The organism is Nocardioides sp. REDSEA-S30_B4 (genome assembly GCF_001627265.1).
In the GTDB taxonomy this organism is placed as follows: domain Bacteria; phylum Actinomycetota; class Actinomycetes; order Propionibacteriales; family Nocardioidaceae; genus Nocardioides.
This window is the reverse complement of record NZ_LUPI01000087.1, coordinates 1-41,534: the sequence shown is the minus strand read 5'-3', so window position 1 is coordinate 41,534 and position 41,534 is coordinate 1. Positions and strand designations below refer to the sequence as shown.

Genomic DNA, 41,534 nt, shown 5'->3' with positions numbered 1-41,534 from the left:
GTAGGAACCGCCATCTTCGGAAGACCTCGACCTCTATCCCGGTACCGACGCGCCGACCCCAGCCGCGTCGTCCGCTACACCCTCATCTGCGAAGAGCCCCTTAACCTTCGAGCATGCTCGGGAAGATCGGCGCCCTCGCCCTCATGGTCTCGCTGGCAACGCCCGTCGCGGCGGTCGCCGACGAGCCCGCGGAGGGCAAGGCGGACACGCCCGACACCACCGAGCCGGTGGTCCCCCTGGACCCCTGCCCCGACCAGCCCATGGGCGAGGCATGCACTCGCCGGGAGGTCGCGGCGGTGTGGCAGATGACGGTCGACCCCGCTGAGGGGCTCGCGGTTGCCGGGGTGCGCACTCGCGAGGAGGTGCTGTCCGAGCACGTCTACGACGACGGATCGGGCTTCACGCCGTACGGCCTCTGGGGCCACCCCTACAGCGACGTGGTGAGCGACTACGACTACGTCAACGAGATCTGGCTCGCCCCCGGTCTCCACGAGCTGACGTTCTTCGCCCGCGACGTGGCGGGCAACGAGGCGACGTTCACGCGCACGGTTCACGGACCCGAGGTTCCGAGCCGCCCGAGGAAGTTCTCCGCCACCGAACGTGACGGACGCACCCAGCTGAGCTGGGTCACCCACGGCCGCGGCTCCGGCATCCGGCACTACGTCGTGCGCGTCAAGGGCGAGAAGCGCAGGAAGCTGCAGGGCGGGGACATCACCCTCTCTCCCGGACGCCAGAAGCGGTTCCTGCTGCTGCAGCTCGACCGTGGACGCCACGTCGTGCGCATCCAGGCCGTCAATGGCGTGGGCAAGGGCGAGGCCCGCTCGTTCGTCTTCCGCGTCCGCTGACCCCTCCGAGACGTCATACGGACGGGACGTCCGCTGCTTCGGGACGTATGACGTCCCGCAGTGCCTTAACCTTCGAGCATGCTCGGGAAGCTCGGCGCCCTCGTCCTCACGCTCTCGCTGGCAACGCCGGCCGCGGCGTTGGCCGACGAGACGACCGAGCCTGCGCCGGAGGTCGTGCTGCCGCACGTCAACCTCGACCCGTGCCCGAACCAGCCGGTGGGCGAGGCATGCTCCCAGCGGCAGTTCGCGACGGTCGTCAGCTTCTTCGACGATCCCGAGGGCCTGGCGGTCGCGGGCGCGAGCCTGGACGGCGACCTGGTGTACGAGCACGTCTACGACGACGGCAGCGGTTTCACGCCGTACGGCGAGGTCTGGCTCCCGTTCAACGACGCCTCCGTACCAGCCGACCACTACGCGGGCATCGAGGTGCCACCCGGCGTGCACGAGGTGACCTTCCACGCCCGCGACCTCGAGGGCAACGAGCGCGCGGTGACCCGCTCGGTGATCGGGGCGAAGGTACCCACGCGCGTCACGAACGTCCGAGCCACGCAGCGGGGCCGCTCCACGCTCCTGCAGTGGTCGTTCCCGCGGTCCCGGGGGTCGTGGGTCTACCAGTTCCGCATCCGGGTCCCGGGCGTCGGCATGCACAGGATCACCGGTCACGTGCCGAGCAAGCCCTGGACCTCGCTGCGACTGCCCCGCCTCGAGCCCGGTCGTCACGTCGCGCGGATCACCGCTGTCAGCTGGGTCGGCGAGAGCCGCGTCCGCTCGTTCGTCTTCCGCGTCCGCTGACCCCTCTGGGACGTCATACGGACGGGACGTCCGCTGCTTCAGGACGTATGACGTCCCGCGCCCCTCAGGCGGTCGCGCGGACCCCGGCGGCGAGGTCGCGATAGCGCTCGACGACCAGGTCCACGATCAGCGGGTGGGGACCGATGACGTCGGCGCAGGGCACCGAGAGCGCCTCGCACTGCTCGGCGAGCCGCCGCGAGAAGAGCCCCGGCGAGAGGAGGTACGGCGACACCGCGTCGTCCGGGGTCAGCACCGTCTCCGGGCGCGGGCCGAGCCCGCCCAGCGTGGCCGTGCGGACCTTGGTTCCCCACGTGTCGGCCAGCAGGTGGGAGGCCGCGCGCAGGTCCCGCCAGGCGACGGGGTCGGTCGAGCCGGCGGCGACGAGCACCAGGGGACGACCCGGCTCGATCCCCGCGGCCACCAGTCGGGCCACCTGGGCGGCGGCCAGCAGCGGGTCGGGCCCGAGGGGACGGCCCAGCACCACGGGCCCACCCGCGCAGGCGCGGGGCAGGTCGGTGCGCACGTGGAAGCCCGTCGACAGCAGCAGCGGCACCACGACGGCCGGCGAGTCCAACCCCGCGACGACGTCGGCGAGCAACGGCTCGCTCAGCTCGACGTACGCCGCCGTCGCCTCGACCCCGAGCGCGACACCGGCGCCGCGGGTGATCTGCCGAGCGATCTCGTTGCCACCGGCGCGGCGGGTGCCGTGGGCGACGGTCACCAGCGACGGGAGGGAGAGGTCGCTCATCGCTCCACCGCCAACCGATAGCCCCGCTTCACGACCGTCTGCACCGAGCGGGTGCCGAGCGTCGCGCGCAGCCGGGCGACGGCCATCTCGACGGCGTGCTCGGAGGCGGCGGTGCCCGAGGGCAGCATCGCCAGCAGCGCGGGGCGCGGGATGACGTTGCCGGGGTTGGCGACCAGGGCGTGCAGCACCGACAGCGGGGCGGGCGACAGCTTCACCTCGACGCCGTCGAGCAGCACCTGCTCACCGTGCAGCAGCAGCTGACGGCCCCCGACCAGGTCCACGCTGAGCCCGGAGCGGCGCGACGGCAGCTCCGTCTCCATGAGCTTCACCATGGCAGCCAGCCGCGACCGGTCGGGTGGGTAGATCGACGGCACGCCCCACATCTCGAAGGCGGTCGCGGTGACCGGCCCGACGCACACGGCCACGACGTCGGCCTGGAAGGCCGAGATCAGGTCGTCGCGACGGCCGACGGAGGCCGCGCAGTCCATCATCGTCGCGACCGCCGGGGCGGAGGTGAAGGTGACCGCGTCGACCTCGCCGTCGGCGATCCGCTCGACCATCGCGAACATCGGCGCCGGGTCCTCGGCGGAGATCACGCGGTAGACGGTGACGTTCTCGACCTCGGCCCCCTGCCGGCGCAGCGCGTGGGCCACCATCGACAGCGACTGGCCGTGCTCCTGCACGACGATGCGCCGACCGGTGAGGTCGCGGCCGCGCAGGTGGTCGAGCACGTCCTCGAAGAGCTCGGACTCCGGCGCCCACAGCTCACGCAGACCGGCGCGGCGCAGCGCCCCGACCGACTTGGGGCCGCGGGCGAGGATCTCGGCCGACGACAGCGCGGCGACGAGCTGGTCACGCAGGCCCCAGCCCTCGGCCGCGGCGACCCACGCCTTCATCCCGATGCCGGTCGTCGCGAGGAACATGTCGGGCGGGTCGGCGATGACCCGCTCGGTCGCCTCCCGCAGCCGCGCCTCGTCCACGCGGTGCGGGTCGAGGGTCAGCGCCGGGGCGTGCTCGACCGTGGCGCCACGCCGCTCGAGCAGCGCGATCTGCTCGTCGGCCTTCCGCGCGGCCGTCACCGCGACGTGGAAGCCGGTGAGCGGTCCGGTCACGACACCCTCCTCGGGGCTCTCCAGCTGCACGGTCAGGAGCGGCGGGGGCCGACCTGGACCGTGCCGTCGACGACGCGCACGGCGTAGGTCGGCACCCGCACCGCCTCGTCGTCGAGGCACACGCCGTCGCTGAGCCGGTAGGGCTGCTTGTGCATCGGCGATGCCACGAAGGGTACGCCGCCACGGGTCCCCACGATGCCCCGCGACAGCACCGAGGCCAGGCTCACCGGGTCCACGTTGGACAGCGCGTGCACCTCGTCGAGGTGGTCGCGGAAGACCGCCACCGCCTCGCCGTGCACGAGCGCCGCCACCCCCGACTCGCGGGCGATCGCACTCAACGCGCACACGCTGACCCAGGTGGTCGGCTCGGCCACGGCGGTCACGGGGTCACCACCGGGGCCACCGGGGCCACCGACGGGGCGCCCACCGGGATCGTCGCCCCCAGCGGCACCGGGTCGGCCGGCTTGATCTGCTCCCGCTCGGTCTCGAAGGAGATGTGCGGGTCCGGCACCCCGGGTGCGTTGACGAACGACACGAAGCGGGCCAGCTTCTCCGGGTCCTCGATCGTCGCCCTCCACTCGTCGAAGTACGTCGCCACGTGCCGCTCCATCGAGGCCTCGAGCTCCGAGCCGAGACCGAGCACGTCGTCGACGACGACCGCCTTCAGCCGGTCGAGCCCGCCGTCCAGGGAGTCGACCCAGGGGGCGGTGCGCTGGAGCCGGTCGGCGGTGCGGATGTAGTACATGAGGTAGCGGTCGAGGTAGCGCACCAGCGTCTCGTCGTCGAGGTCGCCGGCGAGCAGCCTCGCATGCACCGGCGTCGCGCCGCCGTTGCCGCCGACGTACAGGTTCCAGCCCTTGTCGGTGGCGATGATCCCGAAGTCCTTCGAGCGGGCCTCGGCGCACTCGCGGGCGCACCCGGAGACGCCGCCCTTGAGCTTGTGCGGCGACCTCAGGCCCCGGTAGCGCAGCTCCAGGGCGATCGCCATGCCGACCGAGTCCTGCACGCCGTACCTGCACCACGTCGACCCCACGCACGACTTCACCGTGCGCAGCGACTTGCCGTAGGCGTGGCCGGACTCGAAGCCGGCGTCGACCAGGCGCTTCCAGATCTCCGGGAGCTGCTCCATCCGGGCGCCGAAGAGGTCGATGCGCTGGCCGCCGGTGATCTTCGTGTAGAGCCCGTAGTCGCGGGCGACCTCACCGATGACGATCAGCTTCTCCGGGGTGATCTCGCCGCCGGGGATGCGGGGCACGACGGAGTAGGTGCCGTTGCGCTGGATGTTGGCCAGGAACGCGTCGTTGGTGTCCTGGAGCGTGCGGTTGTCCTTCGACAGCACGTGCCCGTTGAGCTGGCTGGCCAGGATGCTGGCGACGGCGGGCTTGCAGATGTCGCAGCCTCGGCCGGTGCCGTGGGCCTCGACGATCTGGTCGAAGGTGCGGTAGCCGTGGATCGCGACGACCTCGAAGAGCTCGGAGCGCGACAGGGCGAAGTGCTCGCACAGCGCCCGGCTGATCTCCTTCCCGGACTTGGCGAAGTGGTCCTCGATGATCGCCTTGACCGTGCCGACGCACGAGCCGCAGGTGGTGCCGGCGGTGGTGCACTTCTTGACGGCCGCGACGTCCTCGCAGTCGTGGGTCTCGACGGCGTCGAGGATGTCACCCTTGCTGACGTTGTTGCACGAGCAGACCTGCGCCTCGTCGGGCAGCGCCGCGACGCCGGTCGCGCCGCCGCCGCGGGAGGCCGGGAGGATGAGCTCCTCGGGGTTCTCCGGCAGCGGGATGCCGCTGGCCACCATCGGCCGCAGGATGCCGTACGCCGCCGCGTCGCCCACCAGGATGCCGCCGAGCAGGCGGGTGCCGTCCTCGGTGACGACGAGCTTCTTGTAGACCCCCGCGACCGCGTCGGAGTAGACGAGCTCGAGGCTGCCCTCGGTCGTCGCGAACGCGTCGCCGAAGGAGGCGACGTCGACCCCGAGCAGCTTGAGCTTGGTGGACATGTCGGCGCCGGTGAACGTGCCGGGGCCGTCGAGCAGCGCGTCGACCGCGACCTCGGCCATGTCGTAGCCGGGGGCGACCAGGCCGTACATCCGGCCCCCGGGGGCGGCGCACTCGCCGATCGCGTGGATGCGCGGGTCGGAGGTACGGCACTGCTCGTCGACCAGCACCCCGCCGCGCTCGGCGACCTCGAGACCGGCCTCGCGGGCCAGCGCGTCACGGGGGCGGATGCCGGCGGAGAAGACGACGACCTGGGCGTCGACCTTCGCGCCGTCCTTGAACTGCAGGCCGTCGACGGAGACCTCACCCGTGATCGCCTCGGTGGCGACTCCGGTGTGCACGGTGACGCCGAGCTTCTCGATGTGGCGCACCAGCGTGGCGCCACCGGCGTCGTCGAGCTGGACCGGCATCAGCCGCGGCGCCATCTCCACGACGTGGGTCTCCAGGCCGAGCTGCACCAGCGCGTTGGCGGCCTCGAGGCCGAGCAACCCGCCGCCGATCACGACGCCGGCGGTCGCCTGCCCCGAGGCCGCCCGGATCGCGTCGAGGTCCTCGATGGTGCGATAGACGAAGCAGCCGTCGAGGTCCTTGCCCGGCACGGGCGGGACGAACGGGGCCGCGCCGGTGGCGAGCACGAGCTGGTCGTAGGCCAGCACCTCGCCGTCGGCCAGCCGCACGGTGCGCGCGGCGGGGTCGATCGCCGACACGACGGTCGCGAGCCGCAGGGACACCCGCGGGTCGTCGTACTCACCGCCCGGCAGGAGCGAGAGCTCCTCGGCGCTGTCGGCGGCGAAGTAGGAGGTCAGCGCGACCCGGTCGTACGCCGGTCGCGGCTCCTCGCCGAGGACGACCACGTCGTGGGTCTCGGTGAGTCCGCGCTCGATGGCGGCCTGCACGAACCGGTGACCGACCATCCCGTGGCCGATGACGACGATCCGTTGACGGTGCGTGGGGCTCATGACACCAGGCTCCGTCCCCGCCGTTGCCCGACCGTCACGGCTCGTGACGACTCGTGTGACACCTGGCTCACAGCCTCACCGACCTCACAGGCCCACAGTCGGGCCGACGGAGCAGGGGCGGCCGGTAGGCGACTGGAGGGCCACGCGTGAACCTGGTTCATCGCACGCCCTCCAGTCGGGGCGTGGCGCCCAGGAGGTCGCGGCAGGTCTGCTCGCAGCCGCCGCAACCGGTGGTGGCTCGGGTGGTCTCGCGCAGCTCCTCGAGCGACCCGCACGCCCGGATCTCCCCGGCGGACACCCCCGCGCACGCGCACACCTCGGCCTCGTCGGGCAGCACGGTGGGGGCGTCGACCGGGTCCGGCAGCAGCAGGTCGCCGGGCTCGCGCACGCCGAGGACGGTGCCGCGGTCGTAGTGCTGGGTGATCAGGCCGACCCGGGACAGGTCGCCGACCAGCGCGGCGGCCACGATCACCCCGTCGCGGACGACGAGCCGGGAGTGCTTGCCCGCCACGGGGTTGGAGACCTCGACGACCTCGCCCTCCTCGCCGACCGGGTCGCCGAGCACGGCCACGTCCAGGTCGGTCGCGCGCAGCCGGGCGACCGAGCGGGACCCCTCGTGCACGACGTCGGCACCGCACAGCCGCGCGGCCAGCAGCTGCGCCTGCTCCCACGCGGGCGGCACGAACCCGGTGGTGACGCCCCGGTGCTCGGCGCAGTCGCCGAGGGCGTGGATGCGTGGGTCGGTCGGCGAGGCCAGGTGGTCGTCGACCACGATGCCGCGCCGCACCTCGAGCCCGGCGCCGCGAGCCAGCGCGGTGCTCGGCCGCCCGCCGGCGGTCAGCACCACCAGGTCGGCGTCGAGCACGAACCCGGTGTCGAGCTGCAGCCCGACGGAGTCGCCCTGCTCGTGGAGCCGCACCGCGCGGGCGCCGGTGTAGACGGTGGTGCCGAGCCGGGTCAGGCTGCGGGCGAGGATCTTCCCGGCCGGCGTCGACACCTGCCGGTGCAGCACGTGCTCGCCGCCCTCCACGACCTCGGTCGCCACCCCGCGCAGCGACAGCGCCCGCGCGACCTGGACCCCCAGCAGGCCCGCCGGTGGCTAGGACCAGCCGGTCGAAGGGCACCAGCGTGCCGTCCACGAGCATCACGTCGCCGTGCTCACGGTCGACCGCGAGGACCCGGGTGCCGGTCCGCAGGTCGATGCCGTGCTCGGCGTACCACCCCGGCGAGCGCAGCGTCAGCGCGTCCGGCGCATGGGTCCCCTCCAGGACCGCCGAGAGCAGGATCCGGTTGTACGCCGGCACGGGCTCGTCCCCGAGCACTGTCACGTGACCGGCGTACCCGCCCGCGACCAGCCCCTCCACGAAGCGGGTCGCGGCCATGCCGTTCCCGACGACGACCAGCCGCTCGCCGGGCCGCCGGACCGGCGGTCGAGGAGGCGCGCCAGCGCCGTCGCGAGACCCCGGGCCCGACGCACTCATGCCGCCACCACCCGCGCCGCGCACACCTTGAACTCAGGCATCCGGCTGGCGGGGTCGAGGGCGTCGTTGACCAGCCGGTTCACCCCGAGCCAGTGGAAGGGCACGAAGACGGTGTCGGGTCGGATCGTCGTCGTGACGCGGGCCGGGAGGCGCATCTCCCCGCGACGGGTGGCGACGGTGACCGGCATGCCGTCGGCGACGCCGAGCCGGTTCGCCAGCAGCGGGTGCATCTCGGCGAAGGCGCCGTCGTCGGGGAGATCGCCGATGCGCCGGGTCTGCGCGCCGGACTGGTACTGCGCGAGCACCCGCCCGGTCGTCAGGTGCACCGGGTAGTCGCCGTCGACGACCTCGGCGGGCCCGCGGTGCTCGACGGCGTGGAAGCGGGCGCGGCCGTCGGGGGTGGCGAAGGTGTCGGCGAAGAGCCGCGGCGTCCCCGGGTGGTCGGGCGCGGGACAGGGCCAGAAGACGCCCTGCTCGTCGCGGATGCGGTCGTAGGTGATGCCGGCGTAGTCCGCCTTCCCGCCCGCCGAGGCCCGACCGAGCTCGGCGAAGACCTCCTCGGGGTCGGTCGCGAACTCGATCGGCGAGCCGAGCCGCTGCGCCAGCCCGGCGACCACGTCGAGGTCCGAGCGGACCCCGTCGGGCACGGGCCGCGCCTGCTGGCGCAGGATCACCCGCCCCTCGAGGTTGGTCATCGTGCCGGTCTCCTCGGCCCACTGCGTCACCGGCAGCACGACGTCGGCCAGGGCCGCGGTCTCGCTCATCACCAGGTCGCACACGACCAGCAGGTCCAGCGACTCCAGCCGCTCCTGCACGTGCGTCGCCCGCGGGGCGGAGACCACGATGTTGGAGCCGTGCACGAGCATCGCGCGCGGGCCGGCGGGGGTGCCGAGCGCGTCGAGCAGCTCGTACGCCGAACGGCCCTTGCCCGGGAGCGAGTCGGGTTCCACGCCCCACACGGCCGCGACGTGGGCGCGGGCGGCGGGGTCGTCGATCATCCGGTAGCCCGGGAGCTGGTCGGCCTTCTGACCGTGCTCGCGGCCGCCCTGGCCGTTGCCCTGACCGGTGAGGCAGCCGTAGCCGGCGTACTCCTTCCCGGGCATGCCCAGCGCCAGCGCCACGTCGATCCAGGCCAGCACGGTGTCGGAGCCCTGGGCGTGCTGCTCGGCGCCGCGGGCGGTCAGCACCATCACCCGCTCGCGCGAGGCGAGCAGGTCGGCGAGCGCGCGGAGCTCGGGGGCGGCGACGCCGGTGACGCGCTCTACCCGCTCGGGCCACCAGGCGGCGACGGCGTCGCGGACGGCCTCCCACCCGGTGGTGCGCTCCGCGATGTAGGTGTCGTCGACGTGACCGCCGGCGACCAGCAGGTGCAGCACACCGAGCGCGAGCGCGAGGTCGGTGCCGGGGACCGGCTGGAGCACGACGTCGGCGCGGTCGGCGGTCGCGGTGCGGCGCGGGTCGATCACGACGACCTGCCCGCCGTTCTCGCGGACGCGGTCGAGGTGGCGGGCCGCCGGCGGCATCGTCTCGGCGAGGTTGGAGCCGACGAGGACGACGACGTCGGCGTGCTCGACGTCGGCCAGCGGGAAGGGCAGCCCCCGGTCCACCCCGAACGCGCGGGTGGAGGCGGAGGCGGCCGAGCTCATGCACCAGCGGCCGTTGTAGTCGATCTGGCTGGTGCCGAGCGCGACCCGGGCGAACTTCCCGAGCTGGTAGGCCTTCTCGTTGGTGAGGCCGCCGCCGCCGAACACGGCCACGCCGTCGGGGCCGTGCTCGGCCTGGACCTCACGGATCCGGCTGGCGACCAGGTCGAGGGCCTCGTCCCAGGTGGCGCTCGACCACTCCCCCGTGGCCCGGTCGCGGACCAGCGGGGTGGTCAGCCGCTCCCGGTGCCCGAGGAGCCCGGTCGCGGACCAGCCCTTGCGGCACAGCGCCCCTTCGTTGACCGGGAACTCCGCCCACGGCTGCACCGTCGTCGTCCGGCGACCCACGAGGGTCATGCCGCACTGCAACGAGCAGTAGGGGCAGTGGGTCCTGGTCCCCTCCCCGGCGCCTGGAGACACCGGGGAGAGGGGGAGCGCTGTGCCGTGACTCATGCGCCGGCCGCCGCCAACCGCGACCCGCGTCGCAGGTAGACCGCCCAGGTGACCAGGGCGCAGACGACGTAGTAGCCGATGAAGAGTGCGAAGGCGTTCTTGACCGAGGACAGCGGGTCCTCGATCCAGGGGGCACCGAACATCATCGGGATGAGGAACCCGCCGATGGCACCGACGGCGCCGATGATGCCGACCGCCGCCGACGACTCCTTGGTGGCCTTGAGGACCGCGTCCTTCCAGGCCGGCGCGGTCGGCTCGGGAGCCAGACCCTCGGTGGCCTCGAAGCGCCAGATGGTCGGGATCATCCGGTAGGTCGAGCCGTTGCCGATGCCGGTAGCGGCGAAGACCAGCAGGAAGAAGCCGAGGAAGAGCGGGAACCACTCCTTGTTCGCCTCGGCCGCGGCGGCCGGGTCGGCGGCAGCGGCGATCGGGGTGAGCTGGGTCAGCGTCCAAAGCACGCCGCCGGTGAACAGCACCATCGCGGAGAAGGCGCCGACGGTGACGCGGGCACCGCCGAGACGGTCGGACAGCCAGCCGCCGAAGGGCCGCGTGAAGGAGCCGACCAGCGCGCCGAGGAAGGCGTAGAACGCGAAGTTGATGCCGCCGGCGACCGCGCCGGTGGCCGGGTCGATGAGCGAGAAGTTGATCTTGATCAGCAGCGGCATCGCGGCGGAGTAGCCGATGAAGGAGCCGAAGGTGCCGATGTAGAGGAAGCTCATCACCCAGGTCTGCTTGCGCTTGACGACCGCGGCGGTCTCCTTTGTCGAGCCGGTGGCGGTGCCCAGGTTGTTCATGAAGAAGTACGCCGCGACCGCGGCGACCAGCGCCAGCCCGACGTACACCCAACCGGCACGCTCGAGCTGGATGCCACCCTCGGAGGCCTTGACCAGGCCGAAGATGCCGGCCGCGCCGACGATGACCGGCAGCAGGAACTGGATCACGGCGACACCGACGTTGCCGCCGGCGGCGTTGAGCCCGAGCGCCGCGCCCTTCTTGTCAGCGGGGTAGAAGGCGTTGATGTTCGCCATCGACGAGGCGAAGTTGCCGCCACCGAGACCGGCGGTGGCCGCGATGAGCACCATCACCCAGTAGGGCGTCGAGGTGTTCTGCACCGCCACGACGTAGAGCGAGGTCGGGACCAGCAGGAGCAGCGCGCTCACGACGGTCCAGTTGCGGCCGCCGAACTTGGGGACGGCGAAGGTGTAGGGCACCCGGATCAGCGCGCCCACCAGGTTGGGGGCGGCGACCAGGAAGAACAGCTGCTGGGGGGTGTAGCCGAACTGCGCGCCGAGCATGGCGGCCGAGACCGACCAGATCAGCCAGACCGAGAAGCCGAGGTGCTCGGCGAAGATCGACCAGAGCAGGTTGCGGCGGGCGACCTGCCTGCCGCCGTTCTCCCAGAAGGTCGGGTCCTCGGGGGTCCAGTCGTCGATCCAGCGGCCGGTGCGGCGCTGCGGTGCTGCGGCCGCCGTCGCACCGCTGGGTGCGTCGTGCAGAGTGGTCATGGCGAGTGCTCCTCAGGTGGCGTCTGGGGCGCGGGCGGGCGCCTTCGACCACCACTGTGAGGAGCCGAGGTTTCACGGGCCGTGGCCCGCCAGTCTCTGCTCGGTCAACTCCGACTCACGTCCTCACAGGCCTCACGATCTCACCTCGGCAGGGGTGCGTGAGCGGACTGTGACGCAGTCGAGCGTGGAGCGGAGCCTCAGGCCTCGCGGCGCAGCCGGTACGCCGCAGCGCCGGCCGCCACGCCACCGCCGATGACCAGCACGATCCCCGGCCCGGGGCGCCAGCCGGCCGTGCCGACCAGGTCCAGCAGGTGCAGGACCTGCCAGCTCGCCAGCCCGATCGCGACGACCGAGAGCACCGCGGCCTGGGCCATCGCCAGTCGCCGCAGCGGGACCATGACGCCCGCGAACCCGAGCATCGCGGCGTAGAACGTCCACAGACCGGCACCACTGGTGCCGTTGATCGAGCCGATCGGGGTGTCGATCCAGGGCAGGAACGACCCGAACATCACCATCACCGACGCCCCGAGCAGCAGCCGCTTCGCCGGGTGGGCGCCCCGGCGGACGGGACGCGCGGTGCCGGTGGGTGCGGTGGCGGGAGCAGTCGTGGCCATGGGCCGACGGTAGGACTGTGACCGGGCTCACGACAGTGGGCTGCGTCGCCGCGGCGCCCGGCGGCCGACCCGGTCGCGACGAACGGTCGGTCCGGCGCGACGAGCGGTCGACCGACCCCGCGCCACAGCCCGACGAGCGGCTCGAGCCGCCGACGGCGTACCGCTCGACGCGTCGGCGACGCCGCTCGTCGCAGGGTGTGACCGGAGCCACATCAACCCGTTGCCGACACCCACCGTCGCCCGCTGTCATGCGACGAGCGGCGCCGTGTGGCGTCGGTCACCACCGGTCCGCCAGGGGCCGACGGAGGAGGTTGACAAGGATGGATGACGCATCGCGCCAGGCGTACTGGCGCAGCAACCTGCGGCTGATGGCCGTGCTGCTGACGATCTGGGCGTTGGTGTCCTTCGGCGCCGGCATCGTGTTCGTCGAGCCGCTCAACGAGATCGTGATCGCCGGCTTCCCGCTCGGCTTCTGGTTCTCCCAGCAGGGCTCGATCATCACGTTCGTCGTGCTGATCGCCGTCTACGTCTGGCGGATGGACAAGCTCGACGCGGAGTACGGCGTCGACGAGTACGAGCAGGAGGTGCACCACTCGTGAGCGACATCCAGCTCTGGACGCTGATCTTCGCGATCATCACCTTCAGCGTCTACATCTACATCGCCTACGCGAGCCGGGTCTCCGACACCTCCGGCTTCTACGTCGCCGGCGGCGGCATCCCGGCCCCGGCCAACGGCGCCGCCATCGCCGCCGACTGGATGAGCGCTGCGTCGTTCATCTCCCTGGCCGGCATCGTCGGCCTGGCCTACAACGGCTACGCCGGTGGCGTCTTCCTCATGGGCTGGACCGGTGGCTACGTGCTGCTGGCCCTGCTGCTCGCGCCGTACCTGCGCAAGTTCGGCAAGTACACGCTCCCGGACTTCGTGGGCGACCGCTACAACGAGACCGCGCGCTTCGTCGCCGTGCTCGCCGCGATCGTCGTCTCCTTCGTCTACGTCGCGGGCCAGATGGCCGGCGTCGGCCTGGTCTTCACCCGCTTCCTCAACGTGGGCACGACCACCGGCGTCATCATCGGCATGGCCATCGTGTTCTTCTACGCCGTCCTCGGCGGCATGAAGGGCATCACCTGGACCCAGGTCGCGCAGTACTCCGTGCTGATCGTGGCCTACCTCATCCCGGCCGTCGCCGTGTCCGCGAAGGTCACCGGCGTCCCGCTGCCGCAGATCGGCTTCGGCAAGATCCTCGAGGAGCTCAACGGGCTGCAGGCCGACTTCGGCCTCGCGGAGTACTCCGGCGCCTTCACGCAGATCTCGATGCCCAACATGGTGCTGATCACCGCGGCTCTCATGTTCGGCACCGCCGGCCTCCCGCACGTGATCGTGCGCTTCTACACCGCCAAGAGCGTGCGCGCCGCCCGCTACTCGGCGCTGTGGGCGATCTTCTTCATCGCGCTGCTCTACACGACCGCCCCGTCGGTCGCGGCGTTCACGAAGCTGCAGATCATGAAGGACCTCAACGGGACGACGCTCGCCGACGCCCCCGGCTGGTTCAACACCTGGTCCGACGTCGGGCTGATCACCACCGCCTCGGGCGCCCCGGTCAGCGAGCTCGGCTCGAGCTCCTTCGGCTACACCGACGTGATGATCAACAACGACATCATCGTGCTGGCCTCGCCCGAGATCGGCGGCCTGCCGGCCCCGATCGTGGGCCTGGTGGCCGCGGGCGCCCTGGCGGCCGCACTGTCGACGGCCTCGGGCCTGCTGCTGGTCATCAGCTCCTCGGTCGCCAACGACGTCTACTACAAGAAGATCAACCCGCAGGCCTCGGAGAGCCAGCAACTGATGGTCGGCCGCATCGCCATGGCCTGCGCGATCCTCGTCGCCGGCTACCTCGGCATCAACCCGCCGGGCTTCGTGGCCCAGGTCGTGGCGCTCGCCTTCGGCCTGGCGGCAGCCAGCTTCTTCCCGATCCTGGTGCTCGGCATCTTCTGGAAGAAGACCACGGCGGCCGGTGCGGCCACCGGCATGATCGTCGGCCTCTCGCTGACCTTCGCCTACATGCTGTGGACGCTGCCGATCTACGGCGGCTCGGAGGGCCTGTTCTCGATCCCGCCGACCGGCATCGGCACGATCGGCATGCTGATCAACTTCGCCGTGACCATCGCGGTCTCGCAGTTCACGAAGAAGCCGAGCCAGCAGATGCAGGACCTCGTGGAGGAGATCCGGTACCCCGGGCGCACCACCCTCGTGGCCCAGCACCAGGCCGGGGACCTCTGACCCGGCGGCCACACCACCGCAGCACGGGGCCACGGCCCCTTCCCCAGGGGCGGTCGCGGGCGTCGTACGGCGCTCGCGACCGTTCCTCGTGGGCGGGCTGCAACCCCGCCGCAACCGGCAGGCCCCGACCCTGGTGGCCCGGCTGCAGCCCTCGGCCTAGTGTGAGGGAGGCCACCACCTTCCCCACGAACCTGCCCCATGACCCTCCCCCACGACCCTGTCCCACCCACCCCGCTGCGCAGGAGAGACACAGTGAGCGAGAAGAACGACGAGACCCTGGCGAACCTGCTCAAGGAGGACCGCCGCTTCGAGCCGCCCGCGGACCTCACGGAGCACGCCAACCTCACCGCCGACGCCTACGACGCCGCCGCCAAGGACCGCGAGGGCTTCTGGGCCGAGCAGGCGCAGCGCCTGACCTGGGCCGAGCCGTTCACCCAGGTCCTCGACTGGACCGACCCGCCGTTCGCGAAGTGGTACGTCGGCGGCAGGCTCAACGCCGCCTACAACTGCGTGGACCGCCACGTCGAGGCCGGCCGCGGCGACAAGGTCGCCATCCACTTCGTCGGTGAGCCCGTCGGTGACACCCGCTCCATCACCTACGCCGAGCTGCAGGACCTGGTCTCCCAGGCCGCCAACGCGCTGACCGACATGGGCGTGGCCGCCGGCGACCGGGTCGCGATCTACATGCCGATGATCCCCCAGGCCGTGGTCACGATGCTGGCCTGCGCCCGCATCGGTGCCCCGCACACCGTGGTCTTCGGTGGGTTCTCCTCCGACGCGCTGGCCTCGCGCCTCGAGGACTGCCAGGCCAAGGTGGTCGTCACCTCCGACGGCGGTTACCGCCGTGGCTCGGCGTCCTCGCTCAAGCCGGCCGTCGACGAGGCGCGCGAGAAGGCCGCCGGCCTGGGCCACACCGTGGAGAAGGTGCTCGTGGTCCGCCGTACCGGCCAGGACGTCGCGTGGGACGACTCCGTGGACGTGTGGTGGCACGACGCCGTCGAGGGCGCCTCGACGTCCCACACCCCCGAGGCCTTCGACGCCGAGCACCCGCTCTACGTCATGTACACCTCCGGCACCACCGGCAAGCCCAAGGGCATCCTGCACACCACCGGCGGCTACCTCGTCGGCGCGTCCTACACCCACTGGGCGGTCTTCGACCTCAAGGACGACGACGTCTACTGGTGCACCGCCGACATCGGCTGGGTCACCGGCCACTCCTACATCGTCTACGGCCCGCTGGCCAACGGCGTGACGCAGGTGCTCTACGAGGGCACCCCCGACTCCCCCGAGCGCGGCCGCTGGTGGGACATCATCGAGCAGTACGGCGTCACGCTCTTCTACACCGCGCCCACCGCGATCCGCTCGTTCATGAAGCAGGGCCGCGAGATCCCCGACGCCCGCGACCTCTCCTCGCTGCGCATACTCGGCTCGGTCGGTGAGCCCATCAACCCCGAGGCCTACGTCTGGTACCGACACGTCATCGGTGGCGACCGCACCCCGGTCGTCGACACCTGGTGGCAGACCGAGACCGGTGCGATCATGATCAGCCCGCTGCCCGGCGTGACCGCCGGCAAGCCCGGCTCGGCGATGAACCCCATCCCCGGGGTCTCCGCCGAGGTCGTCGACGAGGAGGGCAACGCCGTGCCCAACGGCTCGGGCGGCTACCTCGTGCTCACCGAGCCGTGGCCCTCGATGCTGCGCACCATCTGGGGCGACGACCAGCGGTTCAAGGAGACCTACTGGTCCCGCTTCGAGAAGCTCGGCTTCTACTTCGCCGGCGACGGCGCCAAGAAGGACGCCGACGGCGACCTGTGGGTGCTGGGCCGTGTCGACGACGTCATGAACGTCTCCGGCCACCGCCTGTCGACCACCGAGATCGAGTCCGCGCTGGTCTCCCACCCCAAGGTCGCCGAGGCCGCAGTCGTGGGCGCCAAGGACGAGGACACCGGCCAGGCGGTCTGCGCGTTCGTGATCCTGCGCGACGAGGCCGGGGACGGAGGCGACGACATCGTGGCCGAGCTCCGCAAGCACGTCCGCAAGGAGATCGGCCCCATCGCCACCCCGCGACAGGTCATGATCGTCCCCGAGCTGCCCAAGACCCGCTCGGGCAAGATCATGCGTCGCCTGCTGCGCGACGTCGCCGAGAACCGCGAGGTCGGCGACGTCACCACGCTGGCCGACTCCTCGGTGATGGACCTGATCTCCTCCGGCCTCACCTCCGGCAAGGGCGAGGACTGAGAACAGCGGCTGGTCGAGGTGCGCCTTGCGCTGGTCGAGGTGCGAGGAGCGCCAGCGACGAGCCTCGACACCCCGGCGGACGAGGTGTGCCGGACGGCGTACCTCGACCGCCGGGGTGACCCCCTCCCTCGGTAGGGTGAAGGCTGGTGAGCCGGGAAGTCTGGTCGGCACGTACGTCGTCGACCCCGTGACCCTCCAAGGAGTCCAGTGAGCCCTACCGACCCGTCCGGAACCCCGGCCGACCCGCGCGAGCCCGACCCCGCCGGGGTGGGCGACCACGGCCCCGACGCGAAGCCTCGGCTCTTCAGCCGAGGCTCGTTCCTGGAGTCCAGCCGCATCGCCGAGGTCCTGCGCGCGGAGACCACCGGCGGCCTGCTGCTCATCGTCGGCGCGGCCATCGCGATCATCTGGGCCAACACCGCCTTCTCCGGCACCTACGAGTCGATCCGCGACTTCAAGCCGATCTCCGAGCCGGTCTCCCTGCTCGGCGTCTCGCTGCACCTGGACCTGAGCCTGGGCAAGTGGGCCGCGGACGGCCTGCTGGCGATCTTCTTCTTCGTCGTTGGGCTCGAGCTCAAGCGTGAGTTCGTCGCCGGCGACCTGCGCGACCCGCGCCGCGCGGCCCTGCCGATGGCCGCGGCCGTCGGCGGCATGGTCGCGCCGGCGCTGATCTACGTCGCGTGGAACCTCGGCTCCAACGGCGGGCTCTCGGGGTGGGCGATCCCCACCGCCACCGACATCGCCTTCGCCGTGGCGATCCTGGCCGTGATCAGCACCCACCTGCCCTCGGGCCTGCGGACGTTCCTGCTCACGCTGGCCGTCGTCGACGATCTGCTGGCCATCACCATCATCGCGGTCTTCTACACCGAGGAGCTCGACCTGCTCTTCCTCGCGCTCGGTCTGGTGCCGATCGCGATCTTCGCGCTGCTGGTCCAGAAGCGGATCAGCTCGGGCTTCCTGCTGTTGCCGCTCGCGCTCGTCGCGTGGGTGCTCGTCCACGAGTCCGGCGTCCACGCGACCGTCGCCGGCGTGCTGCTGGGCTTCACCGTGCCGGTGCTGCGCCGCGACGACGCCGAGGGCCCCGGTCTGGCCGAGCACCTCGAGCACCTCGTGCGCCCGATCAGCGCCGGCGTCGCCGTGCCGATCTTCGCGTTCTTCGCCGCCGGCGTGACCGTGGGCGGGTTCAGCGGCCTCGTGGAGTCCCTCAAGGACCCGGTCGCCCTCGGCATCGTCACCGGCCTGCTGGTCGGCAAGACCGTCGGCATCACCGGGTCGACCTGGCTCCTGTCGAAGTTCACCAAGGCCGAGCTCGACGACGAGCTCGCCTGGATCGACGTCATCGGCATGGCCATGCTCGCGGGCATCGGCTTCACCGTCTCGCTGCTGATCGGCGAGCTCGCCTTCGGGGCGAGCTCCGAGCGCGACGAGCACGTCAAGGTCGGCGTCCTGGTCGGCTCCCTCCTGGCCGCCGGGCTGGCCAGCGCGATCCTGCGCACCCGCAACCGGGTCTACCGCAGGATCACCGAGGAGGAGGAGCGGGACTCCGACCTCGACGGCATCCCCGACGTCTTCCAGACCGGCGACCAGGACCCGTCCACGCCGCCCGCCTGACGCGAGGCTCCCGCGCTGGGCGGCGGCCGGATGGTTCGTCGTCCAGCCCGGCAAGGTTTGTCGGCCAGCCGACGAACCCGGGTGAATCAGCCGTAGGTTTGTCGTCCAGCTCCCGGGTCTGTCGGCCAGCCGACAAACCCGGCAGGTGGGACGACGAATCTGACGCAGCCCACAGGAGCGGTCCGGTCGTGGATCAGGCCTGGCCCTTGAGCGCGCGGGGGATCTCCTTGCCCTGCGCGATGGCCCGCTCGGGGCCCTTGACCTTCTTGACGCTGCGGATGCCGGCGAAGACGAGGCCGCCGGCGAGCAGCAGGTAGAGGCCGAAGACGATCAGGAAGGCCCAGTGCAGCGAGAGACCGCTGCCGTTCCAGTGGATGAAGTAGGCCAGCGCCACCGAGAACATGATGATCGCGAGCACGGCGATGAAGCCCGCGGCCGCGAACAGCCCGACCCCGACCCCGCCGAACTTGGCGCTCACCTTGAGCTCGGACTTCGCGAGCTCGATCTCCTTGCTGATCAGGGTGGAGATGTCACGGCTGGCGTCGGCGACCAGTCGACCGATGGTGGGGTCGGTCTCCTTGACCTCTTCGATGGCCACGTGCTGCTCCCGGGTCTCGACACTGGCTGACGACCCGACCCTAGCGAACCCGGAGCCGGGTCCGCCCGCCAGTCGGGTGAGGCTCAGCTCGCGCAGCCCCCGGTGGAGACCGGCTGGGTGCCGGCGCGGCCCTGGGCGGCGGCCTGCGCGACCTGGTCGGTGGTGAGGGCGTAGCCGGTGTCGGCGTCGGTGACCGAGGCTGCGAAGACCACGCCGACCACGTCGCCACGCGGGTTGACGATCGGGCCGCCGGAGTTGCCGGGGCGCACCAGCCCGCGCAGGGAGTAGACCTCGCGGATCACGGTGCCGTTGCCGTAGATGTTGGGCGAGCGCAGCCGTTGCTCGGCGCGGATGCGGCCGGCGCGCAGGTCGTAGGGACCGTCCTCGGGGTAGCCGGCGATCACGACGGCATCCTGGGGGGCGGCGTCGGCGAACTCCAGCACCGGCGCGGTGCCGGTGTCGACCTCGATCACCGCGACGTCGACGTCGGGGTTGTAGTAGACGACCTCGCCCTGGACGGTCTGGTCACCCACCTGGACCTGCGGGGCGTCGACGCCGGCGACGACGTGGGCGTTGGTCATGAGGCGGTCCTCGGCGTAGACGAAGCCGCTGCCCTCGATCCCCGAGCCGCAGTCGTTGGTGCCACGGATCTTCAGCACCGAGGGCTGCACCGCCTGGATCGCCGGCTTGCGCAGCACCTTCTCGTTCCCGGGGGCCACCTCGACGATGCGCTCGGGCGCGAACGGCTCGAGGTAGCGCGGGAAGAAGCCGGTGCCCACCACGCCGTTGAAGGCCTGCAGCAGGCCGTCGGCGGAGGTCGGCAGCACCTGGTCGACCTTGGCCAGGACCGTCGAGGAGCGTACGAGCGGGGTGATGCCGGCGATCCGCGAGCCGGACACGGCGACGCCGAGCGCCCACGCGACCAGCAGCACCGCCGCGGCGCTCAACGCGGCACCGCCGACCGCGTCCAGGGCCCGCACGGGCTGCCAGGTGATGCGGGAGCGCACCCGCGCCCCGACGTACTGGAACATCGCCTGCCCCAACGAGGCGGCGACGATCACGATGAACAGCGCCCCCAGCGAGACCACCAGCGACGGACTGGCGTCACCCAGCGCGATCGGGGCCAGCCAGATGCCGAACAGACCGCCGAGCAGCAGGCCCGCGGTCGCGGCCGCGCCGGTGATGAAGCCCTGCCAGTAGCCCGACAGCGCGTAGGCCAGGACGAGGAGCAGGAGCAACCAGTCGAGGAGGTTCATCCCTACAGATCCTCCTCGATGTCGAGCATCCGGGCCGCATCGGAGACCCGGTGGTCGGCAGCGAGCATGTAGTCGGGGAGGTCCTGGATGCGCGACTCGTCCCAGGGCCGCGACCAGCCGAGGTAGTCGAAGAGGCGGGCGATGATGCCGCCGGTGAAGCCCCAGAGGATGACGTCCTTGTCGGGGCCGATGAGGAAGCCGGGGCTCTGGTAGCCGCGCGGGTGACGCACCGTGACGCGGTGCTCGGGGTCGAGCAGCTCGCTGATCGGCGCGTGGTGGATCGCGTGCACCTCGGCGCGCGAGGCGATGTGCACGCCGGAGCGGTGCGCCCACCAGCCGAGGACGGGGGTGACGGCGAAGTTGGACGGGGGCAGCCACAGCTCGGGCAGCCGGCCGAAGAGCCGCACCTCGGACGGGTCGAGCCCGACCTCCTCCTCGGCCTCGCGCAGCGCGGCCTCCTCGACGGTCTCACCCGGGTCCAGCGAGCCGCCGGGGAAGGAGACCTGCCCGGGGTGGGAACGCATGTCGTGGGCACGCTCGGTCAGCAGCAGCTCGCCGCCCTGCTCCCCCTCGCCGAAGAGCATCAGCACCGCACCGGGGCGGGCCGACCCGTCCTCGGGCGGGGTGAAGCGGGTGAGGTCGAGCGCGTCGATCGCCTCGGCGCCGGCGCGCACCTCGTGCAGCCAGTCGGGCAGGTCCTCCGCCGGGTCCACCGCCCCGTCCACGGGCTCGTCCATGGGCCCGGTCACAGGTCCACCCCCAGGTGCTCGCGGACCAGTGCCTCGAGCTCGCCGACCGACTCCAGCTCCATCGGCAGGACCCGCACCACCACACCGTCCTCGTCGACCAGGGCGGTCAGCGGCAGCGCGGTCGCGCGCAGCGGCTCGGCCTTCAGCACCGCCTCGGTGTCGGCGACCGAGGGGTAGGTGACGCCGCGCTCGGCGAGCTGCTCGATCGCGAGCCCGGTGTTGGGGTCCTGGAAGTCGACGCCGAGCACCGGGACCTCGTCGCCGTGGGTGGCGTGGAACTCCTGCAGCACCGGCATCTCCTCCCGGCACGGCCCGCACCACGACGCCCACAGGTTCACGACCATCGGGCCCCGCAGCGTCGAGAGGTCGACCGCCGGCCCGCCGCCGAGGCAGGGCAGGGTCACGGCCGGCAGACCGCCGTCGACGGGGTCGCCCTCCCCGGGCACGCAGTCCTCGATGCCGGCCTCGTCCTTGGCCTCGCGCAGGGCCGGGGTGTCCACGTCGATGTCCGGCGGGTTGGGCACGAAGGCAGCCTCGGGGTCCGAGCACCCGGTGAGCACCACGGCCAGCAGCCCCGCCGCGACCAGCCGCCTCACGCGCGGCCCTCGGTCCGCACGAGCTTCTCGGCGGCCACCGGGTCCGTCGGCCCCGCGCCGTACGCCGGGCACCACCGCGCCACTGGGCAGGCACCGCACGCGGGCTTCTGGGCGTGGCAGCGCCGCCGCCCGTGCCAGATCAGGTGGTGCGAGAGCATCGTCCAGTCACGCTTGAGGAACAGCGCACCGACGGCGTGCTCGACCTTCACGGGGTCGGTCTCCTCGGTCCAGCCGAAGCGCCGGGCCAGACGCCCGAAGTGCGTGTCGACGGTGATGCCGGGGACGTCGAAGGCGTTGCCGAGCACGACGTTGGCGGTCTTGCGGCCGACCCCGGGCAGCTTCACGAGGTCGTCGAGCCGAGCGGGCACCTGCCCGTCGTGGTGCTCCACGAGGTGGGCGGAGAGCTTGAGCAGCGACTCGGTCTTGGCCCGGAAGAAGCCCAGCGGCCCGACGATGCCTTCGAGGGTCTCGCGGTCGGCGGCGGCCATCGCCCGAGCGTCGGGGTAGGCCGCGAAGAGGGTCGGGCGCACCGCGTTGACCCGCTTGTCGGTGGTCTGCGCGGAGAGCACGGTGACCACCAGCAGCTGGAAGGGGTCGTCGAAGTCCAGCTCGCAGCGGGCGTCGGGATAGGTCTCGGCGAGCACCCGCTCGATGCGACGGGCCCGCCGGGTCAGGGCGAGGGGGGACTCCGGCGCAGGCACGCTGACACCCTACGAGACGGCGGGGACACCCCCGGGGGATGTGCCTCACACCCCGTGCGACCGGCCCGCCAGCCCCCCGCACCGCCACGCGGTGGCGCCCCCGGTGGTGCCTGTGATGAATTCCACTCGATAGGATCACCACACGCGCAGTTCTGCGCCGTGGACCCACCACGCCCGCGACGTCCCACCAGGAGGCCCCCGTGGACAACGACGTGCTCCGCCAGGCACCGCTCTTCAGCGCCCTCGACGACGAGGCGGCCTCGGCGCTGCGCGCCTCGATGAGCGAGAACCGCCTGCGCCGCGGCGACGTGCTCTTCCACGAAGGCGACTCCGGCGACAAGCTCTACATCGTCCTCGACGGCAAGGTGAAGCTCGGCCGCACCTCCTCCGACGGTCGGGAGAACCTCCTGGCGATCCTCGGGCCCGGCCAGATGTTCGGTGAGCTCTCGCTCTTCGACCCGGGCCCGCGCTCGGCCACCGTCACCGCCGTCACGGACTGCTCCTTCGCCTCGCTGTCCCACGAGGACCTCCTGCGCTGGCTCGAGGGTCGCCCCGTCGTCGCCCGCGGCCTGCTCGCCCAGCTGGCCGGCCGGCTGCGCAAGGCCAACGACGTCGTCGCCGACCTGGTCTTCTCCGACGTCCCCGGCCGCGTCGCCAAGGCGCTGCTCGACCTCGCCGACCGCTTCGGCCGCACCGCCGACGACGGCGTCCACGTCCACCACGACCTCACGCAGGAGGAGCTCGCCCAGCTGGTCGGCGCCTCCCGCGAGACCGTCAACAAGGCGCTGGCCGACTTCGCCTCGCGCGGTTGGCTGCGCCTGGAGCCCCGCTCGGTCGTCATCATGGACGTCGAGCGGCTCTCCCGCCGCGCCCGCTGACGCACCTCTCACGAGCAGTCCCCGTGGCTCCGACGAGGAGCCCGGGGACTTCCTCGTCCTCGGGTGCCCCCATTTCCTGGCCCCGCTGCGTCTGAGTGGGTGTGAGAGGTGAGTCGGTGACCCGCGAGGCGGAGTTCGAGGCGTTCGTCGCCGCGCGCACGCCCGCGCTCGCCCGGACGGCGTACCTCCTGACCGGCGACCCGCACCTGGCCGAGGACCTCGTCCAGTCCGCCCTGCTGCGCGCGGCCGAGCGGTGGGAGCGCATCCACACCTCGCCCGAGGCCTACGTCCGGCGCACGATGTACCACCAGCAGGTCTCCTCGTGGCGTCGCCGCCGCGGCGTGCGCGAGCACGCCCTGGAGGGGTACGACGCCGCCGACCGCTTCCTCGACCCCGACGTCCGCCTCAGCGTCCGCGACGCGCTCGCGACGCTGACCCCCAAGCAGCGCACCGTGCTGGTGCTGCGCTTCTTCGAGGACCTGACCGAGCAGCAGACGGGAGATGTGCTCGGCGTCAGCCGGGGCACGATCAAGTCCACCACCCGCCAGGCGCTGGACCGACTGCGTCGCACCGCGCCCCACCTGGCCGACCTCGTGGAGGAGCCCTTGGTCGGGGCCGCCGTCGTCGCCGGCGTCGCGCTCGCTGCGGGCGTGCTCCCGGGCGCCGACGACCGAGCGGTCCCACCCGCCGACTCCGTCGGCGGCCTCGGCCTCCCCGACCACCTGCATGCTCCACCGGAGCGGATGTCCGACATCGATCCCGAGTTCGGCGGCTGGATGCGCGAGGAGGTGCTGCGCGGCGACGAGCTGGCCGTCGGCCCCGCGGCGGCCGCCTGGGTGACCCCCGGTGGCCTGCCGGTCGTCGTCGACGCCGAGACCGGGGAGCACCACCTGCTCGACCTGCCCGACGCGGTGTCGGCGAACCTCGAGGCACGCACCTTCGCGGGGTCCGACTGGCAGCCGCTGGCTCTCTCCCCCGACGGCACCCGCCTGGCCTACGGCACCGTCCGGTTCGGCCGCAACGGCGCCAGCACCGGTGTCCGCGTCCTCGACCTGACCACGGGCGAGGCTGCGTGGCGACGCCAGCTCGTCGGCGACGCCGGCGTCCTCGTCGAGGGGCTCTCCTGGTCGCCCTCCGGCACGTCGCTCGCCTGGCAGGGGCGCCAGACCCGGGAGTGGACCGGCTCCTCGATCGCGGGGTTCATGCCGGTCGCCGGCGTCGTCGGACCGGGACTCAGTGGCGAGGTGGAGGGGGTCGCGGGAGATGGTGCGATCGTCGCGCGCGACGACGGTGCGGCCTACGTCGTCACGCGCGGCCAGATCGAGATCCTGTCCTCGTGCCCACCAGGGGCGCGCTGTCCGGCCCCTCCGCTTCCGCTGACATGGCGTCCGGTGGGCGTCGACCTCTCCCCCGGGGCTGCTCTGTCCCCGGACGGGAGCAGGCTCGCGCTGAGCGTCTTCGACGGCTACGACCTGGTGACCCTGCCGCTCTTCGATCGCCGGCTGACGGTCGGCGCCGAGGGCATGCCGGACGACCGGCCCTGGCAGGTCACCGCGCTGGGCTGGGTCGACGACGATCACGTCCTGGTGCTGCGCGACGACAACGAGGGCTCCGACGGGACGCTGTCGATCGTGCCGGTCGACGCCGAGCAGGGTGCGAGCACCGACGTCGGCACCGTGGACTCCGCGGTCGGTCGGCCGAGCATCGCCATCGACCTGGTCACGCTGGACCGTCCCACCGTCGACCGGCCCGAGCCCGGTTGGCCCTGGAGCGAGGAGCGCTGGGCCATCACGGTCGCCGCTGCCTTCGTCGCGGTGCTGCTGCTCCTGCTGTTCCTCCTCGCCAGGGACGCCAGCACCCGACGTCCGTCGAGGACTCAGCGGCCGCGCAGGTAGGCCAGCTGGGCGCGCACCGACAGCTCGGCCGCGCCCCACAGGACCGGGTCGACGTCGGCGTACACGTGCTCCACGACGCGGCGCGGCAGCGCCTCGGCGTCGAGCTGCTCGTCCTCGAGGTGCTCCAGCGCCGCCTCGACCTGCGCCAGCCGCGCCTGCCGGTGGTCGCGGTAGTAGGTCAGCGCCGCCAGCGCGTCGCCGATGACCGGCCCGTGCCCGGGCCACACGGCCGCGGCCTCCGCGCGCTCGGCCAACGCGTGCAGCCGGTCGAGGGAGTCGAGGTAGGCGCCGAGCTGGCCATCGGGGTGGGCGACCACGGTGGTGCCGCGACCCAGCACGGTGTCGCCCGTGAGCACCGCCCGCTCGGCGGGCAGCAGGAACGACAGCGAGTCGGCGGTGTGTCCGGGCGTCGCCACGACGTGCACCTCCAGACCGTCGGCCTCCACGACGTCGCCGTCGCCGAGGCCCTCCGAGCCCAACCGGTACGCCGGGTCCAGGGCGCGTACGCCGCAGCCGACCGACTCAGCGAACTCCCGTGCCGCCTCCGAGTGGTCGGCGTGGTGGTGGGTCAGCAGGACGGCAGCCACGTTGCCCCGCCCGCCGGCCGCCTCCGCGAGCGCCGCGAGGTGCCCGGGGTCGGACGGGCCGGGGTCGATGACGATCGAGCGCCGGGCGCCCGGCTCGCGCAGCACCCAGGAGTTGGTGCCGTCCAGCGTCATGATGTTCGGGTTCGGGGCGAGCACGCACTGCCCGCGCTCCCCGAACCGTCCGCCGGCCCAGCCCCCGTCAGTCATCGCTCGGTCACCAGCAGCTCAGGCCCGCCGGGCCGCCAGGACCGGCCGCAGCCGCTCGGGCATCGAGAGGGTCCAGCCGTCGCCGAGCGGCTCGACCGAGGGGCAGAACATCTCCAGCCGTCGGTCGGCGGCGGCGTCGAGGACCGCGTCGGGGTCGGCGTACGTGCCGACCTCCATGGAGACCAGGTAGGTCGGCGGCATCATCGCCAGGTCGCCGCTGTCGGCCCGGTCCGCGGCGAGCGCCGCGGGCAGCCAGGTGACCGAGGAGGACTCGGTGGATACGTCGCGGGTGACCTGTCCCTCAGGCAGGCGGGCGACGAAGAACCAGGTGGCGTAGCGCTTGGGCTCGAAGACCGGCGTGAGCCAGGCGTCCCAGGCGCCGAGCAGGTCGGTGCGCAGCACCAGCCCGCGGCGGTCGAGGAACTCGGTGAGGGAGAGCTCGCGGCCCTCGAGGGCGACCCGGTCGGCCTCCCAGTCCTCGCCGCTGGTGTCGGCGACGACCTCGTCGGCCGAGGGACCGGCCAGCAGCACCCCGGACTCCTCGAAGGTCTCGCGCACCGCGGCGCAGACCAACGCGCGGGCCTCGGGCTCGGTGCAGCCCAGGCGCTCGGCCCAGGTCGCGGCCGTCGGACCGGCCCAGTGCTCGTCCTCGAGGTCGAAGTCGCGCCTGTCGACGCCCCCACCGGGGAAGACCGCCATGCCACCCGCGAAGTCCATCGAGAGCTGCCGGCGCAGGTAGTAGGCCTCCGGCCCGGCTCCGGAGTCGGAGGGGCGCAGCAGGATGACCGTCGCCGCGTCCCGGGGCTCGGCGGCGGTGCGGGTGCCGTCGGCGTACTCCCGCGCGACGTCGACCACCGTCTCCGGCAGCGGCACCGGCGGGAGCGGGATCCTCACCGGACCTCGACCAGCAGCTCCACCTCGACGGGCGCGTCGAGGGGCAGCACCGGCACGCCGACGGCGGAGCGGGCGTGGACGCCGGCGTCGCCGAAGACCTCGCCGAGCAGCTCGGAGGCACCGTTGGCGACGCCGGGCTGGCCGGTGAAGTCGGGGGTGGAGGCGATGAAGGCGACGACCTTGACCACGCGCACGACGCGGGACAGGTCGCCGATCTCGGACTTCACCGCGGCGATCGCGTTGAGGACGCACTGCTGGGCGCAGGCGTAGGCCTCCTCGGCCGTCACCTCGCCACCGACCTTGCCGGTCACCATCAGCTCGCCGGCCCGCATGGGCAGCTGGCCCGAGGTGAAGACATGGTCACCGGAGCGGACCGCCGGCACGTACGCCGCGACGGGCTTGGCGACCTCCGGGACGGCGAGGCCCATCTCGGCCAGGCGCTCCTCGGGAGTGCTCATGACTTCGGCCGCTTGAGGAACGCGACGAGGCCGCCCTGGGCGTTGGTCTGGATGGTGACCAGCTCCCAGCCGTCCTCGCCGAAGTTGTTCAGCATCAGCGCCTCGTTGTGCAGCGGAATCGGTGCGACCTGGTACTCCCACTTCGTCATGGGCCCGACCCTACTCACACGGGCGCGCGAGGCGCGACGAGCACCGACCCCCACCGCTGGTCGAGGTGCGACGAGCGGGCACGACGACGGCCGGGGCCGGGACCATGCGGTCCCGACCCCGGCCGGTGCGGTCGTGCGATGGTGCGGTGGTGCGCTCAGTCGACCTTCGGCAGGTCGCCGGTGGCGCGCAGCTCGTCGGCCACCTGCTCGGCGAACCACTTGCGGCGCTTGCGCTGGTACCACTTGTGCTCGGCGAGCAGCGCCTTGGCGGTCGCGATCACCATCAGCACCATCACGATGCTGAAGGGCGCCGCGACGAGGATCGACATCGTCTGCAGGGCGGCGAGACCGCCGGCACCCACGACGATCAGGACCGCGGCGACGACGCCCTCCATGGTCGCCCAGAAGGCCCGGCTCCACACCGGCGGGTTGAGGTCGCCGCCCTCGGCCAGCATGTCGACCACGAACGAGCCGGAGTCGGAGCTGGTCACGAAGAAGACCACGATCAGGACGAGTGCGGCCACCGAGAGCACGCTGCCCATGGGCAGGCCGTCGAGCAGCTCGAACAGCGCGGTGTCGGTCGGCACGGCGCCGTCGACGATCATGCCGCCCTCGCCGAACATCTCGCGGTAGATGGCCGAGCCACCCATCACCGAGAACCACAGGAAGGTCACCATCGTGGGGACCAGGAGCACGCCCATCACGAACTGGCGCACGGTGCGTCCCCGGGAGATGCGGGCGATGAAGACGCCGACGAACGGCGCCCAGCTCATCCACCAGCCCCAGTAGTAGGTGGTCCAGCCCGAGAGCCAGGCCTGGCCGTCCTCACCCTGGAACGGGCGGACGTTGAACGACATCCGCAGGAAGTTCTGCAGGTAGGACCCGATCTGGGTGACGAAGTCCGAGAGCAGGAAGACCGTCGGACCGAGCAGCAGGACCAGGGCGAGCAGCACCGCAGCGACGCCCATGTTGACGTTGGACAGCAGCTTGATGCCCTTGTCGACACCGGAGACCACCGAGGCCAGCGCGATCGCGGTGATGCCGATGATCAGCAGGACCAGCAGGCCCGTGCCGGCCTCGTCGACGACGCCGAGGAAGGACAGGCCCGAGCCGACCTGGGTGACGCCGTAGCCCAGCGAGGTGGCGACACCGAAGAGCGTGCCGATGATGGCGATGATGTCGACGACATCACCCCAGAAGCCGAGGATGCGCTTGCCGAAGAGCGGCTCGAGCGCGTAGCGGATCGAGATGGGGCGGCCCTTGCGGTGCACGGCGTAGGCGATCGCGAGGCCCACGACGACGTAGATCGCCCAGGCGTGCAGCCCCCAGTGCAGGAACGTGGTGTCCATCGCGGTGCGCGCGGTCTGCGCGGCGTCACCGGCCGCCGATCCGGGCGGCGGGGAGTTGAAGTGGTTGAGCGGCTCGGCCACGCCCCAGTAGACGAGACCGATACCCATGCCCGCGGCGAAGAGCATCGCGAACCAGGAGCCGAGGCCGAACTCGGGGTCCTCGTCGTCCTTGCCCAGCACGATGTCGCCCATCGGCGAGAGCGCGGCCCACAAGGAGAAGACCACGAAGCCGGTCACGACGGCGACGTAGAACCAGCCGAGGTCCTGCACGACCGTGGTGTTGGCGGTCGAGAGCGCGTCGGACATCCGGTCGGGGAAGATCGCGGCCAGCGCCACGAAGACCACGAGCAGCCCGGCGGCGGGCAGGAACACCCGCGGGGCACGCATGAGGGGCTGCTTGCCTCCCGGCGACGTGGGCGGTGTCGAGGGCGGCTCGGCCGCACCTCCCTGGCTGGACGGTGGTGAGGTGGTGGTCATGTCGTCTCCTGTGGGGCGGTGTCGATCAGGGCCGTCTGACACCTTGCCCCATCCGGCCGCGGTCACGCGTGTCGGGGCTCACCCCTTCGGGCGAGGGGAGGCTCACGTCGGGCCCGGCGCTGATTCCCCGGACGACCGGATGGGGTGGGTCGGGGTGCCCTAGGGTCGGGAGCCGTGAGCAGCGACTGGCCGCGGGTGCGCCTGCACGTCGTCACCGGCAAGGGCGGCACCGGCAAGACGACGGTGGCCGCGTCCCTGGCGCTCGCCCTGGCCTCCCAGGGCAAGAACGTCCTCGTCTGCGAGGTCGAGGGCCGCCAGGGCCTGGCCCGGATGTTCGACGTCGACCCCCTGCCGTACGCCGAGACACTCATCGCCACGGGGCTGCGCACCGGTCCGGACGGTGCCGGGACGCGCCCCGGCACCGTGCACGCCCTGCACATCGACCCGGAGTCGGCGCTGCTGGAGTACCTCGCGATGTACTACCGACTCGGTCGCGCCGGGAAGGCGCTGGACCGCTTCGGGGTCATCGAGTTCGCCACCACCATCGCCCCGGGCGTGCGCGACGTGCTGCTGACCGGCAAGGTCTTCGAGGCGGTGCAGCGCAACAGCCGCAACAAGGGCGCCATCCAGTACGACGCCGTGGTGCTCGACGCCCCGCCGACCGGCCGCATCACCCAGTTCCTCAACGTCAGCGACGAGCTGGCGGGGCTGGCGAAGGTGGGGCCGATCAAGAGCCAGGCCGACACGATGATGACGCTGTTCCGGTCCCCGCGCACCGCCGTGCACCTGGTCACCGTGCTGGAGGAGATGCCCGTGCAGGAGACCGCCGACGGCATCGAGGAGCTCCGGGCCGCCGGGTTGCCCGTCGGCGGCGTCATCGTGAACCTCGTCCGCCCCCGCGACCTCCCCGACGACGCCCTCGCCCTGGCCGCGGCCGGGAAGCTCGACAAGGAGGCCGTCCGCGCCGAGCTCGACGCCGTGGGCGTCAGCACCACCAAGACGCTCGTCGACGGGCTCGCCGCCGAGGCGCGCGACCACGCGGAGCGACGGGCCCTGGAGGAGTCGCAGCGAGCGCTGGTCGACCAGCTGGGGGTGCCGACGTACGAGCTCGAGCGGCTCGCCGGCGGCATCGACCTCGGCGGCCTCTACGACCTCGCAGCGACACTGCGCGACCAGGGGCTGGCATGAGCCCCGCGGGCCCCCGTCAGGGGCGGGTGGGGCCGTTGGCGGCCCACCCCGGCGAGTCGCCGGCGCTGGACGTCGACGCGCTCATCGACGACCCGCAGACGCGCATCATCGTCTGCTGCGGCTCCGGCGGAGTCGGCAAGACGACCACGTCGGCCGCGCTGGCCCTCCGCGCCGCCGAGCGCGGCCGCAAGGTCGTGGTGCTGACCATCGACCCGGCCCGCCGACTCGCGCAGTCGATGGGCATCGAGGAGCTCGACAACACCCCGCGCCCCGTCGCCGACGTCGACGCCACGGCCGGCGGCAGCCTCGACGCGATGATGCTGGACATGAAGTCGACCTTCGACGAGGTCGTGCTCAGCCAGGCCACGCCGGAGAAGGCGAAGGCGATCCTGGAGAACCCCTTCTACATCGTGCTCTCGACGTCCTTCGCCGGGACGCAGGAGTACATGGCGATGGAGAAGCTCGGCCAGATCCACGCCGACGCGCAGGAGCGGGGCACCTACGACCTGATCGTCGTCGACACTCCGCCGTCGCGCTCGGCCCTGGACTTCCTCGACGCCCCCGAGCGGCTCTCCAGCTTCCTCGACGGCCGCTTCATCCGGCTGATGCTGGCGCCGGCCAAGGGGCCGGCCAAGCTGATGACCGCCGGGCTCGGACTGGTCACCGGGGCACTGACCAAGGTGCTCGGCGCCCAGGTCCTCACCGACCTGCAGACCTTCGTCGCCGCGCTCGACACGGTCTTCGGCGGCTTCCGGGCCCGCGCGCAGCGCACCTACGCGCTGCTGCAGGCCCCGGGCACGGCGTTCGTCGTCGTGGCGGCACCGGAGCCGGACGCGCTGCGCGAGGCGGCGTACTTCGTCGAGCGGTTGAACGGCGACCGGATGCCGCTGGCCGGGCTCGTGGTGAACCGGGCCAGCCCCGAGCCGCGCGGGAAGCTCTCGGCCGAGGAGGCGCTGGCCGCCGCCGAGCGGATCGAGGCGCGCGGGAGCGCCGGGGCGACCGGTGAGCTCACCGCCGGACTGCTGCGGCTGCACGCCGACCGGATGCGCACCCTGGCCCGTGAGGCGGCGCTGCGCGCCCGCTTCACCGCGGCGCACCCGGGGGTGGCCACGGCCGTGGTGCCGGCGCTGGCCAGCGACGTGCACGACCTGCGCGGTCTGCGCAGGGTCGGCGAGCTGCTCGCCCGCCGCTGAGGCGGGCGAGCGTCAGCCGGCGATCAGGCCGCGATCAGCTGCGATCAGGCGGAACGGATCGCGCGGACCGGCGCCGGGGCCTGCTGGCCCGGCGTCTGCGTGCGCGCGGTCTCGAGCACCTGGCGCCAGGAGGCGTTCGGGCGGCGACGCAGCAGCGCACGGCGCTCCCGCTCGGTCATCCCGCCCCAGACGCCCCACTCGATCTGGTTGTCCAGCGCCTCCGCGAGGCACTCGGTGCGCACCGGGCAGCCCTGACAGACCTGCTTGGCCTTGTTCTGCTCGGCACCTCGCACGAACAGCTGATCCGGCGACGCCGACTTGCACGCGGCGCGCGGAGTCCAGTCCTCAACCCACATGATGATGTCCCCACATCTTGTCGTGGAGGCAGCAAATGCGTCCCCATGACGTCTGCCCCCATGTCCCTGCAACAAAGTTAAGTCGTGTCACAGATCTCAGGCAGACACGTTCAGCCCAAGTGGCATGGCCCGAAATGACTAGTCCGGGCTGACCACGGCGGGTCGGGGTGGTAGGGCCGCTCCCGTACCCTGGGCGCCATGTCGGAGCGTCCCACGAGCACCCGCGTCCTCTCCCACCTGGGGGTCATGGTCGTCGTCTCGGCCGTCCTCGGGGTGCTGGTGGCCGGTCTGGCCATCCCGTTCGCCGGTGTGGTGGGGGTCAGCGCGCGCAACGTCGCCGACACGATGGACAACCTGCCCGAGGAGCTGGAGACCGAGCAGCTCTCGCAGCGCTCGACGATCCTCGACGTCGACGGCAACGTGTTGGCCACCCTCTACGACCAGAACCGTGTCGAGGTCCCGCTGACGCAGGTCTCGCGCAAGATGGTCAAGGCGATCGTGGCCGTGGAGGACGCGCGGTTCTACCAGCACGGCGCCCTGGACCTGCAGGGCACGATCCGCGCCTTCATCACCAACACCGCCCAGAGCGGCACGGTGCAGGGTGGCTCCTCGATCACCCAGCAGCTGGTCAAGCAGACGCTGGTCAACCAGGCCGCCACCGACGAGGAGCGCGCCGCCGCCACCGACGACACCTACGCGCGCAAGCTCAAGGAGCTGCGCTACGCCGTGGCCCTGGAGCAGAACCACACCAAGGACTGGATCCTCGAGCGCTACCTCAACATCGCCTACTTCGGCGACGGCGCCTACGGCATCCAGTCCGCGGCCAAGCACTTCTTCAACACCAACGCCAGCAAGCTCAACGTCCTGCAGTCCGCGACGCTGGCCGGCCTGGTGCGCAACCCCGAGGGCTACGACCCCACCGACAACCCCGAGCGCGCGCTGCAGCGCCGCAACGTCGTGCTGCAGCGGATGAACGACGTCGGCATCCTCAACTCCAAGCGCGTCGAGCGCCTGCAGTCCAAGCCGCTGAAGCTGGACGTGCAGAAGTTCAGCAACGGCTGCGTGTTCTCCGCCGCGCCCTTCTTCTGCGACTACGTCATCCAGTGGCTGCTCAAGGACGACGCGCTCGGCAAGAACAAGAAGGAGCGCCGCAGCCTCCTCAACACCGGCGGCCTGACGATCCGCACCACCCTCGACCTCGACTACCAGCGCGGCGCCGACGCTGCGGTGCGCGACCGGGTCTACCCGCGCGACAACGCCATCGGCGCCCTGGCGATGGTCGAGCCCGGCACCGGCGATGTCCGCGCCCTGGCGCAGTCCCGGCCGATGGGCGCCGACAAGGCCGCTGGCCAGACCTACCTCAACTACACCGTGCCGAAGAAGTACGGCGACTCCGGCGGCTTCCAGCCGGGCTCGACGTTCAAGGCGTTCGTGCTCGCCGCCGCCGTGGAGCAGGGCATCCCGCTCAACACCCAGATCGCCGCCCCGCAGACGCGGACCTTCCAGCAGAACGAGTTCAAGGTCTGCAACGGGCAGAACTTCTCCAACCCGGCCGACTACCCGGTCAGCAACTCCACCGGCGAAGGCACCTTCAACCTCTACACCGGCACCCAGAAGTCGGTGAACACCTTCTACATCGAGCTCTCGCAGCGGGTGGGGCTGTGCAAGCCCTTCACGCTCGCCAAGCAGATGGGCATCGTGGGCCTGAAGGGCAAGGAGGGCGCCGACCGCTGGATGGTGCCGTCCTTCGCGCTCGGCGTCGCCTCGGTGAGCCCGCTGGAGATGGCCGAGGCCTACGCGACCTTCGCCGAGCGCGGCCTGCACTGCACCTCGCGGCCGGTGACGTCGATCGAGGACATGGCCGGCAACACGCTCAAGGAGTACCCCACCAAGTGCCGCCAGGTGATGCAGAACTCCACCGCCGACGCCGTCAACGACGTGCTGCGCGGCGTCATCGAGCCCGGTGGCTTCGCCTCGTCCTGGCAGCTCGACAGCCCGGCCGCAGGCAAGACCGGCACCACCCAGGACGGCAAGTCCGTGTGGTTCGTCGGCTACACCCCGACGATGGCCGCGGCGGCGATGATCGCCGGCGCCAACCAGTCCGGCACCCCGATCAGCCTCACCGGCCAGACCGTCGGGCCCAACTACATCTCCTCGGCCTCCGGCTCGGGCTTCGCGGCGCCGATCTGGGGCACCGCCATGCGCAACGTCATGGGCGAGCTCCCGAACGAGGACTTCGTCGCCCCTGACGCCTCCGACGTGGCGGGCGTGCCCACCACGGTCCCGTCCGTGGCCGGGCTCGGCGTCGAGGGCGCCACCCGTCAGCTCGAGGACGCCGGCTTCGTCGTCTCCTACGGCGGCTACGTCAACAGCGGGTACGCCGAGGGGCTGGTCGCCTACTCCTCACCCGGAGGCGGCGCGGTCGTGCCCTCGAGCTCCTCGATCACGCTCTACCAGTCCAACGGTCGCCCGCCGAAGCCCCCGAAGACCAACAACAACGGCGGGAACAACAACGGCAACGGCAACGGACGGGGCAACGGCCGCGGGAACGGCCGGGGCAACAACCGCTGACCGACCGGCCCCGCCCGCCGCGGCGGGTGGAGCGCATCGCGTGAACCAGCTTCACGCGGCGCACTCCACCGGGTGCAGGTTCTCCACAGCCTGCGATCGCCGCTCGGGCGCCGGGGTCGCGGACGACGCATGATCGGGAGGTGTCCGACCCCGACCTCCAGCGCCTGCTCAGACGCCAGCACGGTGTGCTGTCACGCCGCCAGGCGCTCGGGGCCGGCGCCGATCAGGTCCGAGCAGGGAGAAGGGCCGTGTGACGCCCCTCAGGCGCCGAGCTGGCGGCGTACCTCCGCGGCGACGGCACCGCCTTCGGCACGCCCCTTCACCTGGGGCTGCACGACGCCCATGACCCGGCCCATCGCCTTCATGCCCTCGGCCCCGGCGCCGGTGGACTCGATGGCAGCGGTCACGATGTCGGCGACCTCGGCGTCGGAGAGCTGCTCGGGGAGGTACTCCGCGATCACCTCGGCCTCGGCACGCTCCCGCTCGGCGCTCTCGGCGCGGCCGCCGTCGGCGAAGGCGGTCGCGGCCTCGCGGCGCTTCTTGGTCTCGCTGGTGAGCACGCCGATGACCTCGTCGTCGGAGAGGGTCTTGGCGGTCTTGCCGGCGACCTCGGCGTTGGTGACGGCGGCCAGCACCATCCGCAGCGTGGAGGAGCGCAGCTCGTCGCGGGCCTTCATGGCGGTGGTGAGATCGGCGCGGAGTCGGTCCTTGAGGCTGCTCATGCGGGTCATTGTGGCAGCCTGAGGGCGTGGCCCTCACCCCGGTTTCCGCCCTCGGCAGGGCGACCACCCGCCTCGCGGCCGGTGCGCTGGTCGCGGGGGCCGCGACGACGGCGTACGCCGCGTGGGAGGCGCGCCACTACGTGCTGCGCGAGCGGACGCTGCCGGTGCTGCCGCCTGGGGCGCGGCCGCTGCGGGTGCTGCACCTGACCGACCTGCACATGACGCCCGGTCAGCGAGCCAAGCAGGAGTGGCTCGCGGGGCTGGCCGGGCTGCGCCCCGACCTGGTGGTCGACACCGGTGACAACCTCGCCCACCGCGACGCCGTCCCGGTGGTCACCGACGCGCTCGGGCCCCTGCTGGACGTGCCCGGGGTCTTCGTCCACGGCAGCAACGACTACTTCGAGCCGTCCTTCCGCAACCCCTTCGCCTACCTGCTGCCCGACACCGGCAAGCGGCACACCGACGTCCCCGAGCTGCCCTGGCGCGAGCTGTCGCGGACCTTCACCGACGCGGGCTGGTTGGACCTCACCAACACCCGTGGCCGGGTGCGCGTCGGCGACCTGGACCTCGCGTTCACCGGGGTCGACGACCCGCACCTGGGCTACGACCGGCTCGACGAGGTCGCCGGCCCGGCCGACCCGGAGGTGGACGTCCGGCTGGGCATCACGCACGCGCCGTACCTGCGGGTGCTGGACGCGTTCGCCCGGGACGGGTACGACGCCGTCCTGGCCGGCCACACCCACGGCGGCCAGGTGTGCCTGCCGGGCGGGCGGGCCCTGGCCACCAACTGCGACCTGGAGCCGGCGAGGGCCCGCGGGGTGCACCGCCACCCCGCCGACTCGGCCCCCGGTGACCCCGGCTCGACCTGGATGCACGTGGGCGCCGGGTTGGGCACGTCCCCCTACGCGCGCATCCGCGTCGCCTGCCGTCCGGAGGCGGTGCTGCTGACGCTGGTCCCGATTGGGGAGGGCTGAGGGGCCTCGGCTATGCTCCCTCGCGGACGTGGCCCCGTGGGGTCGCTCCGATCGGGCTGTGGCGCAGCTTGGTAGCGCGCCTCGTTCGGGACGAGGAGGCCGCAGGTTCAAATCCTGTCAGCCCGACAGCAGGGCCCGGATCCGCTCCAGGATCCGGGCCCTCGTGCTGTCCCGGGGGCGCCCGCGTCGGCGCCGGTCCAGGGTGTGCGTCCTGCTGGAATCGTGTGGCGGCCGTGACATGATTCGGCCCATGCCAGACGACCAGCGGCCCGACGACGCACCCTCCCTCGAGGCACCCAGCCTCGGGAGGCTGTTCGGTCGTCGCAAGGGCAAGGCGGCCGACGAGACGCCCGACGCCCAGCCGAGCGCCCACGAGACGCCTGTCCCCGAGTCGGGCGCCGACGAGACGAGCACTCAGGCGGCCAGCACTCCGGGGGCGGCCGCTCCGGCGACCAGCACAGCGGCCCGGGACGACAGCCCGGAGGAGACCGTGGTCCTGGAGACCGCTCCGGCCCAGGCCCCGCCCGCCGCCCCGCCCGTCGAGGAGCCCGCCGTCGCTGCCCCCGCCCCTGCCGCGGCCGCTCCCGCGCCGGCGGCCACGGCGCCGGCACCCGAGCCGCAGCCCGTCCCCGCTCCGACCCCGAAGGCGCCCCGCGCACCCCTGTCGATCGACGGTCGCGTCGCGGCCGGCGTCACCGGTCTGGTGGTCGGTCTCCTGGTCGTCCTGCTCACCGCCGGCTCGCTGCGGCTGTGCGAGAGCGTCCGCGGGGTCTCCACCTGCGGCGGCGGTCCCGGTTTCACCCTGCTCGTGGCCGTGATGGTCGCCATGGTGCTGCTCGGCGGCACCCTGTTGCGCCTGGCGCGCGTGCCGGACCCGATGAGCACCAGCTTCCTGGCCGTGGGCCTGACCTGTGTGCTCTCGCTGCTGTTCCTGGTCGACGTGCTTCAGGAGTGGTGGATGGTCATCGTCATCCCCGTGATGACCGTCGCGACCTTCCTGCTCTCGCACTGGGTCACCACCAGCGTCATCGAGCCCGCGGAGGGCTGAGACCCGCCGAAGCGTCACTCACGCACGGCCCACCCGTCACTCACGCACGCTCGAGGAGTCGCTCGCGCACGCACGCCAGCGACCTCTCGGCCATGCGCCAGCGACCTCTCGGCCGTGCGTGGGTGACGGTTCGGCGGTGGGTCAGGCCCGGGAGGCCGCCACGAGCTCGGCGATCTGCACGGTGTTGAGGGCCGCACCCTTGCGCAGGTTGTCGTTGCTGATGAACAGCGCCAGCCCACGGCCGCCGTCGACGCCCTCGTCGGCGCGGATGCGACCGACGTACGACGGGTCCTTGCCGGCGGCCTGCAGCGGGGTCGGGATGTCGGTCAGCTCGACGCCGGGTGCGTCCGCGAGCAGCTCGGTCGCCCGCTCGGGCGAGATGGCCCGCTCGAACTCGGCGTTGATCGCCAGCGAGTGACCGGTGAACACCGGGACGCGCACGCAGATGCCGGACACCTTGAGCTCGGGGATGCCGAGGATCTTGCGGGACTCGTTGCGGAGCTTCTGCTCCTCGTCGGTCTCGTTCAGGCCGTCGTCGACCAGGTTGCCGGCGAACGGCAGCACGTTGTGGGCGATCGTGCGCTTGTAGACCCCCGGCTCGGGGAAGGCGACGGCCTCGCCGTCGTAGGCCAGCTCGCGGGCCTTCTCCCCGGCGGCCTCGACACCGGTGGCCAGCTCCTCGACGCCGGCGACGCCGGAGCCCGAGACGGCCTGGTACGTCGACGCGACCAGGCGGACGAGCCCGGCCTCGTCGTGCAGCGGCTTGAGCACCGGCATCGCGGCCATGGTCGTGCAGTTGGGGTTGGCGATGATGCCGCGACCGGCCTTGATGACCTCGGCAGCAGCCTCGGGGTTGACCTCGGAGACCACGAGCGGGATCGAGGGGTCCTTGCGGAACGCCGAGGAGTTGTCGACGACGATCACGCCCGCCTCGACGAAGCGGGGCACCAGCGCCCGGGAGGCGGTGGCTCCCGCGGAGAACAGCGCGACGTCGAGACCGGTCGGGTCGGCGGACTCGGCGTCCTCGACGACGACCTCGGTGCCGCGGTAGTCCAGCACCTTGCCGGCGGAGCGGGGGGAGGAGAAGAACCGGATCTCCTCGACCGGGAAGTCGCGCTCGGCGAGGATCTGCCGCATCGCGACGCCCACCTGGCCGGTGGCGCCGACGACGCCGACGCGCAGGCCGCGGCTCATCGGCCGGTCCCTCCGTAGACGACGGCCTCGACCTCGTCGGCGTCGAGGTCGAAGGCGGTGTGCGTGGCGCGCACGGCGGTGTCGATCTGGCCCTCGTCGACGATGACGGAGATGCGGATCTCCGAGGTCGAGATCATCTCGATGTTGACCCCGGCCGCGGCGAGCGAGGCGAAGAACTTCGCGGTGATGCCGGGGTGGCTGCGCATGCCCGCGCCGATGAGCGAGACCTTGCCGACGCGGTCGTCGAAGAGCAGCTTGTCGTAGCCGACCTCGTCCTGGATCTTCGCCAGCGCCGCCATGGCGTTCTGGCCGTCCTCGCGCGGCAGGGTGAAGGAGATGTCGGTGCGCGCCGTGGCCGCGGCCGAGACGTTCTGCACGACCATGTCGATGTTGACCTCGGAGCCGGCCAGCACCTCGAAGATGCGGGCGGCCTCGCCGACCTTGTCGGGCACGCCGACCACGGTGATCTTGGCCTCGGACCGGTCGTGGGCCACGCCCGCGATGATCGCCTGCTCCACGGTGTCTCCTTCGGTGTCTGCGGTGTCGGGGAGGATCCAGGTGCCTTCGATGGTGTCGAAGGAGGTGCGCACGTGGATCGGGACGTCGTAGCGGCGCGCGTACTCGACGCAGCGCAGGTGGAGGATCTTGGCGCCGGAGGCGGCCATCTCCAGCATCTCCTCGTGAGAGACGCGGTCGAGCTTCTGGGCGGCCGGCACGATGCGCGGGTCGGCGGTGAAGACGCCGGCGACGTCGGTGTAGATCTCGCAGACGTCGGCGCCCAGGGCGGCTGCCAGGGCGACGGCGGTGGTGTCGGAGGCGCCGCGGCCCAGCGTGGTGACGTCCTTGGTGTCCTGGGAGACGCCCTGGAAGCCGGCGACGATGGCGACGTGGCCCTCGTCGATGGCGCTCTTGATGCGCCCCGGCGTGATGTCGATGATCTTGGCCTTGCCGTGCACCGAGTCGGTGATGACACCGGCCTGGGAGCCGGTGAACGACTGCGCCTCGTGGCCCAGCGAGGAGACCGCCATGGCCAGCAGCGCCATCGAGATGCGCTCGCCGGCGGTCAGCAGCATGTCGAGCTCGCGCGGCGGCGGCAGCGGCGTCACCTGCTCGGCGAGGTCGCGCAGGTCGTCGGTGGTGTCGCCCATCGCCGAGACGACCACGACGACCTCGGTGTTGACGATGCGCTGGGCCACCCGCTTGATGCCGTCGGCGTCCGCCACCGACGACCCGCCGTACTTCTGCACGACAATGCCCACTGCTCTGTCCCCTCGACTGCTCCACGTGCTGCGGCGCGACCTCCCGTCACGGGGTGCGCCCGGCCGGTGGCCGAGTCTACCGGCGCGCCCGGGTGCCGCCCCGCGCCAGGCTCAGCCGTGGACGAGGTGGGGCGAGGAGGGCCTCAGGACGGGTCGGAGAGCATCTGCTCGGCGACGACGACCTGGTCGGAGTCGAGGTCGACCTCGACGTCGAGGCGGTCGTGGCTGACCACCGAGAGCAGCGCGTTGAGCGCAGCGCCGGCGAGGTTGCCCCAGTTGGAGACGTAGGAGAACTGCCACCACCACAGGGCCTCGGTGACGTGGCCGTTGCGGTAGTGCCGCAGGCCGGTGTCGAGGTCGGTGGCGATCGAGGCGAGGTCGTCGGAGAGCTGGCTCTCGACGACCTCGGGCACGTAGGGGTCGAAGACGAAGCTGTAGGTGTCGACGTTGTCGAGCATCCCGGCCAGCCGCATCCGCATCTCGTCGAGGTCGGGTTCGGGGCCGACGTCGGGCTGGTACTCCTCGCGCGGGGTGAAGTCGCGCTGGGCGCCCAGGCGGGCGCCGGCGAGCAGCACCTGGCTGATCTCGAGCAGCAGCAGCGAGACGGCGCGACCCGCGTCGTTCTCCTGGGCGATCGCGCGCAGGGCGAGCAGGAAGCTGGCGACCTGGTCGGAGATCTGCTCGGCGAAGGCGAGCGTCTCGGCGTCGAGGACCGGGGCGCTGCTGCTCCCGGCGGGGGTGTTCTGGGTGCTGGTCATTCTGCTGCTCGCCTCCCTGCGAACGCACGGCCAAGGGTGACCTCGTCGGCGTACTCGAGGTCGCCGCCCACCGGCAGTCCACTCGCCAACCGCGTCACGCGCAAGTCAAGGACCTTCAGCATGCGCGTGAGGTAGGTCGCCGTCGCCTCACCCTCGAGGTTGGGATCCGTGGCCAGGATGACCTCGGTGACGGCTCCGTCGGCGAGCCTGGTCATCAGCTCACGGACCCGCAGCTGGTCGGGCCCGATGCCGTCGATGGGGCTGATCGCGCCGCCGAGGACGTGGTAGCGGCCGCGGTACTCACGGGTGCGCTCGATGGCCACGACGTCCTTGTACTCCTCGACGACGCACAGCACGCCGGGGTCGCGCCGCGGGTCGCGGCAGATCCGGCACTGCTCGTCCTCGCTGACGTTGAAGCAGGTGGAGCAGAACTGCACCTTGGCCTTGACCTCGATCAGCACGTCGGCGAGGCGGCGTACGTCGACGGGGTCGGCCTGCAGCAGGTGGAACGCGATGCGCTGGGCGCTCTTGGGCCCCACGCCCGGCAGCCGGCCGAGCTCGTCGATGAGGTCCTGGACGACGCCTTCGTACACCGACCGCCCCTAGAAGCCGAGCTGACCCGGAGTGCCCCCGGGCAGCCCGCCACCCATGCCGCCCAGCCCGCCGGCCAGCGGGCCGAGGGCCTCGCCGGCGGCGGCGTCGGCCTGGGACTTCGCGTCGCGGTACGCCGCCACGATCATGTCGCCGAGGTCGGACAGGTCGTCGGCGTCGGACCCGTCGAAGCCGCCCGCCCGGATGTCGACCCCGACCAGCTCGCCCACGCCGTTGACCTTGACCGTCACCGCACCACCGGCCACGGTGCCCTCGACCACGGTGTCGGCGAGGCGGGCCTGGGCCTGGGTGAGCTGCTCCTGCATCTGCTGGGCCTGCTGGAGCAGGGCGTTCATGTCGAGACCTCCGCCGCCGAGGGCGTCGAACGGGTTCTGGCTCATGGGGTTCACCTCGGGTGTGGCTGGTGGTGGGTGGCTGGTGGTGGCTGGTGGTGATCGCTGGGGCGTGCTGGGTCCGAGTCTGACGGGCGGCCGGTGAGCCGCGGCGTCGGCGCGCTCGCCGGAGCTCAGGTGTGGTTGATCTCCTCGATCACCCGGGCCCCGAGCTCGCGGGCGAGCAGCTCGGCGTCGGCGACCGAGTCGTGCTCGACGAC

Annotated in this window: 38 protein-coding genes, 1 tRNA gene and 1 pseudogene; 14 read left to right on the top strand and 26 right to left on the bottom strand. The window is 72.1% G+C overall.

Features of this window, described 5'->3' with window-relative positions:
• Positions 1 to 113: 113 nt before the first annotated feature.
• Positions 114 to 845 carry a fibronectin type III domain-containing protein gene (locus tag A6R01_RS15785; protein WP_292607843.1) on the top strand — a complete coding sequence of 244 codons (732 nt, stop codon included), beginning with the start codon at positions 114 to 116 and terminating at the stop codon, positions 843 to 845.
• 78 nt (positions 846 to 923) lie between these two features.
• On the top strand, positions 924 to 1,637 hold the full coding sequence (locus A6R01_RS15780) for a hypothetical protein (RefSeq protein WP_292607840.1): 714 nt from the start codon (positions 924 to 926) through the stop codon (positions 1,635 to 1,637).
• 64 nt (positions 1,638 to 1,701) lie between these two features.
• On the opposite strand, the gene A6R01_RS15775 is transcribed toward A6R01_RS15780, so the two are convergent.
• From A6R01_RS15775 to A6R01_RS15735, 9 genes and pseudogenes are all read right to left on the bottom strand, one after another.
• Entirely contained in the window at positions 1,702 to 2,385 is a 684-nt protein-coding gene (locus A6R01_RS15775) for a sirohydrochlorin chelatase (RefSeq protein WP_292607836.1), read from the bottom strand.
• The gene (locus A6R01_RS15770; RefSeq protein ID WP_292607834.1) at positions 2,382 to 3,497 is read right to left on the bottom strand and encodes a uroporphyrinogen-III synthase; all 1,116 of its coding nucleotides are present in this window, start codon (positions 3,495 to 3,497) and stop codon (positions 2,382 to 2,384) included. Before A6R01_RS15770 ends, A6R01_RS15775 begins: the two co-directional genes overlap by 4 nt.
• A gap of 32 nt (positions 3,498 to 3,529) precedes the next feature.
• A complete protein-coding gene (gene nirD, locus A6R01_RS15765) occupies positions 3,530 to 3,880 on the bottom strand; it encodes a nitrite reductase small subunit NirD (RefSeq protein WP_366925121.1) in 351 nt (116 codons plus the stop codon).
• Entirely contained in the window at positions 3,877 to 6,453 is a 2,577-nt protein-coding gene (gene nirB / locus A6R01_RS15760; protein ID WP_292607832.1) for a nitrite reductase large subunit NirB, read from the bottom strand. The genes nirD and nirB overlap by 4 nt, the downstream gene beginning before the upstream one ends.
• Before the next feature lie 157 nt (positions 6,454 to 6,610).
• A complete protein-coding gene (locus A6R01_RS15755; RefSeq protein ID WP_292607849.1) occupies positions 6,611 to 6,751 on the bottom strand; it encodes a (2Fe-2S)-binding protein in 141 nt (46 codons plus the stop codon).
• A 453-nt stretch (positions 6,752 to 7,204) separates the two neighbouring features.
• Positions 7,205 to 7,835: pseudogene (locus A6R01_RS15750) on the bottom strand (FAD-dependent oxidoreductase); the annotation flags it as partial.
• A 95-nt stretch (positions 7,836 to 7,930) separates the two neighbouring features.
• On the bottom strand, positions 7,931 to 10,030 hold the full coding sequence (locus A6R01_RS15745) for a molybdopterin oxidoreductase family protein (protein WP_292607829.1): 2,100 nt from the start codon (positions 10,028 to 10,030) through the stop codon (positions 7,931 to 7,933).
• Positions 10,027 to 11,535 carry a nitrate/nitrite transporter gene (locus A6R01_RS15740; protein ID WP_292607827.1) on the bottom strand — a complete coding sequence of 503 codons (1,509 nt, stop codon included), beginning with the start codon at positions 11,533 to 11,535 and terminating at the stop codon, positions 10,027 to 10,029. The genes A6R01_RS15745 and A6R01_RS15740 overlap by 4 nt, the downstream gene beginning before the upstream one ends.
• A 197-nt stretch (positions 11,536 to 11,732) precedes the next feature.
• Positions 11,733 to 12,149 carry a hypothetical protein gene (locus tag A6R01_RS15735; protein WP_292607824.1) on the bottom strand — a complete coding sequence of 139 codons (417 nt, stop codon included), beginning with the start codon at positions 12,147 to 12,149 and terminating at the stop codon, positions 11,733 to 11,735.
• A 320-nt stretch (positions 12,150 to 12,469) separates the two neighbouring features.
• Here A6R01_RS15735 and A6R01_RS15730 point away from each other — a divergent pair, with 320 nt between their 5' ends.
• The 4 genes from A6R01_RS15730 (at position 12,470) to nhaA (ending at position 18,273) form a co-directional block, all read left to right on the top strand.
• The gene (locus tag A6R01_RS15730; protein ID WP_292607821.1) at positions 12,470 to 12,748 is read left to right on the top strand and encodes a DUF4212 domain-containing protein; all 279 of its coding nucleotides are present in this window, start codon (positions 12,470 to 12,472) and stop codon (positions 12,746 to 12,748) included.
• Positions 12,745 to 14,424: a sodium:solute symporter family protein gene (locus tag A6R01_RS15725; RefSeq protein WP_292607819.1), complete on the top strand. Its 1,680-nt coding sequence runs from the start codon at positions 12,745 to 12,747 to the stop codon at positions 14,422 to 14,424. Before A6R01_RS15730 ends, A6R01_RS15725 begins: the two co-directional genes overlap by 4 nt.
• 198 nt (positions 14,425 to 14,622) lie before the next feature.
• Complete coding sequence (acs, locus tag A6R01_RS15720) at positions 14,623 to 16,662, top strand: acetate--CoA ligase (RefSeq protein WP_292607816.1); 2,040 nt, start codon at positions 14,623 to 14,625, stop codon at positions 16,660 to 16,662.
• 207 nt (positions 16,663 to 16,869) lie between these two features.
• A complete protein-coding gene (gene nhaA / locus A6R01_RS15715) occupies positions 16,870 to 18,273 on the top strand; it encodes a Na+/H+ antiporter NhaA (protein WP_366925120.1) in 1,404 nt (467 codons plus the stop codon).
• Between the two features lie 193 nt (positions 18,274 to 18,466).
• Here nhaA and A6R01_RS15710 read toward each other — a convergent pair whose 3' ends face one another.
• From A6R01_RS15710 to nth, 5 genes are all read right to left on the bottom strand, one after another.
• A complete protein-coding gene (locus A6R01_RS15710) occupies positions 18,467 to 18,871 on the bottom strand; it encodes a phage holin family protein (protein ID WP_179529617.1) in 405 nt (134 codons plus the stop codon).
• Between the two features lie 83 nt (positions 18,872 to 18,954).
• Positions 18,955 to 20,127 (bottom strand): MarP family serine protease, encoded by a 1,173-nt coding sequence (locus A6R01_RS15705; RefSeq protein WP_292607814.1) that lies wholly within the window; start codon positions 20,125 to 20,127, stop codon positions 18,955 to 18,957.
• A gap of 2 nt (positions 20,128 to 20,129) precedes the next feature.
• Positions 20,130 to 20,864 carry a CoA pyrophosphatase gene (locus tag A6R01_RS15700; protein ID WP_292607811.1) on the bottom strand — a complete coding sequence of 245 codons (735 nt, stop codon included), beginning with the start codon at positions 20,862 to 20,864 and terminating at the stop codon, positions 20,130 to 20,132.
• Positions 20,865 to 20,872: 8 nt separating this feature from the next.
• Positions 20,873 to 21,472 carry a TlpA disulfide reductase family protein gene (locus tag A6R01_RS15695; RefSeq protein WP_292607808.1) on the bottom strand — a complete coding sequence of 200 codons (600 nt, stop codon included), beginning with the start codon at positions 21,470 to 21,472 and terminating at the stop codon, positions 20,873 to 20,875.
• Positions 21,469 to 22,173, bottom strand: a complete 705-nt coding sequence (nth, locus tag A6R01_RS15690) for an endonuclease III (RefSeq protein ID WP_292607805.1) — start codon at positions 22,171 to 22,173, stop codon at positions 21,469 to 21,471. The genes A6R01_RS15695 and nth overlap by 4 nt, the downstream gene beginning before the upstream one ends.
• 200 nt (positions 22,174 to 22,373) lie before the next feature.
• On the opposite strand from nth, the gene A6R01_RS15685 reads away from it, so the two are divergent.
• Together A6R01_RS15685 and A6R01_RS18360 are read left to right on the top strand one after the other, a co-directional pair.
• A complete protein-coding gene (locus tag A6R01_RS15685; RefSeq protein ID WP_179529613.1) occupies positions 22,374 to 23,051 on the top strand; it encodes a Crp/Fnr family transcriptional regulator in 678 nt (225 codons plus the stop codon).
• A gap of 116 nt (positions 23,052 to 23,167) precedes the next feature.
• The gene (locus A6R01_RS18360) at positions 23,168 to 24,946 is read left to right on the top strand and encodes a SigE family RNA polymerase sigma factor (RefSeq protein WP_366925119.1); all 1,779 of its coding nucleotides are present in this window, start codon (positions 23,168 to 23,170) and stop codon (positions 24,944 to 24,946) included.
• Here A6R01_RS18360 and A6R01_RS15675 read toward each other — a convergent pair.
• The 5 genes from A6R01_RS15675 to A6R01_RS15655 form a co-directional block, all read right to left on the bottom strand.
• Positions 24,928 to 25,740, bottom strand: a complete 813-nt coding sequence (locus A6R01_RS15675; protein WP_292607803.1) for an MBL fold metallo-hydrolase — start codon at positions 25,738 to 25,740, stop codon at positions 24,928 to 24,930. The genes A6R01_RS18360 and A6R01_RS15675 overlap by 19 nt on opposite strands.
• Before the next feature lie 18 nt (positions 25,741 to 25,758).
• On the bottom strand, positions 25,759 to 26,634 hold the full coding sequence (locus A6R01_RS15670; protein WP_292607800.1) for an NUDIX hydrolase: 876 nt from the start codon (positions 26,632 to 26,634) through the stop codon (positions 25,759 to 25,761).
• Positions 26,631 to 27,092 carry a RidA family protein gene (locus A6R01_RS15665; RefSeq protein WP_292607798.1) on the bottom strand — a complete coding sequence of 154 codons (462 nt, stop codon included), beginning with the start codon at positions 27,090 to 27,092 and terminating at the stop codon, positions 26,631 to 26,633. The genes A6R01_RS15670 and A6R01_RS15665 overlap by 4 nt, the downstream gene beginning before the upstream one ends.
• Positions 27,089 to 27,241, bottom strand: coding sequence for a hypothetical protein (locus A6R01_RS15660; RefSeq protein WP_292607796.1), 153 nt, complete (start codon positions 27,239 to 27,241; stop codon positions 27,089 to 27,091). The genes A6R01_RS15665 and A6R01_RS15660 overlap by 4 nt, the downstream gene beginning before the upstream one ends.
• Positions 27,242 to 27,396: 155 nt before the next feature.
• Positions 27,397 to 28,977 (bottom strand): BCCT family transporter, encoded by a 1,581-nt coding sequence (locus tag A6R01_RS15655; RefSeq protein ID WP_292607793.1) that lies wholly within the window; start codon positions 28,975 to 28,977, stop codon positions 27,397 to 27,399.
• Positions 28,978 to 29,241: 264 nt separating this feature from the next.
• On the opposite strand from A6R01_RS15655, the gene A6R01_RS15650 reads away from it, so the two are divergent.
• Both A6R01_RS15650 and A6R01_RS15645 read left to right on the top strand, forming a co-directional pair.
• Entirely contained in the window at positions 29,242 to 30,255 is a 1,014-nt protein-coding gene (locus tag A6R01_RS15650) for an ArsA-related P-loop ATPase (protein WP_292607791.1), read from the top strand.
• Positions 30,252 to 31,448, top strand: coding sequence for an ArsA-related P-loop ATPase (locus tag A6R01_RS15645; RefSeq protein WP_292607788.1), 1,197 nt, complete (start codon positions 30,252 to 30,254; stop codon positions 31,446 to 31,448). The genes A6R01_RS15650 and A6R01_RS15645 overlap by 4 nt, the downstream gene beginning before the upstream one ends.
• A gap of 44 nt (positions 31,449 to 31,492) precedes the next feature.
• Here the strand turns inward: A6R01_RS15645 and A6R01_RS15640 are convergent, their stop codons facing one another.
• The gene (locus tag A6R01_RS15640; protein WP_292607786.1) at positions 31,493 to 31,804 is read right to left on the bottom strand and encodes a WhiB family transcriptional regulator; all 312 of its coding nucleotides are present in this window, start codon (positions 31,802 to 31,804) and stop codon (positions 31,493 to 31,495) included.
• Between the two features lie 198 nt (positions 31,805 to 32,002).
• On the opposite strand from A6R01_RS15640, the gene A6R01_RS15635 reads away from it, so the two are divergent.
• Positions 32,003 to 34,375: a penicillin-binding protein gene (locus tag A6R01_RS15635; protein WP_292607784.1), complete on the top strand. Its 2,373-nt coding sequence runs from the start codon at positions 32,003 to 32,005 to the stop codon at positions 34,373 to 34,375.
• 260 nt (positions 34,376 to 34,635) lie between these two features.
• Here the strand turns inward: A6R01_RS15635 and A6R01_RS15630 are convergent, their stop codons facing one another.
• Positions 34,636 to 35,097: a GatB/YqeY domain-containing protein gene (locus A6R01_RS15630; protein ID WP_292607782.1), complete on the bottom strand. Its 462-nt coding sequence runs from the start codon at positions 35,095 to 35,097 to the stop codon at positions 34,636 to 34,638.
• 26 nt (positions 35,098 to 35,123) lie between these two features.
• On the opposite strand from A6R01_RS15630, the gene A6R01_RS15625 reads away from it, so the two are divergent.
• The 3 genes from A6R01_RS15625 (at position 35,124) to A6R01_RS15615 (ending at position 37,119) form a co-directional block, all read left to right on the top strand.
• On the top strand, positions 35,124 to 36,071 hold the full coding sequence (locus A6R01_RS15625; protein ID WP_292607779.1) for a metallophosphoesterase: 948 nt from the start codon (positions 35,124 to 35,126) through the stop codon (positions 36,069 to 36,071).
• Between the two features lie 52 nt (positions 36,072 to 36,123).
• Positions 36,124 to 36,197 (top strand) — tRNA-Pro (locus tag A6R01_RS15620).
• Between the two features lie 124 nt (positions 36,198 to 36,321).
• Positions 36,322 to 37,119 (top strand): hypothetical protein, encoded by a 798-nt coding sequence (locus tag A6R01_RS15615; protein ID WP_292607776.1) that lies wholly within the window; start codon positions 36,322 to 36,324, stop codon positions 37,117 to 37,119.
• A gap of 141 nt (positions 37,120 to 37,260) precedes the next feature.
• Here A6R01_RS15615 and A6R01_RS15610 read toward each other — a convergent pair whose 3' ends face one another.
• The 5 genes from A6R01_RS15610 to A6R01_RS15590 all read right to left on the bottom strand — a co-directional run bounded on the left by A6R01_RS15610 (position 37,261) and on the right by A6R01_RS15590 (position 41,322).
• Complete coding sequence (locus A6R01_RS15610) at positions 37,261 to 38,313, bottom strand: aspartate-semialdehyde dehydrogenase (protein WP_292607774.1); 1,053 nt, start codon at positions 38,311 to 38,313, stop codon at positions 37,261 to 37,263.
• Positions 38,310 to 39,572 carry an aspartate kinase gene (locus A6R01_RS15605; RefSeq protein ID WP_292607772.1) on the bottom strand — a complete coding sequence of 421 codons (1,263 nt, stop codon included), beginning with the start codon at positions 39,570 to 39,572 and terminating at the stop codon, positions 38,310 to 38,312. The genes A6R01_RS15610 and A6R01_RS15605 overlap by 4 nt, the downstream gene beginning before the upstream one ends.
• A 143-nt stretch (positions 39,573 to 39,715) precedes the next feature.
• The gene (locus tag A6R01_RS15600; RefSeq protein ID WP_292607770.1) at positions 39,716 to 40,330 is read right to left on the bottom strand and encodes a DUF5063 domain-containing protein; all 615 of its coding nucleotides are present in this window, start codon (positions 40,328 to 40,330) and stop codon (positions 39,716 to 39,718) included.
• A complete protein-coding gene (gene recR, locus A6R01_RS15595) occupies positions 40,327 to 40,923 on the bottom strand; it encodes a recombination mediator RecR (RefSeq protein WP_292607768.1) in 597 nt (198 codons plus the stop codon). Before recR ends, A6R01_RS15600 begins: the two co-directional genes overlap by 4 nt.
• A gap of 9 nt (positions 40,924 to 40,932) precedes the next feature.
• On the bottom strand, positions 40,933 to 41,322 hold the full coding sequence (locus A6R01_RS15590) for a YbaB/EbfC family nucleoid-associated protein (protein ID WP_292607765.1): 390 nt from the start codon (positions 41,320 to 41,322) through the stop codon (positions 40,933 to 40,935).
• Positions 41,323 to 41,534 lie beyond the last annotated feature (212 nt).

Coding starts and splice junctions, on each gene's coding strand:
- A6R01_RS15645 (WP_292607788.1), top strand. CDS start 30,252: ATGAGCCCCGCGGGCCCCCGTCAGGGGCGGGTGGGGCCGTTGGCGGCC.
- A6R01_RS15735 (WP_292607824.1), bottom strand. CDS start 12,149: ATGGCCACGACTGCTCCCGCCACCGCACCCACCGGCACCGCGCGTCCC.
- A6R01_RS15630 (WP_292607782.1), bottom strand. CDS start 35,097: ATGAGCAGCCTCAAGGACCGACTCCGCGCCGATCTCACCACCGCCATG.
- A6R01_RS15660 (WP_292607796.1), bottom strand. CDS start 27,241: ATGACGAAGTGGGAGTACCAGGTCGCACCGATTCCGCTGCACAACGAG.
- A6R01_RS15665 (WP_292607798.1), bottom strand. CDS start 27,092: ATGAGCACTCCCGAGGAGCGCCTGGCCGAGATGGGCCTCGCCGTCCCG.
- A6R01_RS15730 (WP_292607821.1), top strand. CDS start 12,470: ATGGATGACGCATCGCGCCAGGCGTACTGGCGCAGCAACCTGCGGCTG.
- A6R01_RS15740 (WP_292607827.1), bottom strand. CDS start 11,535: ATGACCACTCTGCACGACGCACCCAGCGGTGCGACGGCGGCCGCAGCA.
- acs (WP_292607816.1), top strand. CDS start 14,623: ATGACCCTCCCCCACGACCCTGTCCCACCCACCCCGCTGCGCAGGAGA.
- A6R01_RS15775 (WP_292607836.1), bottom strand. CDS start 2,385: ATGAGCGACCTCTCCCTCCCGTCGCTGGTGACCGTCGCCCACGGCACC.
- A6R01_RS15785 (WP_292607843.1), top strand. CDS start 114: ATGCTCGGGAAGATCGGCGCCCTCGCCCTCATGGTCTCGCTGGCAACG.
- A6R01_RS15745 (WP_292607829.1), bottom strand. CDS start 10,030: ATGAGTCACGGCACAGCGCTCCCCCTCTCCCCGGTGTCTCCAGGCGCC.
- A6R01_RS15700 (WP_292607811.1), bottom strand. CDS start 20,864: ATGGACGAGCCCGTGGACGGGGCGGTGGACCCGGCGGAGGACCTGCCC.
- A6R01_RS15615 (WP_292607776.1), top strand. CDS start 36,322: ATGCCAGACGACCAGCGGCCCGACGACGCACCCTCCCTCGAGGCACCC.
- A6R01_RS15590 (WP_292607765.1), bottom strand. CDS start 41,322: ATGAGCCAGAACCCGTTCGACGCCCTCGGCGGCGGAGGTCTCGACATG.
- A6R01_RS15635 (WP_292607784.1), top strand. CDS start 32,003: ATGTCGGAGCGTCCCACGAGCACCCGCGTCCTCTCCCACCTGGGGGTC.
- A6R01_RS15705 (WP_292607814.1), bottom strand. CDS start 20,127: ATGAACCTCCTCGACTGGTTGCTCCTGCTCCTCGTCCTGGCCTACGCG.
- A6R01_RS15655 (WP_292607793.1), bottom strand. CDS start 28,977: ATGCGTGCCCCGCGGGTGTTCCTGCCCGCCGCCGGGCTGCTCGTGGTC.
- A6R01_RS15640 (WP_292607786.1), bottom strand. CDS start 31,804: ATGTGGGTTGAGGACTGGACTCCGCGCGCCGCGTGCAAGTCGGCGTCG.
- A6R01_RS15600 (WP_292607770.1), bottom strand. CDS start 40,330: ATGACCAGCACCCAGAACACCCCCGCCGGGAGCAGCAGCGCCCCGGTC.
- nirB (WP_292607832.1), bottom strand. CDS start 6,453: ATGAGCCCCACGCACCGTCAACGGATCGTCGTCATCGGCCACGGGATG.
- A6R01_RS15610 (WP_292607774.1), bottom strand. CDS start 38,313: ATGAGCCGCGGCCTGCGCGTCGGCGTCGTCGGCGCCACCGGCCAGGTG.
- A6R01_RS15780 (WP_292607840.1), top strand. CDS start 924: ATGCTCGGGAAGCTCGGCGCCCTCGTCCTCACGCTCTCGCTGGCAACG.
- A6R01_RS15675 (WP_292607803.1), bottom strand. CDS start 25,740: ATGACTGACGGGGGCTGGGCCGGCGGACGGTTCGGGGAGCGCGGGCAG.